Raw genomic sequence first — 57,671 nt, forward strand, 5'->3', positions numbered from 1 at the left:
ATCTATGAAGCCACGCTGGCTGCCGGTCCGCAGCTGGCTGTGTTGCTCACAATTGTTGCCGTTTCTGCAAATATCGGTCTGGTAGCGGCTGGTTTTATGGCCGGGATCAAACCTTTCATAGGAAATTTGCCAGCACAGTTGGAGAAAGTTAAAATGCCTTCCGCGGCGATCTGGCTGCCACCACTGGTCCTTGGTATACTCGGTTTTGTTTTGGGTAGTTTGCCCGGGATCGTTGGGGATTACATTATTTCACCCACGGTGCAGGTGTTGTCAGTTGAAGCGGTGGAATTCAAACTAAAAATATGGCACGGTTTCAACACAGTGCTGCTGCTAAGCGCAACAACGATCATTGCCGGAACCATTGTTTATTTCTTTAATAAGCCTGCAATCAGCAAGACCGTATTCCTCGAAAGGTTCAATCGCTACACACCACATTATTTTTTCGAAATGTCATGGGGAGCCTTCAAGCGTTTTTCGAGCTGGTATACCGATTTTATGCACAATGGGTATCTGCGGTCATATTTGATACGGATCATCGTTTTTGCCGAAATCCTGCTGGTATATGAATTGATCAGGGGCGGGCCTATCCACATCGATTACAGCAAATTGATACCGATCAGCATTCACGAAGGTGTGAACGTTCTGATTCTGTTAGGTGCGTTGTACCTCACCGTGACCACAACTTCCAGACTTACCGCAGTGGTTGGAACCAGTATTATAGGATATGCAATCTGTTTGATGTTCGTATTTTACAGCGCACCCGACCTGGCCATTACACAGTTTACAATCGATACGCTGACAGTGGTTTTGTTTGTTTTTGTTCTGTTTAACCTGCCTTCATTTTTGGTTATACCAAACAGCAACAAATCCATCATCGTGCGGGACGGCCTGGTCGCTGGTTCGTTCGGAATTATTTTGTCACTTACTGCGATCAAAGTATTGCAGGTGCCCACCGAAAAGGGTATCAGTGAATTCTATGGCGAATTTGCTTACTCGCTCGCCAGAGGTAAAAACGTGGTGAACATTGTTCTGGTCGATTTCAGGGGATTCGATACCATGTTTGAAATTGTCGTTTTAAGTATATCGGCACTGGGAGTTTACAGCCTGATCAAGTTAAAATTAAAAACATCTGAAAAAGAGTAGCTTATGAAAAGTGTCATCCTGCAATCGGCATCAAGATATTTGCTGCCTATACTATTATTATTCTCTGTGTTTCTATTACTAAGGGGGCACTATTATCCGGGAGGGGGATTTGTTGGCGGCCTTGTGGCCGCCATTGCATTCGTTTTGCACAGCTTAGCTTTTGGTACTGCCGAAACCATGAAAATGCTGCAGTTTACACCTTTGTCAATCATTCCTGTCGGGCTCATCATCGCTGCAATCAGCATGCTTCTTCCCGTGTTTTTCGGCTTACCGGTGATGACAGGTTTGTGGATTGAGCAGCCAATACCGGTGGTTGGGCTGGTTGGTTCAGCATTGTTTTTTGACATCGGCGTTTACCTGGTCGTGATAGGTGTGGTACTGACCATTTTATTCACCATTTCACTGGAAACACACTAATTATGGAGCTTTTACTTGTCGTTCTGATCGGTGCGCTTTACGCTTCTGGTGTGTACCTGATATTAAGAAGAAGCATGGTGCGCTTGCTTTTGGGAATTATTCTTTTAGGGAATGGGACCAACATCCTCATTTTTCTATTAGGTACGATCACCAAAGGCAAGCCACCTGTAATGGCGGCGGATATGAGCGTGTTCACCGACATTTACGCAGATCCCATTCCGCAGGCATTGATATTGACTGCAATTGTGATCAGTTTCGGACTCACCTCATTTGCGATTGTTTTACTCAAACGTGTTTATGCGCTTTTAGGCACGGATGATCTTGATACATTGAATACTCCACAGGAAGAAGACGTATGATTGATAACCAGATAATAGCCACAGTATTAGTTCATTTATTCACGGCGTTGATCCAGCTTGTATTACCACGGAAAACCGTTGAGCAAATGATACTGAGCATTGCAGGATGTTTAATCGGTTTTCTGCTGTCGGTAAATTTGTTCATAAAAATTTTGGATGGCGGCATCCTTACCATGAACGCCGCCAACTGGGAGGCACCTTTCGGGATCGTTTTCGTCGCCGACCTGTTTAGTGTTACAATGGTTTTGCTCACTTCAGTCGCAGCTCTGGCTGTGTCGATATTTTCAGCTGTCGGCGTAGGAAGAGCGCGAATGCTTTATGGTTATTTCCCGATATTCCATTTTCTGATCATGGGACTGAACGGGGCTTTCCTGACCGGCGATATATTCAACCTGTACGTATGGTTTGAAGTGGTCATCATTTCCTCGTTCGTGCTTTTAACATTGGGAGGAAGAAAAGCGCAGCTCGAAGGTGCCGTGAAATACATGGCGATGAATATTCTTGCTTCCACCTTTTTTCTGACAGGAATCGGAATTCTGTACGGAATCACAGGCACACTGAACATGGCAGATCTGGCGCTTAAAATACCTTTAATTGAAGACCAGAATATCGTAAATCTAACAGCGATATTTTTTCTGATAGGGTTTGGAATCAAGTCTGCAGTCTTCCCCCTGTACTTTTGGCTGCCTTCATCTTATCATACGCCGCCTTCGGCAGTGGCTGCGGTGTTCGGCGGGCTGCTCACCAAACTGGGCCTTTATGCATTGTTTCGTTTTTTTACTTTACTGTTCGTTCCAAACGAATTTTTGAAGATCGTTTTCCTGACCATCGGTGTAACCACCATTCTGACAGGTGCGTTTGGAGCGCTCATTAAGACAAATATCCGGCGCATGTTGTCCTATCTAATTGTCTGTCATATCGGATTTGTAATTGGTGGGCTTGGATTATACAACAAAATGGCGCTTGTGGGAGCCGTGTTTTATATGATCCACGACATCATGGTGAAAACAAATCTATTCCTGATTGCAGGTTTGATCAGGCAGCTGAGAGGGACAATGAATATGGGTAAACTGGGCGGCATATATGCTGAATATCCCAAAATATCGTTGCTGATCGCCGTTGTGCTTTTCTCTCTGGTTGGTATTCCGCCTTTGTCGGGCTTTTGGCCAAAGTTATTTCTTCTGGAATCAGCCTTATTCAATCACAGTTATTTTTATGCTGCGAGTATCATTTTAGGAAGCTTTATCACATTGTTCGTGATAGCAAAATTATGGTCCGAGGTATTCTGGAAAGATGCCTCGTTGGATGAAATGGTGGTCGATAATTTTAAAGCACTCAAGCCCGGAAGGAAAACATTAATGGTTCTTCCTATCGCGATATTGGCCTGCGCATCTTTGTTTATAGGTTTAAATGCGGAGTTCATCATTCAGGTGACCGACAGGATTGCAAACGAAATGATCGATACCACACCATACACCCGCGCGGTATTGGGTAAATAAACAGCAAATTATGGTAAAACACTTTCTGATGAATCTCCTGCTATCCTTTATATGGGTGGCGTTGACCGGATCTTTATATTTTATTAATTTCTTCTTCGGATTTCTTCTGGGCTTCCTGGTATTATGGATACTGAACAGAACCGAAGAGGATCATCGTTACTTTACCAGGGCTCCAAAGACGGTTACGTTCGTCATGTTTTTTGTCTACGAAATGATTGTTGCCAACCTTCAGGTAGCCTATGACGTAATAACACCGAAATATTTTTTCAAGCCAGGTATTGTTCGTTACCCTTTGCAGGCTGACACCGATCTGGAAATCAGCCTCTTGTCCACAGTCATTTCGCTGACACCAGGCACGCTGATTTTAGATATTAGCGAAGATAAGAAGTGGCTGTACATACACGTCATGTACCTCGGAGATAAAAACCGCTTTATACAGCGTATCAAAAATGGATTCGAAAAGAAATTATTAGCCATACTAAGATGACACTAAATCTGTATTTCGATTACGTGATCTTTCCCATTTTATCCATTTCGGCTATACTGATATTTATCCGATTGTTTAAAGGGCCTGATCTTGTAGACCGGGTGATCTCAATAGATTTGATTATCACGACCGGTATTGCCGTTATAACCGTGATCAGCATTCGTACTGCGCAGCCGGTATTTCTGGATGTGGCAGTCATTCTGGCGCTTATAGCCTTTTTGGGCACCATCGCGTTTTCATTTTATTTAGACAAACAGAAATAAAAATGACTGATATAATCATAGGAATATTAAGCACACTTGGCTCTCTGGCCATTTTATTTGCTTCTATCGGCATCCTGAGAATGCCGGATTTTTACTTACGACTGTCTGTAACTGTAAAGGCCGGGACTTTGGGTGTAGGGCTTTTATTATTCTGTGCGGCGGCTATTTTTCCAGACATCTCGGTAACGACCAAAGCCATTGCTATTGCCTTTTTTTTAATTCTTACCGCCCCCGTAGCAGCACACATGATAGCCAGAACGGCCTATCACCTCGGTGTTCCCATGTGGAAAGACACCGTGATGGATGAGTTTGAAACAGATGAGTTTGAAACAGATGAGGAAAGAAACGGGAAGGAGAAGAAAGATTAATAAGTAATTTCTGTCAGCTACGTAACAAAGACGCAAGAGATCAGAACCGCTCATGGGAACAGCGGATTATTCGGAGCAGACGTTGGAAAAAGACGCTGTCAGGATTCATATTCTGTGTATATTCCTGACCGAATAATAAATGGGAATCGTAACAAATAGTTTGTTAATGTAACTTACACAATCATAATTGACGAAAGGTTACTACTAAATAAAATTGTTATGGATCTGGATTCGGAATTTCTTGCAGAATTGGAGGGATATCAAGGAAATGACTTTTCAAAGTTTGATGACGATCTGACTCAGAAGATGATGATCGATTATGTACCGCAATTGGTAGATTTGGATTCCAGGAAGTGGCGTAGTTTTCTTTTTCCGATAGCCACGTATACTCCTGCGAAACCTCAATCCGCACCTGGGAGTGGTATTGAAATTATTAATGCTCGCTCTACCAAGTGTTATGGTATGGCCGATGGTGACACAGGTCATGTTTATTTCGATACAGGCACTGATAACCAAATCCGACCGGATTGCGGAGTCATTGTCAGATTTCATTCGAGTCCTGAAATCCGTTATGTCGCACGTTTCTATATTGAGATGTACAGTGAAAAGCAATACAACTTTTCTCTATCCGGCATCAGGCAACAATACACAGCCCGACAGGGACCGAGGAAGAGAATAATATCGGTTGAGCTGACTGACAATTCTTTAAAAAGGGCGAGTCTGATGCAATATCTGCGAGATCGGGCATCAACTAGATGGTATTTTTATAAGGTTGAGATTTGCCGGATATTTTTGTCTCCGGTCTAAATGAAAACATAATAGAGACAGCGGCTTATAACACAGTTTCTTGATCTGCTGGATGGGTTGCTTCCACGTCTTGTACTTCCCGCGGGTTAGTGAAATTGCATTTTCTCGCTTATTTCTGTGATGCCAGTTATAACTATTACTAGCATTGAAGGACTTTTGAACCTCTTTTTGCGGATTCGATGTCTGCAACTTCTCGTCCATTACTGATTATTCATTTTCTCAAATACGTGCTGAATCAAGCGCATCAAAACCTATTGCAAGACTGGTAAACAGTTGGCCGTATTTAAGTCTTTCTCATTCTGATATTTGCCTTAGCTCCATTATTTATAAACAGGATTTTCAGATACTGTACGTCCATTTGGATTAAACTATGTTCATTTTTTAGAATAGCCATGTGTAACAGGTTTGAACAATTTCTACTCTCAAATTTCGGACTTACATAAAATATTTTTACACGCCTCAAATGGAAGCGCAATTGACACGACTGCGGAAAACAACCTTTCAGTGCCTGATTGCCTGAAATTAGTTCGGGAAAGTGTAAGGGATATATTTAAATTTTTTCATCATAAAATAATATATTTTAAGTGTCGTATCGACAAATCATAATTTATTATTAGATTTGTTTTATTCAAATAATAGGGCGTTTCGTGGATCCCGTTTCGTCTTCTTGTTGCGCAGCAGTCGAGTCAAAGATTTTTTAATGTTACTCACCGTTTAACCAACTGTTTCCTATGCAGATCATTCCAATTTAGAAGACCAGGACTTACAAAGTGCCGCATTTATACTATGTCATGCAATCGATTGCGAAATTCATCTCAATTAGTTGTATGGATCGCTGATGCTTGCTTACAGGAAGGCTGTTTCTCAAAATAGCTTCATGGGAAAATACTGTCCGGCCGGTAAGCAATAGGTTTGTTTTAACATTAACCATTTTTGTTCTTGTCTTAAATATGCTAAAAAAAATACGCTGTATTTTAAAGGTGTCACTCTTGGGGCTGACGCCGATTTTAAACTTTTCCCACGACGCAGTTTCGTCATCCTTAATTGTTCATAATCGCAGCAGCGAATCAGGAAGGCATCGTTTTGCCGATAAAAGGATTACAGGAAAAGTAACAGATGAGCAGGGCAGGGAGCTGCCAGGTGTGAACGTGACCGTGAAGGGTACCACCCGCGGAACTTCCACCGATGTAAACGGAGTTTACACGCTGGAAGTAACTGAAGAGACCGATCTGCTGGTATTTTCTTTTGTAGGTTATCTGGCAAAAGAAGTGAAAATCGGCTCAGCCACAACGGTCGACGTAAAGTTGGATCCTGATACGAAGGCACTTGAAGAGGTGGTTGTAGTGGGGTATGGCAGCCAGAAAAAAGCGACAGTAACCGGATCGATAGCCAGTATCAAGGGAGATGCCATTGCAAGAGTTCCGGCTCCTAACATTTCGCAGTCACTTGCCGGGCGTGTAGCCGGTGTAAGTATGCGTCCAAATGGCGGCCAGCCTGGCAAGGACGATCCGGATATACATATACGGGGTATCGTTACAACCGGAAACAACAAACCGCTTATCGTTGTGGATGGTGTACGTAGGGACAATATCCGGCAGGTAGATCCCGCGAGCATCGAAACCATCACCATTTTGAAAGATGCTGCGGCTGTTGCTCCGTACGGTATTGGTGGTGCGAACGGTGTAATTATGATCACTACGAAGAAGGGCAAAACGGGCAAACCGCAGGTTCGTGTAAGCTCTTCTTATGGTTTTCAAAATCCGACTTATTTGCCTGACGTGCTGAGTGCCAAGGACTATATGACTTTGCAGAACGAAGCTTATCTGAACCAGACTCCGGGCGGGGCAAGCCTTCCCAACGATCCGGCTCTGATCCGGGACTATGAAAAGCTTCATGCGGAAGATCCGTGGAAATACCCAAGCTCAAACTTTCTGGAAGTGTTCAACAAAAACGTACCTGTACAAAATCACAATCTGGAATTGAGTGGCGGAACGGAAAACGTAACCTACCACGCTGGTGTTGGTTATTTTGATCAGAAAGGGATTTTTGATCCGGTGAGTTACAGGCGTTACAACTACAACCTGAACCTGGAAATGGCTGCGACCAAAACCACCAAGGTTGGGATGACACTCTTCGGCAGTATCGAAAACACAAAGGATGTGGACGCTGATGAAACCACTTCCGGGCACCTTTTCCGTAGTTTTTACAAATTTTTACCAACTCAGAGCCTGCTCTATCCGGAAGGGGACAGGTGGGGAGAATCGTCGGCCAATACACCAATCGGAGTATTGCGTTCGCCGGGTTATCGCAGAGCCAACGGCAATACCCTGCTGGGAACAATTTATGTAGAACAGCAGCTTGCAAAAGGTCTGAGCGTGAAGGGTGTGTTTAGTTATGACCCTTCTCAGCGCAACATTAAACTATGGCACGTACCATTTGTTTACCATAAAATTGACCTGTCACAAAAACCTTACACCTACACCAATGCTGTTTCTTTACAGGAAGGTGCAGGAAAGCCGTTCAGGTGGCTGGGGTTGGAAAATCAGCGCCGGACCAATTATACATATCAGGGTTATCTGAACTACAACCGTACTTTTGGCAATCATGCTGTGACTGGTCTTGCGGTGGTTGAAATGCGTAAAATGACGGCCGACACCATGATGACACGCCGTAATAACTTCGCAATCGGTATTGACGAATTGAGTTTCGGAAGCTCGGATAAACTCGACTACGACAACGCCGGTTGGGCTGCTACCGGCAGCGAGCTGGGTTATGTATACCGTTTTGGATATACCTATAAAGACAGGTACATTGTTGAAGCCGCGGGTCGTTACGACGGACACTACTACTTTGCACCAGGCAAAAGATGGGGATATTTTCCCGCCTTCTCTGCGGCATGGAGAATTTCGGAAGAATCGTTCATGAAGGGTTTCCGGTTTATCGACGAGTTGAAATTGAGAGGATCGTGGGGTAAAGCGGGAATGCTTGCCGGTGGTCCTTTTCAATACCAGTCGGGCTACAACCTGAGAGGTGGTGCTTATGCTTTTGGGAACGGTACACTGGTGCAGGGATCGCAGGTATTAAGAGAAGCCAACAACCAGATTACCTGGGAAATTTCTACTAAAACGGATGTTGGTTTTGATTTAAGCATGTGGAATTCTTTACTGAACATTGAATTCGATTATTTCCACGAGAACAGAACCGGTATGTTACTCGCTCCTCAGGTTACTTTGCCTGTTGAATACGGGCTTTCACTTTCTCAGGAAAATAAGGGAAGAATGAGCGCCAATGGCGTTGAATTGAATATTGGCACAAGAAAACGGGTATCGAAAGATCTTGATTTCTCTTTGAACGCCAACATGAGTTATTCAATCAACCGCATGGAGGAAGTATTCCAAACGGATGCTGAGGCTAAAAATCCGAACCGCACAAAAGTTGGCCGCCAGTTTGGTACACCTTACGGATTTAAATCGCTTGGCCTGTTCAAAAGCTCGGATGACAAAAACGGGAATGGAATTGTCAATGCAGAGGATGGATACAGCGTAGTACAATTCGGCGATTTACATCCTGGCGATATCCGTTATGCTGATTTAAGCGGCCCCAACGGTGTGCCCGATGGTGTTATTAATGATTACGATCTTACAGTAATCGGAAATCCGGTTTACCCTGCACTTACCTATGGTATCACACCAAGTGTAAACTGGAAAGGGTTTGACCTTACATTGTTCTTCCAGGGCACAGGAAAGTCGAGCATAGGTGTACGCCAATTCCTGACCGTTCCATTTGAAAATAATGGCAGTAACACAGGTTATGAGTACTATAACAACCGCTGGACGCCAGAAAATCAGGACGCAAAATATCCTCGTTCAACGCCGGCACCTTACGCCAATAATACAAAAGATTCGGATTTCTGGTGGATGAATTCAAGTTACCTACGTCTGAAAACGGCAAGTATCGGATACACGCTGCCAAAGTCGGTGCTTGGTAAATTGAAAATGAGCTCGGCGCGTGTATACTTCATTGCACAGAACCTGTTCACGATCAGTAAGATCAAACACATTGATCCTGAAATGGGCTATACGGACCGTGAGACGGCTTATCCGGTAATGAAAGCCAACACATTTGGAATAGACCTGACCTTTTAACTCGAAACCTGAAATTATATGAAAGCAGCCATAAAACATTTTAGAATCATTGGGTTGAGTTTAGCAATGCTCACGTTATCCGTTTCCTGCGATACCGATGAGTTTTTAGAGAACGTGAATAAATCCAACCTGACTGATCAGACACAGTGGGAATCAGAGCCTAATGCTGATGTTTTTCTGAATGATATTTACAGTGAAGTCCCTAACAAACTGACGCAGACAGAAACGCTGGATTATTATACGGATGACTACAACATCAGCCATTATTACACCGCATCCAACTGGCGACTGGGCGTTACCCAGGTTCCTTCCACAAGCACAGACAACCCCTGGGGTGGAACACAAGGCCCCACCTACGGCTACACATGGCAAAATTTCTTTGTCAAAATACGCAAGTGTAATACGTTCCTGCAAAAGCTGACTGAAAACAGAGGTAATTTTTCAGAAGCATATTTTAACAAACGTATTGACGAAGTGAAGTTTTTGAGAGCTTTTTTTTACAGTGAGTTCTTTTCGCAGGTAGGCGGCTTACCGATCATTACAGAACCGCTGGACCGCAATACAATGACCGAAGCTGAGCTAAAAAAACCACGCAAATCTTTTCAGGAAACTTTCGACTTCATCGTTGGTGAACTAGATCAGGTGGTAAAAAATGGACATTTGTCTGTAAAGTATGCTGCTTCTGATAAAGACGCGGGACGCGCAACACTGGGTGCAGCGCTGGCGCTCAAAGGCTGGGTAGAACTTTTCGGAGCAAGTCCGTTATTTAACACAGCTACGCCTTACCTTTCTGATCCGGATAAGTTTGTTCATTTTGGCAACTATGATCCTGCAAGATGGGTCAAAGCAGCTGCTACCAACAAACAGTTTATTGATCTGTACGGTGATGGTAAAAACTACAACCTGTTTGCCGATCTGAAAAACTTCTGGCGTGTTGCAAATGAATACAACCCGGAGGTGATCTGGGACAGGCAGGTTGTGGCTAACGTAGCCAATATGGGATCCAATTATGAAGGTCGCGGTGGCGTGACCTACGTTTTGGGAGAATATCGCTCATGGGGAAATTACAATCCTACTCAGGAGCTGGTGGATGCGTTTGCGATGGCGAATGGAAGACCCATCACCGATCCTAACTCAGGCTACGATCCGCAGAAACCTTATGTAAATCGTGAGAAGCGGTTCTATGATTTTATTGTGTACGACGGCGCTCCCTACAAACTTGACTGGATGCCTAGAGCGGATACAATTTACACCCGTGTTGACTTAACCTATCCAAATCCTGACCGTACCAATCAGATTGACCTGGCCGGCAAAACGGACGTGGGTGATTCGGGATATTACCAGCGGAAACGCCTCAATCCCGATGCTGCACCGGGTACCGATGCAAGCGGGCAGAACTACGTCTTCCTGCGCTATGCGGAAGTGTTGTTAAACTATGCCGAAGCCCAAAACGAAGTGAGCGGTCCGAATGCATCTGTATATGATGCCATTAACAAGGTAAGATTACGTTCTGAAATTGCGGCGTTGCCGGCTGGCCTTACCAAAGAGCAGATGAGAGCCGCTATTCAGAGAGAACGCCGTGTGGAATTCTGCTTTGAAGACAAACGTTTTCTTGATAGCAAACGTTGGGCAATCACCGCGCAGGTAATGGGAAAAGCACGTCACAACATGGTAATCCGTAATTCTGTTCCTGCTAATAACTCCGGAAAATGGGTTTACAGCGTGGAAGAAGAGAAAAAGTATAATGTGAAATTTGAATTGAAACAATACATGAATCCAATTCCTCAAAACGTTTTGGATCAAAATTCAGGAATTAAGCAGAATCCCGGGTATTGAGTGAGCTGGTGATGAGTAAAAAGTGAAAAGCAAAATGGGATCTGGCGGTTGTCGGATCCCACTTTTTTTGTTCCCAATACCTTATCTATTTTCCGAATTTGTCGGTTATTGTTTCCTCAGCATTACTTCCTGAAAACATCCATTATCGTTAGATTGCAGCGAAAGTGAAATGAGAGATGGAAAAACAAATCTAAATCAAGTAGGTTTGTCATATCAGTGATACGAGAATTAGATATTGTAAAATTATGGTTCCCGAAAATACCAACATACAACTTATTACCACAGAGGTTAAGCAGCTGATTGAGCAAAGCAGGCAAAATGTGGCTGTGGCAGTTAATGCGCTTTACGGGCGCACTGCCATCAGCAAGAAGCCGGAACAAACGATAATCAATGATCTTGAAATGCTGAAGAATGAACAGAAAGTAAGTCCCGATCTGATTTTCAGGGATCCTTATTTTCTGGATTTTCTTGGTCTGGTAGATACTTACTCTGAAAAAGATCTGGAAACGAGCATCATCGTTGAGCTGCAACGTTTCATCACCGAAATGGGTAGTGATTTTGCTTTTTTGGCAAGACAAAAAAGAATTACTATTGACAACCGGGATTACTATATCGATCTGCTCTTCTACCACAGAAGATTAAAATGCCTGATAGCCATTGACCTGAAAATCGGAGAATTTGAAGCTGGATTCAAAGGGCAAATGGAATTGTATTTGAGATATCTGGAGAAGTACGAGCAGGTTGAAGGTGAAAATACGCCCATCGGACTAATACTCTGTACCGGCAAAAACGAAGAGCATGTAGAATTGCTGCAACTGGATAAAAGCAATATCCGCGTAGCCGACTATTTAACCGCGCTGCCATCCCAAAAACTCCTGCGTGAAAAACTACATAAAGCAGTAGAAATTGCTCAACAAAGATTAAGCCAGAGAGACCATGAATAAAGCCAGAGAAGAAAATTACATTATTGACTAGACTCACGATTATAAAACTCACCTCTACAATAAATTATAACAGGCAACAGCCTTGTAGAATTTTTAATTTACCCTTAATGAATACAAAGTTTAAACTTCTCATTCTCTTAATATCCATTCTGTTCAGTTCTTGTACTAACGAAGAGCATCTTTATCTGCAAGACAAGCTTTGGAAAGGCGTTGTCGCTGCTGGTAAAGATTCAGTGACTATTTACTTTGCTTTTGATAAAAATTTCTTTGGGAATTTGCAGGGAAAAATCTCCATTCCAGATCAAAGCCTTCATGATATTGAAGCTTCCACATGCAATCTGAGAGGGGACAGTCTGTTCCTTGAATTTTCCGAGGCATTAAATGCAAAGGTTCATGCAAAGGTTGGAAGTGATAAAATTTCGGGGGCTTGGGAACAGGGTGGACATACATTTGCTTTAAATCTAAAACAATCGTCCGAAACCATTTTGCAAGCTTACATGGATAGGGCGATGACACTTGCCGAACATAATTCTGTTTACAAACAAACTGTCGACTGGAAGAAACTGAGAGAAGAAGTAACTGCAATTGCGAAAAGTGCCAACAATATAGATGAATTGGTTCCTGCGTTTCAGTTGATTCTTCGCACTTTGAACGACAAGCATGGCTTTGTAATGATCGATAATGACTATATCAAAAATGAAATCAATAATGCTCCAAAGGCGGCTTATGGACATAACAAGGAGATTGTATCTGCGCAGTTGTCAGGTTTAGTAGGCTACGTTCGTATTCCGACTTTTACTAATACAGAAGGAGTTAAAAGTGAGGAATTTAACCAAAAAATACAAAGTCAAATATGTAAACTTATTGAGGGGAAATCTCAAAATTGGATTATTGATCTGCGTCTGAATGAAGGTGGTACCATGTTTCCGATGCTGGGAGGTTTGAATAAATTGTTGGATGATGGTGAAATCGGAGCATATGTGGATGCTGATCGAAAAGAATCAACGACCTGGATTATGAAGGATGGAAATTACTACAATGGAGAGCAGCAAACGACCACTTCCGGCAAAAAATGTAAATCCCAAATCGAAGTTAGAAAAATTGCTGTACTTACAGGTCCGCTTACTGCAAGCAGTGGAGAGGCAGTTGCAATAGCGCTGCATGGCATGCAAAACACCAAACATTTTGGAGAGCCAACAAGAGGACGATCAACCGGAGTCCCGGGATATGGAGTTGGGAAAAACATTACTTTCTTCTTTTCCACCTCATTTTATGCAGATAGGAAAGGGCAGATCTATAAAAATGGTATTTCTCCCGACGTTCTGGTAACAGGAGGTGATAATTTTGCTGAGATTGAACAGGACAGTAAAGTGCATGCCGCTTTGAAATGGATTCAGGAGTAATTATTGATTTTCGAAAAAATTAGAATACGTCTGAAATTTATCAGATATAAAATTGGAGAAGAGCGCTTTTGACTAAACGATATTGAACTGAATAATTTTGCTTACAACATTGATTTAAGATTTATAAAATGAAAATAAAGAGTTACGAGTTGTTTCAGGTTCCACCGAGGTGGTTGTTTTTGAAAATTGAGACGGATGAAGGTATTGTTGGATGGGGCGAACCTGTTATTGAAGGCAAGGCTGCGACTGTAAAAGCGGCTGTGATTGAGCTGATGGAATCGCTGATCGGGAAAGATCCGATGGATATCGAAGGACATTGGAATACGATGTACCGTGGCGGTTTTTACCGTGGAGGACCTATTCTGATGAGTGCCATTGCGGGTATTGATCAGGCACTTTGGGATATAAAAGGGAAGTTTTACAACGCGCCTGTATACCAATTGCTCGGTGGAAAATGCCGTGATAAAATAAAGGTATATTCCTGGATCGGCGGCGATAGGCCTGCTGATGTCGCCAACACAGCCAGAAAATCTCTTGAAAGTGGTTTCAAAGCCATCAAGATGAATGCGACTGACGAAATGCAGTACGTGGATTCTTACCTTAAAATTGATAAGGTGCTCGAACGTGTAGCATCCATTCGTGAGGCAGTGGGTTACCAACTGGATATTGGTGTAGATTTTCATGGTCGTTTGCACAAGCCAATGGCGAAGGTGCTGGCAAAAGAATTGGAGCAATTCCGTCCTATGTTCATTGAAGAACCCGTTTTGCCTGAAAACAATGAAGCATTAAGAGAAATAGCGAACCATACCTGCATTCCGATCGCAACCGGAGAGCGCATGTTTAGTCGTTGGCAATTCAAAGAGCTTTTGATGCAGGGTTATGCCGATATTATTCAGCCCGATTTGTCGCATGCTGGTGGCATCACCGAATGCAAAAAAATACTTTCCATGGCAGAAGCATTTGATGTAGCCGCTGCTCCGCATTGTCCTTTGGGACCAATAGCTCTTGCTGCCTGTTTACAAGTTGATGCGACTTGTCACAATGCCTTTATACAGGAACAAAGCCTTGGGATTCACTACAATCAGGGCAATGATCTGATGGATTATTTATCCGATAAATCCGTATTCAGCTATGAAGATGGCTATGTAAATATTCCGTCCGGTCCTGGTTTAGGTATTGAGATCGACGAAGAGCAGGTACGCCGCATGGCGGCAGTAGGACACAACTGGAAAAACCCGCTCTGGAAACATGAGGACGGTAGCGCGGCGGAATGGTAGTAGTAGCTATTAGCTTTTAGCTGTCAGCTATCAGCATTTGGCTTTTAGTGTGCTTGTAATGATAATGTTCAAGCCGCTTGCCGGAAAATCAATAGCAAATTTTTAATCAATCAAACGAGGCAATCTTTCGGGGCTGCCTCGTTTTTTTGTATATCAAATGTTAGCATGAAAACCCTCATGTTTAACTGTAAGCCCAGTCCATATTCTCGGAAAACAATAACGGTTTTCCAAAATCCCCATCTTCGAAACTTCACATTTTCATAATACGCACTACCCATTGGCGTAACAGTGTGCGACTACTTTTGCGCGCTTATTCAGGCTGTTTTTTCGATCAAGTAAGATCAGTTTTGAAATAACACCTTATTGTTATAATTAAATAAATACGTTTTATGAAAAAACTATTTTTACCTGTAATTCCGATGATGATTGCCGGTGCTATGGTTTTCAGTCCGGGTTCAGTTTTGAGAGCTGCGCCGGTAAAAAGCCAATCGATCATTGGTAATAAACTTGCACCTAAAGCAAAGGTGACGGGTAAGGTAATTGATGAAAGCGGAGAGGCCTTGTTTGGTGTTACGGTCATTGAAAAGGGAAACACTAGCAGCGGAACGGTAACAGATGTGAATGGAGAATTTATCATCGATGCGAAACAAGGAAGCACACTCGTATTTTCTTTTGTAGGTTTTATCGCGCAGGAAGTTGTGGTGTCGAACCAAACCAATTTCCGTATCCAGTTAAAACAGGATGCGCTTATGCTTAATGAAGTGGTAGCCGTTGGTTATCAAACGATGCGTAAAAGTGATTTGACGGGTGCTATTTCAAGTGTAAAGGCAAAGGAACTTAATCTTACCACGCCAACTGTCGGACAAGCGCTTGTTGGAAAAGTGGCCGGGGTGCAGATCTCACAGGTGAGTGGCGCGCCATACGTTGGAACTAAAATCCGGGTGAGGGGAGTAGGTTCGGTGAACGCAAGTTCAGATCCGCTTTATGTTGTGGACGGATACCCAGCCGGAACGGATGTTTTTATCAATCCGAATGATATTGAATCCATTGATATTCTGAAAGATGCGGCTTCTGCTGCCATCTATGGTTCGCGTGCAGCTGGCGGTGTGGTGTTGATCACGACCAAACGAGGCAAAGAAGGAAAAGGAAAACTGGAATACGATTACCAGTTCGGTGTGCATCAGCTAAGCAAAAAGGTGGACATGCTCAATTCTTCGGAATTTGCGCAGCTGATGATCGATGGAAGGAATAATTCTTACCGGGATTTGATGGTAAACGGTGGCAAAACCTGGACAGACGCCATGTTCTCGGACGACAATGCGACCCGTATCAAAAATGTAGGGAATGCAGGAACGGTAAGCATCCCGACTGACATCTACGATTTTGCAGCGCAGAAAATGATCACGCCTAAGTATAATACCGACTGGCAAAATGAGCTTTACCGCAATGCGCCTGTTAACAGACACAACATCAGTTTCGCAGGCGGACAAAATGGCTTGCGTTATGCAATTAGTGGCGGGCATCTCAATCAGCAGGGGATTATTCTCAGTACCAAACAGGAGCGCACAAACTTCCGTGCGAACATTGATGCTGACGTAAACAAGCGTCTTAAAGTGGGAGCGAATTTGTCTTTCACTTCCAATACCAACCGCGAAGTTCAGGAAGGTCGTTTCCATCAGGGGCCGATATTGGGTGCGCTGGTTTATATGCCGATTTTCAAAGCATACAATGAAGACGGGTCACTGGCGAAAAATGAAGCGGCAGCTTTAAGTCCCGGATTTGGATTCCAGTCCATAGAAAATCCTGTGGCACTGGCTACCGAAACGCATATCAACAGGAAAGGACAGCGCGGAACTTACAACGGTTTTGCGACTTTCGAAATCGTGAAAGATCTGAATTTTAAGGTCAATCTTGGGATGCAGACATACAATGAAAAGTATGAGTTTTATTTGCCTACGAGTCTGAGTAGCGGAGCAAATCCTCCGGGTTCACCTCAGGCAATTGCTGCCGCCAATGCGACTGCACGTACCACCTCGCAAATGGACAAACTGGCGGAATTTACTTTGACTTACCGGAAAAATTGGGGCAAACACAACTTCGACGGATTAGCCGGATACTCGGTTCAGGAAAATAATCGCGATATCATAGAGGTTAATTCCAAAGGTTTTCAGAATGACAGGATTGAAGAAATTACAGGTAAAGGTGCAGACGCGACTTTCTTCTCGTTGAACACAGGAAACAACGGAACAGGCAAAACAGACTGGACATTGATCTCATACCTTGCGCGTGCAGTCTATAATTTTGACAATAAATATTACCTGACGGCCTCTTTCCGTACCGACGGTTCTTCCCGTTTCGGACCAAACAACCGCTGGGGTAATTTCCCTTCTATATCAGCAGGGTGGAACATTTCAAATGAATCGTTTTACAATGATTTCCTTGGTAAATCGTCCACAATGAAGCTTCGTGGAAGCTGGGGATTGAGTGGGAATAACAACATTGGTAACTACGCTTTCCTGCAAACCATGTCTGCACCGGGTGGAGTTGTTTTTGGGAACAATTCGGTGAATACTGCCATGTGGGCAAGTGGAATCAAAGACCTGAATCTGGGTTGGGAATCGACTTCACAGTATAACGTTGGTTTGGATCTTGGTTTGTTCAACGACCGTCTTTCGATCATGGCCAACTATTATCTGAGCCGCTCTTACGATTTGTTGTTCAACCAACCACTTTCGGCCATTTCCGGAACTTCGTCAATTCTTACGAATCTTCGCAATTCCAAGGTTCAGAATACAGGATTTGATATTCAGGCAGATGCACGTGTGATTTCTACCAATGATTTTGACCTGAACATCAGCGGTAACTTTTCATTGAACCGCAACAAAGTTCTGAATATGGGAGGTGCCAGCACGATTTACAGTACAGGTGCAGAGCGCTCTTACCTGACGCACATCACACAGGAAGGTCAGCCGATTGGTATGTTCTATGGTTTCAAGGTGAAAGGTATGGTGAGAGAGGCAGATATGGAAAATATTGCTGCTGACAATGCGGCATACAACTCTGCTACGCAATCATTCCCTGCGGGTTACGTATTGAAAGGCCCTGCACGCTCAACGGCTTCCACAAATCCTTTGCGCCCGGGTGATCTTTATTTTGAGGATGTAAACAAAGATGGTGTGGTAAATGACGCAGACAAAGGAATTATCGGAAGTCCTCATGCCAAATTTACCTACGGATTTGCGCTTTCGGCAAACTACAAACAGTTCGATTTTAGCTCTTCTTTCAACGGAAGTTATGGCAACAAGGTGCTCGACGGACAGGATTATTACATCTACAACATGGAAGGTTCCGGTAACCAGTATTCCAAAGTATTGAACCGCTACCGCTCAGAAGCAGAGCCGGGTGATGGCAAGGTGTACCGCGCTGCAAGAGGAGGAACACAAAGCAACAGCACACGTCTTTCCACTTTCTATTTGCAAGATGGTTCCTTTCTGAGATGTACGAACCTGACACTGGGTTACAACGTAACATCGATTTCCAAGCTCAGCAAAAATGCGATCAGCGCGTTGAGAGTTTGTGTTGGGGTGGATAATGCCTTCACCATTACCAAGTATTTGGGATACAATCCGGAAGTTGATTACAACGATGGTTCCAACCTTACTCCGGGTGTAGATTATGGAAAATATCCGCTGGCCCGCGCTTACAATATCGGAGCCCGTATCACCTTTTAATTTCTGAAAAATGTTTAGTTACAAATATAAAATATCAAGTGTTGTGGTTGCGGCCGGACTTGCCATTATGAGTTCGTGTTCGTCAGATTTTATCAATCTGCAAGATCCCAATGCTGTTTCCAACGAGAGCTATTACCGTACAGAAAGCGATGTACTTGCGGCTGTAAATGGTGTATATCAGTTACTGCGAAATGGTAATGGAGTTGGAGAAACCAGTGGTTTATTCAACGAAGAACGGTCGGATAATACCGGAAGAGACGACAACCAGTCGAACGCGGGTGAACCCTTTCAGTTCAATGATTTTTCGATCCTGCCAAGTAACGGCTATTTAAAAAGTCATTGGCTGGCTTTGTATCAAAGTGTTTCAAGAAGCAATCAGGTACTGGACGGCATCGAAAAGGTTACGTTCACAGATAACAACCTGAAAGAGCAATACAAAGCGGAGGCGAAATTTATCCGGGCGCTCACTTATTTTCATCTTGTTCGGAAATGGGGAGATGTGCCTTTGGTAACCAAGCCATTGATCACCATTGCAGAGGTGCAGGCCAGTACCGTACGTGCAAAAGAAGCAGTGGTTTACCAGCAAATTGTAGCTGATTTGAAAGATGCAGTTGGCAGCACTTTACCTAATGTGCAAACCGCTGCAACCAAAGGTAAGGTCACCAAAGCAGCTGTAAATGCGCTTTTGGGACAAGTTTACCTGACAATGGCAACAACGCAGGATCAGGCAAACCGTGTTGCAAATTTGAATGAAGCGAAAACGTATTTAACAGCGGCTTACAACCTTCGTTCTTTCGGATTGTTGAAAGAAATTCCTTACACGGATGTGTTTGATGTGGCTAAAAAATCAACCTGCCCGGAGATTATTTTTCAGGTGGTAAACCGCCAGGGTGATGTGAATTTTTCTTCTTCCATTGCAAGGAGCAATCAGGCAAAAGGGGAGACCATCAATTCGCCATTTACTTCAACCGGAGCAGGCGGAAATATCACTCAGGATCTGGTTCTTGACTATGAAGATACGGATTTGAGAAAAGCGTTTTCTATCAAATTTGCCAATGATCCGATCGTGCGGAATTATTTTATTACCAAATTCCGTGATGCGAGTCCTGCTGCAACCACAAACGGATGGGGTGGAAATGATTGGATATTGATGCGTTATGCAGATGTGATTCTGATGCTTGCGGAAGTGAACATGTATCTTGGCAACGAACAAGAAGCGATCGGATTCCTGGATCAGGTACGGGATAGAGCCGGAATGCCTGCCTACGAAGTAATGAAAAGCAACGCTTCTTACACTGCCAAATACCCGACACTAAAACTGGCAATTCTTCACGAACGCCGTGTTGAACTTGCATTTGAAAATCACCGTCTGTTTGATTTGCTGCGTACCTTCACAACCGACGAGCTGGTGGCGTATTTCAAAACAAAAAAACAGGAGGATTTTGGAACCGCCAAGTTGAGCAACTTTGGTAAAAAAGACAGATACTATCCAATTCCATTCGACGAATACAAACTCAATCCCGAAACCATGTACCAGAATCCAGGATATTGATACTGATTTGGTGAGTTTCGGACACGATTATAGAGGTTGCCCCGCAAAGGCAGCCTCTATTACTTTTATAATGCAAGTTCTTTACTGAAATCAAAATAACAACTGGCAGTATGAGCAATACGACAGCTGATATTTATCATCACGCTTCACTATTCTTTCTAAAAATAGATAGCCATTGATTTGGCAAATACTGCTCAATCAACAAAGAAAATATTAGAGTGGCAAGGTTAGGAAATCGTTTCATTTTATGTCTGGATTAAATGGTGAGTCTTGCTTTTAAACCGTCTGATGTTGAAGTACGCAGGGTTGCAGGTGTTCGTCTATTTGGGTTTGAATCACGTTGTTGAAGATGTTGTTTGCGATCATAACTTCTGCAAAAGCCGTGAAGAGCACAATTTTTTCATTGGAGTATTTTTTACGAATTGGTTTAAAAATTTCATCAGGCACGAATCCTTTATTTTCTCCAATTGCCGGTCCGAAATTCAACAGCGTTTGTTCTTGATCTGATACCACCCATTGCTCCGGATCTTCGCCTGAGTCAATGATCGTTTTCCTGAAATACGCGCTGGAATAATCAGATTGTGATGCTTCGGAAATGGATAAAGCAAAATGCGTTGCAAGCCTTGCACCCAATATTGTTTTGGCTTCTTCAAACAAAGGATACCATTGCATGTAAACCTTAAAAGCCAGCGCAGAATGTCCCAGCGTTGGTTTTGCATTGGTGATGCGGCTGTTGTAAATCGTCTTGTGCTGAATAAATGCGATCTGTGTTTCAGTCGACTGTTCTCTTGTTTCGAGTGGTGATATTCTCGGCATAATTTGATGGGGGGGTATGGGTGGAAAGTGAGTTGAGTTAAGTGGTTTTTTTGGAGTGAGAAGTGAAATGTAAAAAGTAAGAACCAGGCCGCCAGGCGATAAAATGTGAAAAGTGGGGATTAGGGTGTTTAGTAGTCTTTTTTTGCCCCAAGCCCTGGTAATTAGAAAATGATATTATGGAATAATCATATTTATTGAGTCAAATTGAATTGACGAGTTGGTGCATATCAGATTGAAGCAGGATCTGGTAAAGTGCTAAATGAGCGAAAATAATTTCCATCAAGAACTTTAACTGATAAGCGACATAATGTATTCGTGACTCTTCGTGTAATCAGTGGCAAAAAATATTAGTAGTATTCTTTATATTATATGTGCACTAACCATGAATTGGTCTGCTTTTAGGTAAAATACCCGAAAAACCACATTTCAAGTTTGATCGTATCTGAGTAATGAATACATTTGTCTATAAATTTGATAGACTTTATATGAAAATTCGTCTGCTTACTCTGGGAATGTTGCTTGCTGGTACTTTTTCAGTTGCTCAAAATAAGCCGGTACAAGTAACGATCGAAGGAACCGTGCCGGGTGTTACGTCTGGATACGTGTATCTGCAAAAGTTTCAGGAGAAATTGTTTTTTCCGGTGGACTCAGCCAAGGTTGAAAACGGAAAGTTTCAGTTGCGCTCGGCAGTTCAGCAACCGGAATTATACGGGCTCACTGTTGATCAAAAAAAGGCACCTTTGTTTCTTTTTGTACAAAACGCCAGTGCTATTCATGTTGTATTAGATACGGCTTCGTATTATAAAAATAGCAGGATTACCGGCTCCGAGGCTCAGGCTGTATTCGATAAGTACAGGCAGAGTTCCAATGTGAAAATTGATGAATTCATAAAGGAAAACCCCGCATCTATCGTTTCTGCGTACGTGCTGTATCGCAACTATGCCTACCGCCTCACGCCCGATCAGATCCGTCAGAATATTGCTCAGCTTGATCCGTCATTACACGGTACGCAATATGTGGGAACACTTGAAAAACTGATTGTTACCATGGATAAAGTAGCGATTGGAAAACCAGCGATTGACTTCACTGCAAACGATACAGAAGGCAAACCTGTGAAACTTTCCGATCATTATGGGAAATATCTGCTTATCGATTTCTGGGCTGCCTGGTGCGGACCGTGTCGTAAGGAAAACCCCAATCTGGTGAAGGCATATCATAAGTATAAAGACAAAGGATTTGATGTGTTCGGTGTGTCTCTGGACCGTACCAAAGAGGCCTGGTTAAAAGCCATTGCGAAAGATGAATTGACCTGGACACAGGTGTCTGACCTGAAATATTGGCACAGCGAGCCTGCTGCGTTGTATGGTGTAAGAGCAATTCCTGCCAATTTCCTGTTGAGTCCGGATGGTAAAATTGTGGGTAAAAACCTGACAGGAGAGGAGCTTCATAAAAAGCTGGAAGAGCTGCTGGGTGAAGGTGCCGCGAAGGCTACAAAGAGTTCGAAATAATGAAAACCGGATTACAAACAGATGCGGAAAATGGTGGGGCCTGCATTAACCCTTTATCCATTTCAAATGCTTAATCGTATGAGCAATGTCGTTTTTCTAAGGATTATGTACCGCAACGCGGTAAACCTGCACGGTGTCACTTCTATCATTGAATCTGTAAAAGGACTCAGGATCAAACACCTCAATTTTATTAACAGAGGGCGCGATTTTGTTGGCGTAGTCGCTTTCGAAACAGCCAGAAAAGAAGATGTACCACATTTGATCCATCTGCTGCGAATCAACAGCGATATATCCAAAGTGGAGAAAGTATCCAAAGGTATTCTGAGTTATTGATGTAGGTTAAATAAGTTGAAGGGGATTTTTTGCCTGGCGGCAGAGAATCCCCTTTTTTTACGTGAAATACGTTCAGGTTCATTTTCTAATGATTAGTCCTTTTGCATGAATAAGTGTGATATTCTTTTTTAATAATGGACTAATATTTATTTATTCCAGCCAAACTTATGTGTTTCGCTCCAAGCCTTTTTACTTTTGGGTAAATCAACCGATAAGTTATGGGCCTGATCGCCTCGCTGCCTGATATTGATAAGAATGAGTTCTCCGTTTTTGTGATGCACGAAAAGTCAGAAAAGCTGATACCGCTACATACACACCAGAAAGGACAGCTGAGTTATGTAGAAGGTGGAATCGCTTACATAACAATCGATTACAAGACATACGTAGTGCCGGCCCGTCATTTTTTCTGGATACCAAAGGGTATCGCGCATGTGGTTAGGATCGGTCAGTTTGCCACTGTATTCAGGTCTTTGTATTATTATACAGAAGACGATCATACAGATCCGTTTTATAATCAGATGGGCATTTATCCTGCCAGTGAATTATTGATCCAGATGATCAAATTCACTGAGTGTTGGGATAGCAGCCACGTGACCAGAGCCGATTACAATTTTGATTTTCTGGTCGCTTTGAAAAAACTACTTACTCAGAATGTTCATTCGCGGCCAATTATGCTTCCTTCGACAGAAGACGAAAGAATGAACGGTATCATCGAATATTTGCAGCAACATCTTGCACAGCCAATTGATCTGAAAGGTGTCAGCAGTCATTTTAATATGAGCGAGCGCTCATTCTCCCGGTTTTTTCAGTCCACATTACAAATGTCATTTTTTCAATACCTGAAAACATTAAGAATGATCCAGGCGATAGAATTGATCGTTAAAACGCGGACGCCGATCAACGAGATCGCGCATCTTGTAGGTTATCAGAACGTTGGTTCATTCAGCAACGCTTTTTTTGAATTTACCAATTCCAGACCATCAGAACTGAGGAATAATTAAGTTTCACACATGCCACACACCATCAACATATTGCTTGCAACACTCTGTAACAACACCAACTTTCTGATCGCACTCGGAATCCTGGCGTTCGTTCTGCTCTTCGCTGTTCTTTCTATCAAATCGTTTAAGCAGTAGGAGTGAGAAGTAAGGAGTGAGATGATTGCAAGGTCAAAGTATTTATATTTTTAAATGAAAAAAAGTTTGAGAAAGCATATCCGCAGACCAATTCGTTTGGCCCGTTACGTCGTTTACAAGGAAACACTTATTGATTTTAAAGACCATATGTGGACCTTTATTGGTTCATTTTTAGGTATAGGGCTAATCGGACTGTTTGCCAGTCACAACTTTCTCGAAATGGATGCTGTATTTTTAATAGGCTCCTTCGGCGCGTCTTCTGTGTTAATATACGGTCTGGTCAACAGCCCCCTGGCTCAGCCACGTAATCTCATCGGCGGGCACCTGGTAAGTGCTTTCACAGGTGTTACCATACAGTATATTTTACCCGGTGAATTGTGGCTGGCCTCTGCGATGGCTGTTTCATTGTCGATCGTTTTCATGCAGATCACCAAAACGCTGCATCCGCCCGGAGGTGCCACGGCATTGATCGCCAATATTGGTTCTGAAAAAATTAAAAGTTTGGGGTACTTATATGTATTGAGTCCGGTTTTGACGGGGGCCCTGATTTTACTTTTTGCCGCTATCGTAGTCAACCGGTTCGCCGCTCACAGGTCCTATCCTAAAAATCCGTATTGGTATAAATTCTGGAAAAAGAGGTACAGGCGAAGAGTCGATTATTGAGCTAATTGTGTCCATCTGTTATTCCTGGTGGGGCAAAACTACTAACTCTCACTTTCTAAAAATCTGATCGGTCGGGTACGTAATGTTGCGTGCCTAAAGGCACTTGGAATGTTCTTGATTTGTCTTGTATCTACCGATATTTCATCCCTGACGGGATTTGAAATCTAAGGTGTGTATTGACTGCTGATTAAAAGATTTATAGTCAGATAGTAGGAGCGATGTATCGGAAGTGCGAGGGATTTCAAAACGCCTGTTCATATTTCCCATCATAAAACTTTCTCCACCATTATCACTCAATCCCTTTAGGGATGACATATTGGTAGAAAATTTGTTTTTGTCAGGAACACCGAGTGCCTTTAGGTACGTAACGTTCCGTACCTAAGGCACTTATGATATTCCTAGCCTTGTCCTGCATCTACTGATATTTCATCCCTGATGGGATTTGACAGATTTATTCACCTACTAATTCTTATAGATTGATGATGATTAGTGACTAATTATCTGAAAATCATGTTGATATAATTTATCTTACATTTTATTAATAATAAGTCTAAATAAAATTAACTTTGCAATACTTAATTCAGTATTCAGAAAATTTTACACGGAAGAATGAGTCATCATACCAAAACCTTGTCGGAATGCCCGAATGGATATGTGGGTTATTGCGAGTGCTGCGCACGATACAATGTCAGTTTTAATAATTCGCTTTTTATATTTTCTGAAAACGAGTTTGAAGGATTCAAGCAACTTCTCACCGAGAGGGTGGGACTGAATCCATTTTACACTACCCATGGTAAAGAAGTGATCGCACAAACACCAATGAAAAATTACTATCTGGTTTTTGCAGAAACGGAAATTCAGCAGTTGCTGGATATGATGATAGAAGCGAGCCTGATTGTGGAAACAAATCAGATTCTGGCGCGAACCGGTTGTCAGTAACCAATTTCCTGATCATAATTTAAATTCTGACCATTGCAGTCATTTATAAAATACATCAATATGTGTGATTTCAGAACACTCCATTTGGATGCGAAGCTGGGTTATGTTTTGCAGTGCATTCATTGCAATGACATTACCATAGGATTTGGTATACTGACTTTCAGCCGTAGTCTGGACGAATTTCACATGATGGTTCAGGATGTGCATGAATGTCACGACTTTCATAAATCCATGGGATACGAGCCGGAAACCCGGAACATACCTTTTTGGCAACTCAACGAATGCAGCTGCGTGACACTTTCCCTTAATGAACTGCATCAGCTTGGAGAATTGCTTGATCTAGCCTCCGCCAGACTGATGTTGGATCAGTTGCTTTTAAACCTTCCGGAGAATTGAAAAACCATGAAAACGCTTAGCTTTCGTACCAATATTGATTGCCCGCTCAGGGTTCAAAAAGCGATTTGTGCGCTGGAATGTCTTCGTGGTCGGTATTGCCAGTTCAGTATGGATTTGATGGAAAGAGATCACATTTTAACAGTCAAGTCCGAAGATCTTGAACATAAAGACGTGATTCAGGTGCTTCGTAAGGAAGGTATCGTTTGCGAAACCTTTATTAAAGTAGCCTGATAAATTATCCCAGTTCTCTTTTTTGTCAAACCCGTATGTGTACTGTCTACTCCTGACTATTTACTGAAAACTCAACTTGTACTAACCCCTGAAATTTTATTAATAATTGTCAGGATTTTTAAGAGTATAAATTTAAGAATATCGCTTTGCTAACCTTTATTGTTGCCGGGCTCCCCTCGGATTTTATCTGAAATGGGGGGCAAAAACAGCAATTTCAATGGCTTATTGTTCTGCGATATGAAACTGTATTCTGACGACCTTCTCCTTTGGAGCTCCTTTAAAAATGGGGACAGAAAAGCATACGAAACACTGCTGAATCGATATTATTCGGCTCTTTTTCACTATGCTTCCAGGTTTACTAAAAATCGTGAGCAAGCGGAGGACTGTATTCAGGATAGTTTCGTTTACTTGTGGGTGCACAGGGCTACACTGGGGTCACCGGAGAATGTTAAATTTTATTTATTCAAAACCATCCGTAACGCCGTCTTTTTAGATATCAAAAAGAATTCGGTGCCTGTGCCTGCTGAATTGTGGGGAGATGATGAGATGGATATGGAATCCCAGATTATTGACCTGGAAACCCGGGATTACAATCTTAAAAAGCTCAGACATTTGTTAACAGGTTTGCCTGAACGCCAACGGGAAGCACTTTATCTGAAATACTTTGAAGAATCATCGGTTGACGAAATCGCACAGCTGATGGGAATAAATAGACAAACAGCTGCTAATTTTCTTTACAGAGGATTGAGTTACCTGCGCGAACACTGGTATCAGTTGCCAGTTCTGCTGTGGTCTTTCGGTTTTTGAAATGCCCTCCATTTCACCATTACAAACGCTTTTCCCCCGTCCAATAAAAATAGTTTCAATTCCGAGGGTATAAGAAAGGGATGTCTCTCTATTTAGTTATATCAATACCAGTTCATTTGCATGGATTTGTCCAACAACGAAGATATAGAGCAGCTCCTTAGCGATCCCAAATTTCGGAAATGGGTGATGAACCCCACTGTGTCACTTGACCGTTACTGGGCTGAGTGGAGAGCACTGTATCCGGAGCAGGAGGGAGTTTTTTGGCTAGCCAAAGATACGATTCTGGCATTAGGGGAAGAGTCTTTACCATTATCAGAAGAGCGGGCATCTATTAATATTCAGCGAATTTTAAACGAAACAACGGAAAGAGAAGTACCAGCAAGCCGACGTTTATACTGGCTGTCTGTTGCAGCAAGTGTGCTTATTGTATCCGGACTTTTCGCTTATTCCTGGTTACAATCAAAAGATGATTCGGGGCAAAATAGTATACAGCGGGCATTGGTGAAAAAGGGAGAAGAATCGGGTTGGATTACTTTTACCAATTCACAAAAATCTCCGGGACCCGTTACGTTGCCTGATGGCAGCACGGTGATTGTATTTCCATCGAGCAGCATTCGATATCCAGAAAAATTCAGCGACACAACCAGAAATGTGTTTCTGTCGGGCGAAGCTTTTTTCGAGGTAACAAAAGACGCTGCACATCCTTTTATCGTATCCACCACACACCTCAGTACAAGAGTGCTCGGAACCAGCTTCCGTGTTCGTGATGTGGAAGATGAGGCTCCTTCGGTACGGGTAAAAACAGGTAAAGTAGAAGTAACGCTCACTGAAACAAAGAACGGTTCCGGTTCCGGAACACTTATTCTGAGTGCGCATCAGGAAATGAATTTTAAAGAAAATAAAGCAGACCTCTTACCTCATATTGTGGATTTTGACCCGGAAAGTGCAACGGCTTTACCAATTGAAACCAACAATTACAATTTTAAGCGTACACCGTTGTCGCAGGTATTTCAGACGCTACGGGAAACGTATGGTGTTGAAATACATTATGACAAAGAAAAACTGGCTGATTGTAGTCTGACGGCAACTTTGGGCGACCAACCAATGCAGGAAAAATTAAGGATGATTTCGTTAGGTCTCAATCTTCATTTTGAAATTAATACAGATAATTCTGTGACGATTACAGGCAACGGCTGCCGATAGTTTTTACTTGTCTCCGGTAATACAGATGGTTTTTGGCGGTGCCGAAAACCATTTTTTATGCCCGTTGACCAAGTTAAAAATCAGGAAGATTGAAAAATTTACATTTATCCGAAAAAAAAATCCATTCTGGAGGGTATACAGAAGATGATATACTCTAATCGATATATAACTCAATAATTTATGCAATTTATCCCATTTACTAACTCATCTGGCGCAATCAGTGTGAAAGCTGTTTACACAACCCTTTATTCAAAAAAAAGTGATTTATGAGAAAAATGACTATGTACTACAAACGATCCAAAACGCTGAGCAGGATGGCATTAGGCTTGGGTTTGGTTCTCCTCTTTTTTGGTATATCGCAGGCAACCAGCGCGCGTGCTCAGGAATTTCTCAATCAGAAGATTTCTGTTTCTTTTCAGCAGGGAAAAGTTGAAAAGGTACTCGAATATCTGGAAAGCAAAGCAGGTGTTAACTTCCTTTATAGCCCTGAGTTGATCGACGCCAACCGCCAGATTTCTTTTGAAATGCCCAACACAAAGTTTGCCGACATACTGACCGGACTGACACAGAAGTTGCAGGTGAGCTACGAGATTTCGGGCAAAACAATTATTTTGAAACCACAGGCTACACAGAAACCAAAGGCAACAAGTTCCAGCACATCTGCTGTGGACCGGACTGTTACCGGTGTGGTTTTAGATGATACGGGCGAGCCGCTTCCGGGCGTGAGCATTCAGGCAAAAGGAAGTACGGTTGGAACCAGCACAGGATTGGACGGGAAGTTCAATTTTGTAGTTGGTGATGATATTACCACGCTTATCTTTTCATACATCGGTTACATCACGCAAGAGGTAGCATTAACCAACAGCAGTGATCTCAACATCACGCTGGCTCCGGATGTGAAGAGTTTGAGCGAGGTTGTTGTGGTTGGTTATGGTACGGTTAAAAAGAGAGACCTTACCGGATCAGTTGGTTCGGTAGATGCAAAGGCTATTGCCGGACGTGGTACCACATCAGCAATGGCTGCGATTCAGGGAGCTGTTGCCGGGGTAGATATCAGCACCAACTCCGTGAGACCGGGTGGTGGCTTTGCTATTCAGATCCGTGGCCAGAACTCGCTTGCTGGTGGGAACCCGTTGTATGTAGTTGATGGTGTGGTTACGGGAGATATCAACTTTCTGAACCCGGCTGATATTGAGCAAATTGACATTCTTAAAGATGCATCTTCAACAGCCATTTATGGATCACGTGGTTCGAATGGTGTTGTTCTCGTAAAAACAAAAAACGCCGGAACACCTGGTTCAAGTCGTACTTCTATTACTTATGATGGTTATTATAGTGTAAGAGAATTGGCTCGTGTTCCTGATTTCATGGACGGAAGACAATGGGTCGATTTCCGTACATCAGGATATTACCAATATGCCAATGGTGCGTATTCTCTTCCAAGTAAATCGGTTATTCTTCAAAATAGCCCGCTCCTGGAACAAAGACTTTACGATCAGAATTATGAGGATTGGTTGAAACTGGGAACACGCAGTGGTCAGCAGCAAAACCATTACATCGGTATATCAGGAAACAGTGATAAGCTTTCGTACAACCTTGGATTGGGTTACCAAAAAGAAGAAGGTAACTTCATCAACGAAGATTTGAGCCGTTACACGTTCAAACTTTCCGCAGAGCACAGAGCTTCCAAGTTTTTCTCAGCAGGCGGTAGTGTAAACATGACGATGGGGATCAATAACTCTGGTAGCCAGAACGGATACAGGGACGTGCTTCGTATGCCAAATATTTTGAGCGCTTACGATGACAATGGCGTTCTGATCGAACAACCTGGTATAGCAGCGTCGATCCAGGGAACAGGTAACTTCACAAGTTCTCCAAATCCATTGCTGGAAATTAATAGTGGTACCGAAGAGCTCCGCAGATATGATATTCTTGGTAGCATTTTTGCAGAATTTCGCCCGCTGGATGGTTTGTCTTTCCGCAGTTCGTTGCTTCCGCGTTTTAACAGATCTCGTACAGGTCGTTATTATGGCGTAGTGAATGGAAACCGTAGCCAGGATCATGCATTTCAGTCCAATACCGAGAACTTCGAGTTTACATGGGATAACGTGTTGAACTATACCAAAAGCTTTGAAGGAAAACACAACATCAATGTTTCTCTGATTCAAAGCGCATTCAGAACACGTTACGAGCGGATTCAGGCGGCTTCGAACAATTTACCTTATGATTCACAATGGTATAACCTGTTTAGCGGAACGTTTGTAAACGGAAGTTCGAATACCAATTATGCGGAAACTTCTTTGCTCTCGTATGCAGGACGTGCCAACTATGATTACAAAGGAAAATATTTCGTAACGGGTACACTTCGTTACGATGGTAGCTCAAAATTGAGAGACAAATGGCAGGCGTTCCCATCAGCCGCTTTGGCATGGAGAATTTCAGAAGAGGATTTTGCAAAAGCGAATTTCTTATCGGATTTGAAAGCCCGTTTCAGTGTTGGTTTCTCCGGTAATAACAACGGGATCAGTGCTTACGGTGCGCAGCAAACTCCACAAACCGGAAGTTTGGTATGGTACGACTTCGATGGAACTGCGGTATCGGGTTTCGCACCGGGTCGTCCTGTAAACCAGAGTGTTACATGGGAAAAAACACGTGAAATTAACTTCGGTATCGACTATAGTTTATTCAACTACCGCGTATCCGGTACAATCGACTTGTACGACAAGTTATCTGACGGACTTCTGATGAGCCGTGCGCTTGCGATTGAGTCTGGTGTGCCAAGTATGACAGACAACATCGGATCTGTAAGCAACAAAGGGATTGAGCTTTCTCTTAAAACGGTTAATGTCAGAACGGATAAATTTGAGTGGTCGACCGACTTCGTATTTTCTCACAACCGAAATGCCATTGAATCTCTGTATGGTAAAAAAGAAGATGTTCCGGGTGAAGCACGTTTCATCGGAGAGTCAATCAACGTCATTTACGATTACCGCTTGACGGGCATCTGGAAAATGGCGGAGGCCGAAGAAGCGTTGAAATGGGGACAACAGCCAGGACAGGCAAAAGCATTGGATGTTAACAACGATGGCAGAATCACTGCTGCTGATGACCGGGTAATTCTTGGAAGCCCGGATCCAACATGGACAGGAAGCGTAACATCTACGGTTCGTTTACAAAACTGGGATTTTGCACTGAATTTTTTCACCCGCCAGGGTGTGTTTGTGAGCGACAGGTTCCTTGAAGAATTTGGTCCGCAAAACAACCAACGCGGCAGGCCAAAAATCAACTTCGACTACTACGTACCACCGGGCGTTGACCGTTACGACTGGAATACCTGGGGAACAGGAGCTGCCGGTCAGCCAACTGCAACCTGGGGAACAAGTGGTGCAGGTAACGAAAATGCCGAATTTGCTCACTATGTAAACCGTGGTCCTTATGGTGGAAACAATGCGATGTACACCAATGCCTCTTTTGTGAAGCTTCGGAACATTACCCTTGGTTACACACTTCCAACCAAAACATTGGAAAGAATTAAAGTGAAATCATTGAGAGTATACGGAAACGTATTGAACCCATTCACTTTTACCAAGTACAAAGGCTGGGATCCTGAATACGCTACTACTGCACTGGATAATGGGAATGGCCCGAGCAACATTACATACCAATTTGGCGTAAATGTTAAATTCTAAGAAAATGAAGATGAAGAATATATTTAAACAACTCATAGTCCTGACTGTGCTCCTGACGGGTTGCAGCGACTTTCTGGAAGAGGATAACAAGGGCGGGATTTCCAACGATGATTTCTATAAAACGGAAACCGGATACCAAACTCTGGTAACGGCGTCGTACAACACGCTTCGCACCATGTATCGCAACACGCCATGGTTACAACTGGCGGGAACCGACATATACAACCTTTCCCGTGGTTTTGCAGAACGCGGACTGATGGAATACGAGCAGCTGTATCCGGAAAACGGACAGGTGAAGACGTTTTATCAGAATAGCTACAACGCGATTCAGGTGATTAATATGGGGCTTTATTACAACGATTTAGCCCAGATGAGCGATGCGACGCGTAAAACCCTTAAAGCTGAACTGGTGTTTTTGCGCGCATTTTACCACTTCCATCTGGTAGAGCAGTTTGGCGGGATCGTGATCAACAGTGAGGCAACCCTTGCACCGAGAATGAACCTGCCGAGAGCTTCTGTGGCGGATTCGTATCAGTTCATTATCCAGGAAATGGAAAGTGCACTGCCTGATCTTGGAACTGGGAAATCGCGTGTAAACAAAGCAACTGCAAACCATTATTTGGCGAAGGTGTATCTGACCCGCGGATGGGATCTTGGAAGTGCAGGCGACTTTGAGAAAGCAAGAACCTACGCCACCGCAGCCATAGCTGGGAAAAATATTACAATTCCTTTCGAGCAGCTTTGGTCTCCGACAAACCAGGTCAACGAAGAAGTGATATTTGCAGTACAATACGATGCGAAATCGATCTCGACTGAGTCGGACGGAAACAACCAGCAGGGAATTTTTGGACCTTATCTCGGTGGTTCAGAGCTGAATCATAAGTACATGAACGGCAACATTTTTCCATCATGGAACTTGCACAATTTCTTCACTGAAAACGATGCAAGATATGAAGCCACGTTCATGCTGACGATCTACGATCAGTATTTTGATTACTACGACGCAAGCAAAGACAAAAAAGTAATTCCGATCCGTGCCTACTACCCACGCGTATGGGGAAGAGAATATTCAAGTGCAGATTCACTTGCATGGCGTAATGAGCACAGAAGCCAGATCGCCAGCAATTTCAGATTCTATCCGTTCCGCCAGGATGAAAATCGCTATCGTGCAGCATTTGAAAGTGATATGTTTATGCCGGTTGTTAAGAAATTCGATAGCCCATCGACGCGTGCCATTTTCAACACCCATGCAAGTGTAAGGGATATTGTATTGGCAAGATTGGCGGAGACTTACTTCATTTATGCCGAGGCTTCCATCGGATTGAACGACTTTGCTGCTGCGGCACAGTACGTGCAAAAAGTATTGGATCGCCCGGGAAATGCGAAGGATGGTGGTAAATTATTGCCGAACGTGGATCTAGCAACAGCAGGAAGTCAAACCGCAGCATTGGATGCGTATCACATCGAAACTGCCAAAGAATTTGTAGGAGAGTACAACCGCTGGCCTGAACTTCGCCGTACCAAAAGATTGAAAGACCTCGTTGGCAGATACAACTATGATGTGAAACGCATTGGCGTAAATGTCGCTTTCATGGGCTTGAACGGTCAGGATAAGATTTACCGTCCTATTCCGCAGGATGCTATCAACCTCAACGAAGCTGAAATTGTTCAGAATCCTGGTTATTGATTTGTAGCTGTCAGCTAATGGCTTTGAGCTGTTAGCTTAGTTAAAAGTTACTTTAAACAAAATGAGGAACTCTTGCGGGTTCCTCATTTTTTGTATATCCACCCCATCTCTGGTTGGGATTCTTCAATATCGATGTGAAAAATCAGACCGATGGCTTATTCGCCTCCGCCTCGCATATCGCCTTCAATTCTCTTAAATGTTTAAACAAAGAGTCTCTCACCGTATCATTTCCTTTGTAGCGCTGTATGCTGGAAATTTTCATTTCAATCATTACCTTCGGATCTCCGGTGATGGTAATGTATTTATTTAATGGGAATGGGGTTTGCGGAAACCGTGCAGTTTGAAAAAAAATAGCCAGATCGGCCAGTTCCTGTTCGTGTTCTTGAATTGTCATGCAGCAAACTTAGGGAAAATATGTGAAATGCGGACGATGCATTTTAGTTGCTTTCACGCATTTTGTCATCAATATGCAACTCTTTCAGAGTTGGGGAATCCGATCAAATCGCATCTATTCACCCCGGGTTGCATCCAGAGTTATTTTACAACAACCCTGAAATATTTAGCAATAAATCTACTTGCGCGATAGTTAAAGCTGGTGCCGAAACTCTGATGGCCACTTATGGCGATCTTGTAAAATGATCCTCCGTAGATATGACTGCAAGTAACATATAATCTACAAGGGCTTTTAAGTGAAATGATTTTATAAACATGAAAGCAATCGCACTGATCCTTCTATTTACCACCGTCACTTTTACTAGTTATTGCCAGTCACTAAACTACCAATGGTCTACCGACACTTTATTTCTCAAACCCGAATCTGCGGCGTATGATCATAAAAGATCCATCGCTTATATATCGAACGTGAATGGCGAATTTCTTGCCAGAGATGGAAATGGATTTGTTTCAAGGATCAAACTGAATGGAGAAATTGAGGAGTTGAAATGGGTTAGAGGTCTTGACAATCCACAGGGTTTGGGTTTGTATAAGAATAGTTTATATGTTGCTGACATTGATAAGATTGTGAAAATTGATGTTATGAAAGGGGAAATTGAGAAGGTGTTAAAGATTGATGGCGCCGTTTTCCTCAATGACGTTTCGATTGATAAAAACGGAGATGTCTATGTTTCAGATTGCCGCACCAATAAAATTCACAGAATTGTGCATGACAAAGTTGAAACCTGGCTGACAGATCCTCTGCTCGCCATTCCCAACGGACTTTTGGTGGAAGAGGAAAGCGTGTATATTCTGAACATGCAAAATGGCATTGTTTACACTGCCGATAAAATCACGAAAAAGTTAACTCAATTTTCCACCGGTATAAAGGATTGTGACGGAATGGTGAGCGATGGAAAGGGTGGATATTTCGTTTCCGGCGCATGGCAAGGCACCATTTATCATCTTGACTCTAAAGGAGAAAAAAAGCTGGTTCTGGATCTGAGTAAAGAAAAAGTGATCACTGCTGATATTGAGTATGTAGCGGAAGAGAAACTATTGCTTATTCCGACTCTGGATAAAAGGGTTCTTGGGTATAAGCGGGAGTAGGGGGCAACTGCAGCGTATGGTTTATTGTGAGGGGCTGGTCTTTGAAGACGTGCAAATGATGTTATTCAACCCAAAAAGTCCAGAAGGGATTAAATACGAATAGCCCCGGATGCGAATCCGGGGCTATTAAGACAAACATCCACCAACCCTGAAAGGGTTGAGCAACATAGATTTTGTGTAGAAAATAGTGACGATTGTTATTCGAAATTTACAACCGCATCCCCAAAATCTACTTCCCTATAACCGTTACAATACTCCTTCCACCAACTTTTACAGTCGATGTGGCAGCCGAGATTTCCAATGGCGCCATATCACTGGAAGCAGAGGTTTGGTAGGCATTTTTTAGTGAGAATCCGGTTTTGGATGATTTTACTACCACTTCCTTTGCAGCAGAACCAGCGTTGATAATCACGCTCACTATATCTCCATTCGTATTTGTGTAAGAAGAAATCAAGAGGTCATTATCCGTGCGATCAGCTGTTATTTCCGTCCGGATAGCACCCGGGCGTATGAAGCGACTGTATTGTCCAAGCGCCCATAGCATTTTGGACGATTGGTAGTTTCCGTCGGTTTTATTTTTATCAATGTAAACCAGACCGTCTTTGTAGTCATACGGGGAAACAGCGATCCACCAATGCCATGCAGACGCGTTTGCATTAACCAGATCGTTGTGAATCACTTTGGCAACATACAATCCAGGATCAATACCCAGATCTTTGCCGTTGCCATTGATGTCGCCATCGTTATCACCCAGGATGCAATATTCCGACATCCAATATTTCAGTCCGGCATTTTTCACGGTTTCAGCAAGTTTGGTTCTTTTTTCAACCGCGGTCCGGTAGGGTGATGTGGTGAAATAGCTATGACCCGAAATGGACTTGGAAAGGTTTGGCAAATCGCCTACATAGTTGGACGAAGACTTGTCAAAGAAGGCAAATATCTGATTCTGGCGTTCCTGTTTGTTAAATTCGGAATACAGATATTCAATTTGACCTGCTTCCGCAATATCGATTTTGGTATTCAGGTTTTGTTTGATCAGCGCGGCACTCAATGATTTTGTGATTTGAGCAATTTCATTGTTATAGTAGGGTGTTCCTTCCTGCCCGCCGTCGCTCCAATCCCACTGCGGCTCATTCACCGGACTTACATGATTGAAGGTGATTCCTGTTTTTTGTTTTACGCCGCTGATCACATCGGCGAGGTAGTTGGCAAACTTTGGAAATTCACTTGGTGCAAGGTTGGTTTTGCCATTGTTGGCGTATCCTTTCTTGTTGATGGTGAAGTTCACAGGAGGACTATTTGGAAAAGCCAGGAATTCATTTACTCCGCGTTCTTTTGCAGCATTCAAAAACCAGACCTGACCAGCCTGTTTGTTCCAGTTGTAGGTTCCGTCCTCGTTCAGGAATGATTCGGCTCTGCGCCATTCGTCACCAATACCGCTGCCGCTTCCCTGTTCGGCGGTGCCACCGCCAATATTGAACCGCCATAGCGAAAGTCCTATTCCTTTTGGCTGACCGTTTGGCAACAAATCCTGACTGAAAAGTAGGTCGGCAATGGCATTTTTCTTGGCATCGGGCCAGTTACCAACAAATTGGCAAGCCCAGGCATCCGAGGCTCCGAAATGGTCAATAGACTGAAATGTCTTACCAGGATTGATAGTAAGTGTTAAAGGTTTTTCTGCTTCTGTTTGCTTAACAGGAGTTTCATTGGCCTTGCAGGAACTGAACGAAGCCAGCAGAAAAGAAAATGTTATTGTTTTGAAAAGTGTATTTTGTGAAGGCATGGGTTGGGTAGGGGTTAAGTTTTTTGGCGAGCAAAAAGGCGTATAATCGTTGCATAATCACGAATCGTTCCTACGGAACGAATGATTTGTACATGTTGTCATTCTACCGACAAGTCGTCCCGACAGGGACGATTCGTGGATGGCCGGCAGTGAGTGATTTCTATTGATCTTTTTAATTAACAGGTTCTTAAAAAGAAACAGCCCTCTTCCCAAATACGGGAAAAGGGCTGTTTCTTTGATATTAATACCCCTGATTCTGTTTAAGCTTGTTATTGGAAGCCTGAATTTCCGCGCGGGGAATTGGCAGCCAGTACTGCTTCTCAACGAAGCTTTTACCTGTAAGCGCTTCTTTTTTCTTGTAAGTGAAGGCTGTTCCGCTTTTCGCAATTTCGATACCATATGCAGGAACGTTTTCCTTATCCGGAGCGATTTTCCAACGACGTACATCATAGAAACGGTGCTCCTCAAAGGCAAGCTCAATACGGCGTTCGTTCTGGATACGAAGACGCATTTGTGCTTGTGTAAGTCCGGCTGGCAAAGCAGGCAGGTTTACACCCACACGCTGGCGAACTGCATTAATGGCTGCGTAAACAGTTGCATCAGGTCCCGAGGCTTCGTTTTGTGCTTCTGCATAGTTAAGCAAGATCTCAGCATAGCGGAAATAAATCCAGGTCTGCGTTCCTGCTACATCCCATGGGTTGTCGATAGGCAGGTTGTCATTCATGAATTTTTTAAGATAATATCCTGTCTTGGAAGTATTCCAGTTCGAAGGACCATCTTTGCTGTCTTTTCCACCCGGTGTGAAAGTCTCGATCGTACTGTTTCTGTACGGCGCGCCGTTGTACAAAATGGTTGCGTAGAAACGTGGGTCACGGTTTCTGTATGGATTCGCTGCATCATAAGTCGTGTTGGCATCAGTTATTCTGGTACCATCCATCATTTCATAGTCATCCACCAAATTCTGCAAAGGAACATTTCCGCCCCAGGCGTTGTAGCTGTTAGGACCATTTGCAATTTCGAGACATACATGGCGCGCTCCGATTGCATAGATTCTTCCAAAAATAATTTCTGAATTGTCCGTCGTAGTGAACAAGTTACCGTATCCGCCTGTGTACAGATTGTATTTGTTCAGATCCATAACCGCCTTGGCAGCAGCAGCAGCCTGTGCCCAGGTAGCAGCACTGTTGTAAAGCGGGCTGGCTCCGTAAAGCAAAATTCTCGATTTCAGTGCCATGGCAGCACCTTTGGTCGCACGGCCCAGTTTCCACACATTATTGTCGTTAGAAGCAGGCAAAAGAGCTGTTGCTTCGTCAAGTTGCGCAGCTACGTAGTCAATTCCTGCTTTAAGGTCGGCACGGTTGAACAGATCCTGGCTTGTTAAATCATCGCTGATTTCGGTAACCTTGTCGCCCATAAGCACCACTTGCCCGTAGTTACGGATCAGATCATGGTAACGGAACGCACGGATAAACTGCAATTCACCTTTCAGCATTCTCTTTTTGCCTTCGCTCATTGGTACTTTGTCCAGGTTCGCGAGCGCATAATTCACCTCACGGATGCTGCGGTAGCTTCTTCCCCAAAGTGTTCCGGCAATACCGGTGTTTTCAGGAGCGATCTGTCCGCGTTGTACAAGCCAGGTATTATCGTCATTATTGTAAATAGACTCATCCGTCAGGGATGACCACATCGCATATTCAAATCCTCGTCCGAAACCTGGTAATGTTCCCTCAGCTTCTTTGTCGGTAAGCCTGGTACCCATGTAACGGTTGATAACGTAAGCCTCAAACAAAACGGAGTCAGAGGTAATAGAGGCATCAGATACACGGTCGGTTGGTATTACGTCCAGGAAGTTTTCCTGGCATGAAACCATAAATAGTGACGCGGCAAGGGCTGATGCAACGGTGATATTTTTTATATACTTCATATTGATTCTTTTAAAACTTGATGTTCACTCCAAGGTTCATGATACGCTGCTGCGGATAAAACTGTCCGCTTCCCTGGCTTCCTTCCGGATCATAATCTTTCACACCTGTGATGGTGAAAAGGTTAAACGCACTTGCATACACTCTCAAAGAAGATATTTTGAGTTTGGACAACGCCGTTTGAGGAAGCGTATATCCAAATTCTACGTTTTTAAGACGGATGAACGAAGCGTTGTTCAACCAGAAGTCGTTCTGATTCAAACCGCCATTGATGGAAGAAGAAGCGCGGGTATCTGCACGAGGGAAAGATCCTTCTGTGTTCGACGGGCTCCATCTGTTATCAGCCCAGGTGCTGTAAAAGTTACCAACCTGACCAGATTCCGGAAGAACATACTGGCTCACCATACCTTGTCCTGCTAACACAACTGCAATATCAAAAGCTTTGTAACCTCCGTTGAACGTAACACCGTAGGTAAGCAATGGTACGTTACCATATTCAGTTCTTACTTTATCATCAGCAGTGATTTTGCCGTCTCCGTTGTAATCTTCAAAGATCAAATCACCAAGCTGTGCGCCTTGCAGGTGAGGATACTCGTCAAGATCGGATTGTGTACGGTAAATTCCGATCGCTTTGTATAACAAATAAGTATAAAGCGGACCGCCTGTTTCTCTTTGGTAATCCAATGCACCTGCCGCCTCATCTTTGAAGATGATCTTGCTTTTCGCGTAAGTAATGTTTCCCGAGATGTTGTATCTGAAATTACCGGAATGACTGTATCCCAAAGTAGCTTCAAAACCTGCGTTATTAACTTTTCCAAGGTTTTCGTCCGGTACCAATGGGGTGTTGGTATCAGTTTTATGAGGATTTACAATACCCGTTGTGTTTGGAATGGATGCATTTCTTGATGCAAGAATATCCGAACGTTTCTGGTTGAAATAGATCAACTCAATGTTGAAGTTTTTCAGGAATATAGCGTTCAGACCGATATCCATTTTCTTGGAAGTTTCCCAGGTAATGTTCGGGTTGGCCAGTTTAGTAAGGTCAATACCAGAAGTAATCACCTGCGAACCTGTTACATACTGATTTACAAAAGAGTAGTTGTTGTAGAACTGGAATTGTCCCACGTTATCGTTACCCAATGATCCGTAAGAAGCACGGAATTTAAGATCATCGATGAAACGTACGCTGTTTTTAAACCAGTCTTCCTCCGAAATACGGTATCCGGCAGAAACCGAAGGGAAGAAACCATACTGTTTTCCTTTCGGGAAAATGGAAGAACCGTCTACGCGTGCCTGTACTTCGGCCAGGTATTTCTCATTGAAATCGTAAGCAAAACGACCGATAAAGCTTTTTCTGGTAAAGTTGTAGCTGCTTCCGCTGTTGTTCTTATCCGTTGCAGCTGCACCACCCTGAGACAATTCAGGTGTAACGGTGGTTGGGAAATTGATACGGTTGGCATCGAAAGTGATCTCGTTCCTCTTGTTTTGCTCGTAAGCCACAAAAGTATTGATGTTATGCCCACCGAAACTTTTCAGATAGTTCAAACGGATGTTCTGGGTGATGTTGGTCAGGTTAACCTGCTTTTGATACAGAGAAGCTTTTCCAGCCGAACCACCTGTTACCACCTGCGAATAAGCATCGGTATTTTTGTTGTAGTTGTAAAGCGTGTATGGCACACCAAAGTTTTTGGTGAAGTTGAACGACTTATCTACTGAGTAGAAACCATCTACAGACAAACCACTCAGGAACGGCAGGTTGTAGCTGGCTCTCAAAATACCATTGAAAATAGAAACGGGGTTACTGTTTGTACCTCCGATATTTGTTCCCAATACAGCCGGATTCGCGTTTTCTACTCCAGTTGAATAATTTCCATTAGGATAACGGTCGATTACAGTAGGGTAGGCGCGGTAGATAGACCGGAAGGTGTTCTCTGCCGACGATGCCGGAAATACTCTGTTTTCCTGGCGTCCGTTTAGTCCGAGACTAACTTTGAAATCCTTCGTAATGTTGGCATCAATGTTCGAACGGAAGTTGTATTGCTTGTATTTCGTTGCCGAATTTTTGTAAAGCGCATCCTGGTAAATTGTACCCAATGAAACATAGTATTTCACATTGTCGGTTCCACCATTGATGCTCAAATTGTGCTGGTTTTGAAGTGCAACGTTTTTCAACGCCACTTTTTGCCAGTCGGTATTTGGGTAGTTAATCGGATCTGAACCGTTTCTGAATTTCTCGATTTCCTCTGCAGAATAGAACTGGTTCATTCCGCCTGTCGGGTTGTTGTAATAATCGATTTCATTCAAAATCGTCCCAAATGTTGCAGCATCAGCCATTTTAGGCAAACGAGTTGCCGAGGAGAAGCCCTGGTTAAAGCTGTATGAAATTACAGGTTTGCCAGTTGTTCCGCGTTTGGTAGTAACCAATATTACACCATTTGCAGCACGGCTACCGTATACAGCCGCAGATGCATCTTTCAGGATCGAAATACTTTCGATGTCGTTTGGGTCAAGACGATCCATGCCGCCAACTTGTCCCGGAATTCCGTCTACAACGATCAGAACGTCATTATTGCCGGTTGAAGCAAAACCACGAATGGTATAGGTCGATCCGTCATAACCAGGTTCACCACCACGGTTGTTGGCTACAAAACCCGAGAAACGACCTGCAAGTGAGTTGGAAAGGTTAGGCTGAGGACTTTTTACAATGTCAGCACCTTTTACCTCCGAAACCGATCCCGTAAGTGTTGCCTTCTTTTGCGTACCATAACCTACCACTACAACTTCGTCGAGTAGCTTGTTGTTAGGAACCAGTTTCACATCCACAAGGCTGCGGTTGCCTACCGCAACTTCCTGCGCAATGAAGCCAATGTAAGTGTAAACAAGGGTTCCGCTGCCGTCTGGCAAGTTAAGTGAGTATTTACCGTCAACATCCGTAGTTGTTCCGGTTGACGACCCTTTCAGGATCACACTCGCTCCCGGAAGTCCTTCGCCATCTTCGGAAGTTACAACGCCTTTTACTGTAAATGTTTGTCCATAAGAGAAAATGGAAAGCGTCAGAAGCAGCATGGTCAGCAGCCCGGTCGCCCTTATTTTCCCGCCGGATAGCCGGAACAATAAAGCGTTTTTATGAAAAACTTTTTTCATACATTAATAAAATTTGGTAGGTAAATAATTGGCTTCATGATCAGTGATAAAACTTCCGGTTGTAGCTCTTTAAACTGACAAGAAGAGGTGAAAATGACCTCAATCTTGGAATATTACCAGTAGCCAAAAAGCGTTCCGGGTTTTATAAACTGATCAACCAAAAGTAGGATTATTTAAATGTAGCAGAGAGGGGGTATTTTCACATTAAAGAGGGGGTATATCAATAAAAATGCCTGATTTTATTAGAATCAGGCATTTTGAACTAAACATATTTCAAAAAATGGATACAAAAGCATCACTTAGATTTGAAAATATCCTTGTTGAGCGCGTGTTGCTCATGAAACGGTTTTCTGTATTTCTTTATATATTCAGACGGTTTCATACCAAACAAAACAGTGAACTGTTCCCTGAAATATTTGATGTCGTTGATACCTACCTGATAGGCCGTTTCCAGGATGGTGGTGTCGGTACTGATCAGTATTTCGGCTGCCCTTCTCAGCCTGATGAACCTGATAAAGCTGTTGGTAGACTGCCCGGAAATAGACTTGATCCGGTTGTATAAAGTAGAGTGGCTCATGCCTATTTCTGAGGCCAGAACCTTGATGTTAAAATCGGAATCGGTGATGTGGCTTTCCACAATGGCGATGCAGCGCTGAAGAAACTCTTTATACTCAGCCGAGATCTTGAAATCGCCGGACTGGAGTGTAATCTCGTTGTAAAAGTATTTCTGAAGGTCGTTCCGGTTTTTGAGAATGGATGCTACCCTTGCCACGAGCAGATCTTTATCAAACGGCTTGCTGATGTAGTCGTCGGCGCCGCCCTCAATACCTTTAAGTTTGGATTCCTGAGAGGAACTCGCCGTTAACAGTACCAGCGGAATGTGGCTCACAGCAAGGTCTTCTTTCATTCTGGAACACATTTCTATACCAGACATTCCATCCATCATTACATCGCTGAGCACAATATCAGGGGCATGTTTCCTAATCAGCTCTAAGCCCTGTTCGCCACTATTGGCTTCTATCAGCTTGTATTTTTCCCTGAACATGTCGATCAGGTACTTCCGCATCTCTGAGTCGTCGTCCACGATCAGCATGGTAGCCGATTGCGTATTGAGCTCTTCAAGTACTGGTTTAACGGTATCTTCCTGCTGACGGCTTTGGAAGCCCACAGAGTCGGGCATGGTCAGTTCTTCCAGAAAAACCGATGTGTGATGTGTTGGCTTTACGGCCAGCTCTCCCGTTTTTAGCGTGGGATGATTTTTCCAGAGCAGAATCCGGAAGGTGGTTCCCTGCTCCGGCGTGGATTGATAGGTAAGCTCACCTGCGTGATTTTGTACAAATGTTTTTGCCAGAAACAGTCCGATGCCAAAACCACCTTTGGAAAGTGACTGCTTGTCGGGATACTGGTTAAAAACGGAGAATATCTTGTCTCCGGCGTCTTGTGGAATACCAATTCCGGTGTCTTCTACAAGAATTTCCACCTGTTTATTTAACTCAGATAGCTTCACAGTAACGCGGCCTTTTTCGGGGGTGAATTTCAATGCATTGGAAATCAGGTTGAACAGTGCAATTTCCAGTTTTTCGAGATCGGCTGTGATTTCGATATCTGCATTGTCGCAAATAAATTCATAACGTATATTTTTTTGCTCTGCCTGATAAACAAAACATTGAAATACATCGTTGATCAAAGTCGGTAAATGATGGACACCCAGGTTCAGGTCATCTTGTTTCTGATCGGCTTTTCTGAAAAGCAAAAGCTGATCTACCAGACTCAGGAGCCTTTTGGCATTGCGATGAATGATGTTCAGATTTGCCGGGTCGTGCTGCCCTTCTTTTTGAAGCAGCTCTTTTACAGGGTTGATGATCAGGGTAAGCGGTGTGCGGAACTCGTGGGAGATGTTGGTGAAATAAGAGATTTTGCGCTCATTCAGTTCTTTTTCTTTTTGGGTTTCGAAATGCGCCAGCTGTATTTCGTATTTGAGCTCAGCTTGTCTGCTTTTATATTTCTGATAGTAATAGATCACCGCTGCGGCAATGCCGATATACAACAGATAAGCCCACCAGGTCTGATACCAGGGCGGGAGAATGCGCACATTCAGGCTGCTGTACTGGTCAAACCAAAGTCCATCCTGATTGGAAGCTTTTACCTTAAAAACATAATCACCCGGCGGCAGGTACCTATATGTGGCGGCACGCTCGTTCTGAACAAAGTTCCAGTCTTTATCAAGTCCTTCAAGTTTGTAAGCAAAACTACCTTTTTCGGGAAAAGGATAGTTCAGGGCCGTGTACTGGATTGTAAAAACAGACTGGTCGGGTTGCAGTGTGATTTGTGTCTGATCACCAATTTGCTCATCCAGTATAATATTACCGTTCTGCTCACTTCCGATCTCTATCGTTTTCCCAAACAGCTCTATGCCCGTCACCAACACTTCCGGTTTGTATTTTGAAGTCACGATTTGCTGCGGATAAAACAAATTCCAACCTTCTGTGCCGCCGAAGCAAATGTATTTCCCTTTCTCATTATACAAGGTCGAACCGGGATTGAACTGCCCCGATTGCAGACCATCGCTCTGGTCAAAGTTTTCTATTTTATTTCCGGAAAGATCAATGCGTGAGAGTCCCTTGTTTGTGCTCAGCCATATTTTCTCGCCGCTCTCCGGTTGAATCGCATTGATCACGTTATTGGCCAGTCCGTTTTTCTCGGAGTAAAGCTTCGCAGTCTTTTTTTTGATGTCAAACAGCAGCAGTCCGTTTCCTTCCGAGCCAACAAACAATCTGTTGCGGGCGTCCATATAAAGTGAAAGAATGATTCGGTTGGAAAGGTGAAAACCATTTTGCGCGCTGTTAAAAAACTGCGTGAACCGCATGGTTTGCTGGTTGAGGTAATTGAGCCCGCCACCGTATGTCCCTATCCACAAATTTCCCTTTCCATCTTGCGTAATGGCTCTGACGTCGTTACTGTTTATACTGCTGTTTGATGGTATGAATTGGGTGAATTTCTCTGTTTTTCGATCCATACGGGCCAGCCCGCCACCGTTGGTACCTACCCAGATCTGTTTTTTTGAATCTTCAAAAATCACACGTACATCATTCGCAGGCAGGCTTTCGGGGTCTCCGTTTTTGTGAGCATAATGTATGAACGAATCGGTCGCCTTGTTGTAAAGGAACAGTCCCTGCGAGTAAGTGCCAAACCAAAGGTTATCGCCAGCATCTCTGTAAGCAGCTATTACCGCACCGTCGGTGATACTTCCTTTCCGTCCGTCAGCAGAATAATGTTTGATCACCTCGCCGGACGAGTCCGTTTTGTAAATGCCGTCTCCGTCAGTTCCCAGCCACAAATTGCCGTCCTTATCATGGCACATTCCATAATACCGCAGGTAAGTTTCCGCACGGGAATCGACTATTTTCTTTTCAAAAAGCCGGAATTTTTCTGGAATACTGCCAATCAGATACAAGCCTTCCCCATACGTGCCAAGCCAGATATTCTGGTCACGGTCTTTATACAACGACTGAACTGACCGCTGCGTAATGCCTTGATTAAGTGTGCTTTTAACTTGTTCAAAAGTGTAGCGGTCAGGGGATTGCCCTCGCGCTTTGTTGAGGTCGAGCCGGTATACGCCGCCATCTTGAACACCGACCAGCAGCATGCCGCTCTGATTTTCAACTACGGAAAGGTATATCCGGCTATTGTGAAATGTGTTGATATTCAGTACGTAAAACCTGCCTTCATTACGCTTGTAGAGAAAAAGCCCTTTTGCCGAAGCAATCCATACATTATGAAACCGGTCTTCATAAATCCTGTTAATACGAACTTTGGGTAACGAACTGAAATCAATATCTGATTTGGTCAGCTTCCGGTTTGCATCAATATGGAAAAGTTCGATGCCGGTGTCGCGTGTTCCGAGCCAAACCAGACCCTGTGAGTCTTCGAACACATTCAAAACGGAATTGGAAATCAGCCCCGGAAGTGTTTTCTGGTCGTAAAAGGTGTAAGCTTTGCTGCTCCTGTTGAAAGACGCGAATCCAGTTCCGTTCAGTGAAACCCATAGGTCGCCATTTTTTGCGGGAGAAATATCGCTGACGTCGTTCGATGTTCCGGGTTTTTGCGTGGAAGGAATATGATGGGCAAATTGCTCCTTAGAAGCAATGAATTCATTGAGACCGTTACGCGAGGAGACCCAGATAGTCCCGTCTTTATCCTGCAACAAAGACTTGATGTAATTTCCCGAAACACTGTTTTTGTCTTCTGAATTATGCTTGTAAACCTTAAATGAGTGTCCGTCGAAGCGGTTGAGCCCGTCGTCGGTTGCAACCCAGATGTATCCCTTTCTATCCTGCGCAATGCTGTTTACAACACCGAAAGACAGGCCATCAGGAATAGAATACCTTGTAACCCGCCCGCCGAGTGTCTGCGCATTGGAAAGAGATGTTGAAAAAGTAAACAAACAGATAGCCAGGAAAAGCATGAAGTATATAGCTTTCCTCTTATCCGTTGCTTCATTTAGTATAGTCATTCCTGCTTCGCTTGTTGATTTTGTAGGCTGCCCTGTTCCCGTTTCTTAAATGGGTTAGTCAGCATACAACAAGAAGTATCTTGTAAGAATTCGTGTAAAAATAATTTCTCCTGATAATTGCTGGTTTTGTCAATGAAGGCAGGAAGCATCATGTAATTTTGTGTCCAAAATATGGTTTTTGGTTTCTTTTTGGTAAAAATTGAATCTTTTTGAAAACTTACAGTAGAAATTTCTGAGGATGACATTATAGGTCTTTATTCGAATTTTCACCAAAAATATCGTCCCGCGAGCTCGCGCAAATGCGGGATAAAAAGGCTTATGAACGCTAAGAAATTGAGTTTGAAAATTGCTTTTGCTGCTTTGATTGCATGTAGTGCGGAAGCTCAGAATACGTCGCCTTACAGCTGGGATAACCTCCCAAAAATTCAACAACCCGTTTTTCGGAAGGATACCATCCGCATCAGCAGCTTTGGTGCCGTGCCAGATGGTCATCAGCTTAATACCAAGGCGATTAATGATGCCATAGCTGCCTGCAGTAAAAAGGGTGGTGGTGTGGTTTTGGTTACGCCCGGTATCTGGATTACCGGTCCGGTGGTGCTTAAAAGCAACGTCAACCTGCACATTCAGGAAGCGGCAACATTGTTATTTACAACGGACAAAACCCAGTATGACCTCACGGAAGGCTCATATGAAGGTAAAAGCGCTGCGCGTAACGAGTCGCCGATCTCAGGTATCAATCTTGAAAACATTGCCATAACCGGCAAGGGAATTTTGGACGGAAACGGGGACGTTTGGAGAGCTGTTCACAAGAGCCAGCTGACCGAGGGACAATGGAAAGCGAAAGTGGCGAGCGGCGGTGTGTTGAAGGATGATGGAAAAACGTGGTATCCGAGTGAGCAGTTTAAGGCTGCAAGTACTCAAAACATGAGCATGCTTCTCACGCCTGGTAAAACACCGAAGGATTTTGCGCACATGAAAGATTTCCTTCGACCGAATCTCGTGGTTTTGAACAACTGTAAAAAAGTATTGCTGGAAGGTGTAACGTTCCAGAATTCGGGTGCCTGGTGTTTGCACCCGCTGATGTGTGAGGATTTGACGCTGAGAAATGTAAGAGTAAAAAATCCGGAGTACGCACACAATGGTGACGGAATGGATATTGAATCCTGCAAGAATTTCCTGATCGAAGGTTGCACCCTGGATGTTGGCGATGACGCCATTTGTATTAAATCAGGAAAAGATGAAGAAGGAAGAAAGCGCGGCAAGCCTACCGAAAATGGCGTGATCCGGAACAACATTGTTTACAATGGTCATGGTGGATTTGTGGTGGGAAGTGAAATGAGCGGCGGAGCACGTAATATTTTTGTTGAAAACTGCACCTTTATGGGAACAGATAAAGGATTGCGTTTCAAGTCGGTACGTGGAAGAGGTGGTGTGGTGGAGAATATTTATGCACGAAACATTTTCATGAAAGACATAGCGCAGGAAGCCATTTTTTTCGATCTATACTATTTTGTGAAATTTGCAACAGACGGCGAGCGCGACATGAGCCCGGTTGTGAACGAAGGAACGCCGGTTTTCAGAAACATGCAGTTTGAGGATATCGTTTGCAGCGGAGCAAAAAAGGGCGTGTTTGTAAGAGGACTTCCTGAAATGCCTGTGAGAAACATTGTCATGAAAAATATGGTGCTGACCTCGGATATTGGTATGGAACTGACCGATGCGGATCAGATTAAATTTGATAATGTTCAACTGATCACCAGTAACACAAAGCCTGTAATTTTTACCGAAAATGCTACTAATGTCAGTTTCAGTGGAATAAAGTATAACAAGAAAAGTGATGTTCTTATTTCAGTGAACGGAGAGCGGAGCAAGGATCTTAAAATAGAAAAAACTGATATGTCTTCCGCACAAAAGGCAACTGAGTTCGGCAAGGGAGCTTCTGATAAAAGCTTGACTGTGAAGGTTGTAAAGTAAAGTGTGAAGATGGTTTTGTTGGTATTAACGCGTTGAATTCAGGAATTGATTTTTTTTATGAAATATTACTTTATAGCCGGAACGCTTACTTTGATGGCAGCTGATGCTATTGGACAGGTTGCTACAAAGAGCCAGACTACTCAACCGATTTCCAAAGTTTGGGTTTCAGATCTGGGAAACGGACAATACAAAAATCCGGTTCTCAATGCAGATTATTCCGATCCGGACGTTTGCCGGGTTGGGGATGATTTTTACCTGATCTCATCCAGTTTTGATGCGGTACCCGGCTTGCCAATTTTGCATTCCAAGGATCTGGTAAACTGGACGCTGATCGGTCATGCACTTCACCGTCAGCCACCAATTGAACATTTTGAGAAAACCCAGCATGGGAACGGAGTGTGGGCTCCTGCAATCCGCTTTCATAACGGAGAATTTTACATCTATTACCCTGATCCTGATTTTGGTATTTATCTTACCAAAGCAAAAAATCCGACAGGACCATGGAGCGAACCTGTGCTGGTTGAAGGTGGCAAAGGTTTAATTGACCCATGTCCGCTTTGGGACGATGACGGGAAGGTGTATCTGGTGCATGGCTGGGCAGGAAGCAGAGCGGGAATAAAAAGTGTGCTTACGGTTAAAAAGATGAATACGGCCGGTGACAAAGTTACTGATGAAGGCGTTTTGGTGTACGACGGCCACGTCATTGACCCAACCGTTGAAGGACCGAAGTTTCACAAGAGAAATGGATACTACTACATATTCGCTCCGGCAGGAGGCGTATCAACGGGATGGCAAATTGTGCTGCGTTCTAAAAATGTATACGGACCCTACGAACGAAAAGTGGTCATGGACGAAGGGAAATCAGGTATAAACGGTCCGCATCAGGGAGCATGGGTAGATACAAAACCTGTGAACGGGAAGTCGGAAGACTGGTTCCTTCATTTTCAGGATAAAGACGAATACGGAAGGGTGGTGCATTTGCAGCCTATGAAGTGGGTGAACGACTGGCCGGTAATTGGCCAGGATGTGGACGGGGACGGAAAAGGAGAGCCTGTGCTCACCTATAAAAAACCAAACGTTGGTAAAACATTCCCGTTGGCAACTCCGCCAGAATCGGATGAGTTCAACTCCGTAGCATTTGGAAAACAATGGCAATGGCAGGCAAATCCAAAAGGAATCTGGTCGTTTACAACGGCGCAGGGATTTTTGAGACTGTATTCTTATAAAGCACCGGAGGCAACTAAAAATCTCTGGACCGTGCCTAATGTATTGATGCAAAAGTTTCCGGCAGAGGAATTTATAGCTACCACGAAATTGTCATTTACCCCTAATACCAAACTCGAAAATGAGCGTACCGGATTGGTGGTGATAGGGCAAAGTTATGCAGGGATATTTTTGAAAAGTGATAAAGATGGCATTTCCATCGTGCAGGTAACCTGTAAAAATGCGCATGAAGACAAGCCGGAAAAAGAAAACGTAATAGGAAGACTTAAATCCGGCGAGCCAATTTTTCTTCGGGTGAAGGTAAATAAAGGAGGGAAGTCGCAATTTAGTTACAGTCGTGACGGAAACACTTTCGAAACGGTTGGTGAGGTTTTTCAGGCTGAGGTAGGACGATGGATTGGTGCCAAACTTGGTATATTCTGTACAAGAGAGAGCCAGACAAATGATTCCGGCTATGCGGATTATGACTGGTTCAGGGTGGAGCCGGTTCAGTAACGTTTAAAAACGATCTCCATATAGATTCTTAAAATTTAAAATCTTAGGCAGGCATAATTCTTAGAATTTCGCCTGCTTTTTTTGTGCTTTCTCCGGAGGTTTTGAACTAATTTTTTTATTCAAAGGCGTTGCTCTCAGCGTCTGGCTTATATCACGGCGTTTTACATCCATTATTTCACATCCAACATCGTAAGCTAACCATTACCTTTGCGTCATGGATTATTTTAAAAATCTGCTCAGTTTGTTGAAAATTGAGCGTGAAGAAGACAAGCAGTCTTACCTTAAACTTACAGAAACGACATCTGTTTCAGATCGGCGCGCTGCCGGTCTTTCCTGGTATCCGATTGCGATCAGAGGCTCCGAAATGAGTCGTGGCGATTATCTGACAGTGGAAATTGAACGCACCACGCATTTGGATGTGTCACATCAGCTCAGATTTGGTTCGCCTGCCGTTCTGTTTTCCAATCATGACGCAAAGAAGGACAGAGTAGAAGGTACGATAACACATCAGAGCGGAAACCGTCTTAAAATTACGCTGAAAACGGAAGAGCTTCCCGATTGGTCCAGGGATGGGAAATTGGGTATAGACTTGCTTTTCGACGATAATAGTTACGATGAAATGCAGTCTACACTGAAATCGGCCTCTCAGATCGCTGAGCATGAAGAGCAGGGTCGTCTTGTGCGGGTATTGACGGGAGCAAAATCGCCTACATTTAATGAAGATATTTTCGTGCCTGTGCTATCTTCTCTGAATGAATCGCAACAGGCAGCGGTCCGCAAAATCTTGTCGGCCAACGAGCTTGCCATCGTGCACGGACCGCCTGGAACGGGCAAAACTACCACCCTGGTTCAGGCTATTAAGGCATTGGTAAAGCAGGGCAATAAAAAGATTCTGGTCGTGGCTCCGAGTAATACAGCTGTTGATTTACTAAGTGAGAAGTTGTCCGAGGAAGGATTAAGTGTGCTTCGGGTCGGCAATCCTGCGCGGGTTTCTGAGCGCCTCATGTCACTTACACTGGACAGTAAAATGGCGGAGCACAGTCGGATGAAAGAGATGAAAAATCTCCGCAAACAGGCTAATGAGTATAAAAACATGGCTCATAAATACAAACGTCAGTTTGGGAAATCGGAGCGGGATCAGCGGAAAGCCTTGTTTGACGAGGCGCACCGGATCATGAAGGAGGTGGGCAATTCGGAGCAATACATCATAGATGACATTATTTCCAAAACTCAGATAATTACGGCAACTCCTGTTGGAGCCAATCATTACACGGTGAGAAATGTGAAGTATCATACCGTGGTGATTGACGAAGCCGGACAGGCACTGGAACCGGCCTGCTGGATTCCGATTCTGAAAGGCGAAAAGCTTGTTCTGGCAGGCGATCACTTTCAACTTTCCCCTACGATCAAGTCCGCAGAAGCAGCCAGGAATGGCCTTGCGAATACGTTACTGGAAAAATCCGCTGCATTACATCCCGAGGCGGTTGTGTTACTGGAAGAACAGTATCGGATGAACACGGCGATTATGGGATATTCTTCAAAGGTATTTTATAACAATCGTTTGCGGGCTCATGTGTCGGTTGCAGACAGGATTTTGTTTCCTGGTGATATGCCTGTAACGTTTATTGACACTGCCGGCTGTGGGTTTGACGAGCGGCTGGAAGGAACAAGTTCTACCAACCCGGAAGAGGCAGTTTTCTTATTCAAACATCTCACGCAATTGGCAGCAGAGCTTAAGATAGCCGGATTTTCAGCTGAAAGTTTTCCAAGTGTAGCCATCATTTCACCTTACAAACAACAGATTACGCTGCTCAAAGAACAGTTGCAGCATGCGCCTGATTTGCAGATTTACGGTGATAAGATTTCTGTCAATACCATTGATAGTTTTCAGGGGCAGGAGCGCGACATTGTTTACATCAGTATGACCAGAAGTAATGCTGACGGTGAAATTGGTTTCCTTTCGGACATTCGCCGAATGAATGTAGCTATGACCCGAGCGAAGAAAAAACTGGTCATTGTAGGCGATAGTGCAACCTTATCAGGTTTGCCATTCTACGCCGATTTTGTAACTTATGCCGAAGGTCTGGATGCTTATAAAAGTGCCTGGGAATTTGTGGAAGGATAGTACTATTCATTTTTTTGACGTATTAGTAACAACGAAACAACCTTTGATATGGAATACAGACAATTAGGAGCATCCGGTTTGAAAGTGCCTGTTTTAAGTTTCGGAACCGGCACTTTCGGAGGCGGAGGTGAATTTTTTAAGGCCTGGGGAAATACCCAGGTCGATGAAGCTTCGAGATTGGTAAATTTATGTCTGGATTCCGGACTGACACTTTTTGACACCGCCAATGTTTATTCACAGGGCCTTTCAGAGGAGATTTTAGGTAAAGCAGTTATTGGTTTACGGGATAAAATACTTTTGTCAACCAAGGCCACTTTCAAAATGGGCGAAGGGCCAAATGACTATGGATCGTCTCGTTTCAATCTGATCCGTTCGTGCGAGGACAGTCTGCGACGACTTAAAACAGACTACATCGACATTTACCACATGCACGGCTTCGATGGCAATACACCCGTTGAAGAAACTCTGAGTGCACTCAACGACCTTATTCAAAGTGGAAAAGTACGATACATTGCATGTTCCAACTTTTCAGGTTGGCATTTGATGAAATCGTTGTCGGTTTCTGAAAGGTACGGCTGGGCAAAATACATTGCACATCAGGCACATTACTCATTACTAAGCCGGGAATTTGAGTGGGAACTGATGCCTCTTGCGCTGGATCAAAACGTTGGGACCATTGTGTGGAGTCCGCTATCGGCAGGAAAATTAAGTGGAAAATACAGAAGAAATAGCCCTATACCTCAGGATGGTCGCATTGCGCAGGGAGGAGGAGAAGGACCAGCTGTTCCGGACGATTTCTTTTATGGCATTATTGACGTTTTGGATCAGATTGCAGCTGAAACGGAAAAAACAGTTGCCCAGGTTGCGCTCAACTGGGTTTTAAACCGGCCAACGGTGAGCAATGTTGTGATTGGAGCACGAAATGAGGAGCAATTAATTCAGAATCTGGGAGCCATTGGATGGAATCTTACCACAGAGCAGATCAAACGACTGGATAAGGCCAGTGAAAAAGCACCGATTTATCCATATTGGCATCAGCGTAACTTCCTACCGTTAAATCCGCTTCCGGAATTTTATGGGTAGTTTCTAATTATAATCCGGTCATTGTTCATGGCAATGATTTTTTTGTTTTGAAAATGGCCGGATCTAAATGTCTTTCGCTACTTCTTCTGATTCGGTTGGTCAATTTGACTGCAATAGTTCATCATTGGAATGCCAGAGTTTGCATTTTACTTTGGCTACAAAATCAAGTTGGTTGAGCAACTAATTTTGGAATGGACATTACCTAACCGTTTAATAAGTTTTTTAAGTTGTTGTCAATTACTTCTACATTTATAATTATATTTCTATTGTCTGCAATTTCTTGTGATTCTCCCAACTGATTTGGTTGCCTCTGATTATTAATCATTTATTCTTAGCAGATAAGATTGTGTTTTAGATGTCCTGACAGGCTTTTTTTGAATTCTGCCTCAGAAACTAGTCATTAATGATACTGATTCAAATTAGTTTTTGTGGCGTTGAAGAAAAAGTTTGTTGCCGTCCGGACATGTTTGTGTCCAATTATATGTTTTTAATCATAGAATTATTTTTGAATAAGGTTCAAAAAATTTTTATTGAAAGTTTAATTTGTTATTTTTGAACGGTAGTTGACGGAAGTTGCTTGTCGCATTAGTTAATTTTAAACCAAAACTTATTGTAAAACTATACATCAAACACATCTTTTCAGTTTCGCATTTAATACGCTGTAAACTGTTTCACTATCTATATATCGCACTTTAAGATTGCATTACGCTGTACGCTACGTATATCGTAATGAGTTAGTGTATTTTATGTTCGTGTCGCAACGCTTTTTGGGTTTAAAGTTGCTGACATGTTTTTGAAGCAAATTCTGAGTAACGGCAATATGTATCACCACTCGATTGGTGAGATATTGCTCTGTACTGATTCTTAACTAACGATTATTTAACTCTCAATTAATGTTCACTTTAACGTTTATCCTATGAAAGATTCAATTAAATGTCATCACAAACCAGCCAGGTTATTTTGCCTTATCAATATGCCAGGAGTACGCTAGATTACGGTGAGTCGTTTCGCGCACATTCTTTTTAATCAATTTTGAATTATGTTACACATAATATATGACCCTATGAAAACTTTTATTTTTTTAAGATCTTGCACTTTTACAAAGGTTAAAGCCATACTACTGGTAGCATTTTTGTTGGCTACTTATTCGTTTAGTGCCTCTGCACAATATTTTCAACGGGTTTATGCTACTTCCGCGCCATCAGGTGACGTAGATCATTCGGCTTTTGTAGCCGATGTTACTGATAGGACAAATGCGTTAGCTACCACTGGCGTGGAGGATTATTCCACCCTTAGTGTTGATATTGGGATTTTGAATTTATTTAGCGCTTCTCAGAATATTAGATTTGCAGCAGGCGATGTTCCAGCCGCTGGTACTCCGGTAACCTTAAAGATAGAATCGGGGGAAAGTATACTGGGTGTATTGAACCAAATCGAAGTAGCTGCAACCAATAATGGTAATGTAGTGGGTGAGGTTATTACTGGGGCTAATCTTCTGGGTTTATTAGGTGGTGGAGTTCTTTCGGGAGGTACCAATGTTTATGAGGTAACTTTCATTCCAAAAAATTCTGGTGGTACAGCTGTGGCATATAACGGTGTGCGGCTAAAGCTAAATTCCACCTTGGCTCTTGGACTCTCTGCAAAATTCTACCACGCCTACTATTTAAAACCGGTAACTACACCAGTAAATTGTGATTCGCCAGTTGATGTCCTATACGGTGTTAATGGATCAATTGCAAGTTTAGCTGCGGGAGTAACCAATCCATACGCTTTACTTACAGGTGCTACTCCGCGAACCCAAATTAATACAGGTGTTACCGCAGGCGGAAGTATCTCCGAAACTGTATTGTTCTCAGGTGCTGGCGCAGGCGACGTTGAGGTTACACTTTCCATTCCTCCCACTGTTGTTTCTGTTGGGCTACTTGATGGTTTTGTTATCAATGCATTAAATAATACAACAAATGTAGGTAGTCGTGGGGTTGGAAGTCTATTGAGTTTGGATTTACTTGGTTTATTTCAGAACGGAGATCCTGTTACTGTTCGGTTTCCTACAACAGGGGCATTTGACAGAGTCAGTATTTCGACAGTTGGAGTATTGAGCGCGCTCAGCAATTTAAAAATTCATAGTGTTAAGAGAATTTTGCCTGTACCGGTGGTGACTACCGGCACCGGCGATTTGATTTATACCGGGAAAATGGCAACACTTAGTGCTACTTCTCTTAACGCAACTGATGTAATTACGTGGTACAATAGTGACAATGCAAGCATTGGAACAGGTTCTCCATTGAATGTATCTCCGACTGTGACATCTACTTATAGTGTAGAATCTAACTTGCCAGGCTGCACAGCTAAGTCAGGGAGAGCAACTTCAGTTGTTACGGTTTTACCATTGCCTGTGCAAAACACACTGCCTGGTGGTACCAAAGGGGGTGCGTATACAGAAACTTATGTGGCTACCAACCCCACAGCAGGTCGTGCTTTAAATTTTGTTTCTCCTACACTTACAAGTCAGACTGGGTTGACACTAAATCTGACCACCGGTTTAATTAGTGGAATTCCAACAGAGGAGGGGACGTTTAATTTCAATGTAACGATTTCTGACGTTGGACCAGCTGCGAGTGGTGGTGCCAGAATTGCTGACATTGGTACAACACCAGCTTTGGGAGATGTCGTAACCTATTCTTATACCGTTACAGTTACAGGTTCCCTTCCCGTAAAATTAACTAGCTTTACAGCTAAAAAAGAAGGACAGATTGCACAATTGAACTGGGCAACCACCGAGGAAGTGAACAGTGAAAGTTTCGATGTGGAAAGAAGCAATAGCAGCAAGCAGTGGGTTAAAATCGGTAACGTTAAAACAAATGGAGAAAGCACTTCTTTAAACCGTTACTATTTCAATGATCAAAACCCGGTTGACGGAGAAAACCTTTATCGTTTGAAAATGATCGACAAGGACGGTACTTTCGCTTACAGCGGAATCCAGAGCGTTACATTCAATAAAGAAACGATTAGCGTATATCCAAACCCTGTTGCTAACTCTGAAACACTTTCTATTCAGTTTAAAGATTGGAACAACGTGAAAACGGTTAAGGTTATCAATGCTATCGGAAAGGTTGTTTTTGAGTCTGCCGGAGCAATCATTCCTGCCATAGCTACAAATCAACTGACTGCGGGTATTTATGTAGTACAAATCACCCGTAAAGATGGTCAGGTTGTAAACAGCAAGTTTGTGAAACTGTAATTCCCAGGATTAATATTTAATGAATAAAAAGCCGTCGGATGTACTATTCCGGCGGCTTTTTTGTTAACAACCTTATCTTCTTGTAATAAATATCTGTGCTGGAACGATTATTTAAGCCTTGTAGTAACTGTCATTTGTCTAACATAAACTCCTTGATGATGATCCAGTTCCTGATAAACATAGCTTCTTACTGGCCGTACATGGCTTTCGTAATTCTTCTGCTTTCGCTTGCCTGGGGCAACTGGCTCATTGGGCGGCTCACCGGCGGGCAGCCTTTAAAACAATTCCTGTCCCGTTCACGTGGTTTTAGTAATCAAAAAGAAAGGCGGCTCACTTTTTAAATTTCAGGATTATCTGCATCTGCGAATGATTGATAACACTGTCCATCGCGATGCGATTCAGGATTATACAATGCTATTATTGGTCTTGTAGCGGGATGGGGTCTGCCCCGCAATGTTTTTGAATATTCTTGAAAAGTAGGACAAACTTTCAAAACCGGTATCTGCTGCGATTTCAGAAAGTGGCAGCTCTGTGGTTAGTATCAGGTATTGTGCCCTTTCAACTCTCTTTTTTTGGATGTAGGCGAGCGGTCTTTCCGCAGTATAACGCGTGAAAACCCTTGAAAAGTAATTCGGGTTTTGACTTGCGCGTTCCGCCAGATGCTCCACTGTGATGTTGGTATGCAGATGCGTTTGTATATAATTGATTGCATCCAGTACTTTCGAAGGTATTTTTTTGTTTTCTGCCAATTTAAAATTTTCGGCGCGTAAAAATCTGGCGATGAGTTGAAAAATCAGCCCGTGAGTTTCTATATAATCTGCCAACGAAATCAAATCGTTACGTTGCTGAAAACCTGCGAGTGTAGATTGTCTTTCGTATTCCCTCGGGTTATCGATTCCTTTTAACCCGCGTCCGGGATTAAGTTGTATAATCCTCCTGAACTTGGCAATGTCCTCCTCAGTAGATGCGATTTTGTGAATTTTTCT

At 43.3% G+C, this 57,671-nt stretch carries 40 protein-coding genes (2 of these 40 running past the window's edge); 33 read left to right on the top strand and 7 right to left on the bottom strand.

Features of this window, described 5'->3' with window-relative positions:
• The 15 genes from mbhE to LZG71_RS08700 all read left to right on the top strand — a co-directional run.
• Nucleotides 1-1,143: the final stretch of a hydrogen gas-evolving membrane-bound hydrogenase subunit E gene (gene mbhE, locus LZG71_RS08630; protein ID WP_233819064.1), read on the top strand. 1,173 nt of this gene lie to the left of the window's left edge; only the last 1,143 of its 2,316 coding nucleotides appear in the window; its start codon lies off the left edge, out of view; it ends in the stop codon at nucleotides 1,141-1,143.
• Nucleotides 1,144-1,146: 3 nt separating this feature from the next.
• A complete protein-coding gene (locus tag LZG71_RS08635) occupies nucleotides 1,147-1,560 on the top strand; it encodes a Na+/H+ antiporter subunit B (protein ID WP_233819065.1) in 414 nt (137 codons plus the stop codon).
• A 2-nt stretch (nucleotides 1,561-1,562) separates the two neighbouring features.
• Entirely contained in the window at nucleotides 1,563-1,919 is a 357-nt protein-coding gene (locus tag LZG71_RS08640) for a Na+/H+ antiporter subunit C (protein WP_233819067.1), read from the top strand.
• 86 nt (nucleotides 1,920-2,005) lie between these two features.
• Nucleotides 2,006-3,418 (top strand): proton-conducting transporter membrane subunit, encoded by a 1,413-nt coding sequence (locus tag LZG71_RS08645; RefSeq protein WP_233819069.1) that lies wholly within the window; start codon nucleotides 2,006-2,008, stop codon nucleotides 3,416-3,418.
• A 10-nt stretch (nucleotides 3,419-3,428) separates the two neighbouring features.
• A complete protein-coding gene (locus LZG71_RS08650) occupies nucleotides 3,429-3,905 on the top strand; it encodes a Na+/H+ antiporter subunit E (protein ID WP_233819071.1) in 477 nt (158 codons plus the stop codon).
• Entirely contained in the window at nucleotides 3,902-4,168 is a 267-nt protein-coding gene (locus tag LZG71_RS08655; RefSeq protein ID WP_233819073.1) for a monovalent cation/H+ antiporter complex subunit F, read from the top strand. The genes LZG71_RS08650 and LZG71_RS08655 overlap by 4 nt, the downstream gene beginning before the upstream one ends.
• A gap of 2 nt (nucleotides 4,169-4,170) precedes the next feature.
• Nucleotides 4,171-4,536: a monovalent cation/H(+) antiporter subunit G gene (gene mnhG / locus LZG71_RS08660; protein WP_233819075.1), complete on the top strand. Its 366-nt coding sequence runs from the start codon at nucleotides 4,171-4,173 to the stop codon at nucleotides 4,534-4,536.
• Nucleotides 4,537-4,755: 219 nt separating this feature from the next.
• Nucleotides 4,756-5,343, top strand: coding sequence for a hypothetical protein (locus LZG71_RS08665; RefSeq protein ID WP_233819077.1), 588 nt, complete (start codon nucleotides 4,756-4,758; stop codon nucleotides 5,341-5,343).
• A 950-nt stretch (nucleotides 5,344-6,293) separates the two neighbouring features.
• Nucleotides 6,294-9,488, top strand: a complete 3,195-nt coding sequence (locus tag LZG71_RS08670; RefSeq protein ID WP_233819079.1) for a TonB-dependent receptor — start codon at nucleotides 6,294-6,296, stop codon at nucleotides 9,486-9,488.
• A gap of 18 nt (nucleotides 9,489-9,506) precedes the next feature.
• Entirely contained in the window at nucleotides 9,507-11,324 is a 1,818-nt protein-coding gene (locus tag LZG71_RS08675) for a RagB/SusD family nutrient uptake outer membrane protein (RefSeq protein WP_233819081.1), read from the top strand.
• A 245-nt stretch (nucleotides 11,325-11,569) separates the two neighbouring features.
• Nucleotides 11,570-12,268 carry a PDDEXK nuclease domain-containing protein gene (locus tag LZG71_RS08680; protein WP_233819083.1) on the top strand — a complete coding sequence of 233 codons (699 nt, stop codon included), beginning with the start codon at nucleotides 11,570-11,572 and terminating at the stop codon, nucleotides 12,266-12,268.
• Nucleotides 12,269-12,375: 107 nt separating this feature from the next.
• The gene (locus LZG71_RS08685) at nucleotides 12,376-13,671 is read left to right on the top strand and encodes a S41 family peptidase (protein WP_233819085.1); all 1,296 of its coding nucleotides are present in this window, start codon (nucleotides 12,376-12,378) and stop codon (nucleotides 13,669-13,671) included.
• A 128-nt stretch (nucleotides 13,672-13,799) separates the two neighbouring features.
• A complete protein-coding gene (dgoD, locus tag LZG71_RS08690) occupies nucleotides 13,800-14,948 on the top strand; it encodes a galactonate dehydratase (protein WP_233819087.1) in 1,149 nt (382 codons plus the stop codon).
• Nucleotides 14,949-15,337: 389 nt separating this feature from the next.
• Complete coding sequence (locus LZG71_RS08695; RefSeq protein ID WP_233819089.1) at nucleotides 15,338-18,679, top strand: TonB-dependent receptor; 3,342 nt, start codon at nucleotides 15,338-15,340, stop codon at nucleotides 18,677-18,679.
• A 10-nt stretch (nucleotides 18,680-18,689) separates the two neighbouring features.
• Nucleotides 18,690-20,231: a RagB/SusD family nutrient uptake outer membrane protein gene (locus LZG71_RS08700; RefSeq protein WP_233819091.1), complete on the top strand. Its 1,542-nt coding sequence runs from the start codon at nucleotides 18,690-18,692 to the stop codon at nucleotides 20,229-20,231.
• 276 nt (nucleotides 20,232-20,507) lie between these two features.
• Here LZG71_RS08700 and LZG71_RS08705 read toward each other — a convergent pair whose 3' ends face one another.
• A complete protein-coding gene (locus LZG71_RS08705) occupies nucleotides 20,508-21,047 on the bottom strand; it encodes a hypothetical protein (RefSeq protein WP_233819093.1) in 540 nt (179 codons plus the stop codon).
• Nucleotides 21,048-21,532: 485 nt separating this feature from the next.
• Here LZG71_RS08705 and LZG71_RS08710 point away from each other — a divergent pair, with 485 nt between their 5' ends.
• The 11 genes from LZG71_RS08710 to LZG71_RS08760 all read left to right on the top strand — a co-directional run bounded on the left by LZG71_RS08710 (nucleotide 21,533) and on the right by LZG71_RS08760 (nucleotide 33,639).
• Entirely contained in the window at nucleotides 21,533-22,555 is a 1,023-nt protein-coding gene (locus LZG71_RS08710; RefSeq protein WP_233819095.1) for a TlpA disulfide reductase family protein, read from the top strand.
• 78 nt (nucleotides 22,556-22,633) lie between these two features.
• Nucleotides 22,634-22,888 carry a hypothetical protein gene (locus LZG71_RS08715; protein WP_233819097.1) on the top strand — a complete coding sequence of 85 codons (255 nt, stop codon included), beginning with the start codon at nucleotides 22,634-22,636 and terminating at the stop codon, nucleotides 22,886-22,888.
• A gap of 218 nt (nucleotides 22,889-23,106) precedes the next feature.
• Nucleotides 23,107-23,889 carry an AraC family transcriptional regulator gene (locus LZG71_RS08720; RefSeq protein WP_233819099.1) on the top strand — a complete coding sequence of 261 codons (783 nt, stop codon included), beginning with the start codon at nucleotides 23,107-23,109 and terminating at the stop codon, nucleotides 23,887-23,889.
• A gap of 201 nt (nucleotides 23,890-24,090) precedes the next feature.
• Nucleotides 24,091-24,687 (top strand): HPP family protein, encoded by a 597-nt coding sequence (locus tag LZG71_RS08725; protein ID WP_233819101.1) that lies wholly within the window; start codon nucleotides 24,091-24,093, stop codon nucleotides 24,685-24,687.
• A 609-nt stretch (nucleotides 24,688-25,296) separates the two neighbouring features.
• Complete coding sequence (locus LZG71_RS08730) at nucleotides 25,297-25,626, top strand: DUF6686 family protein (RefSeq protein WP_233819103.1); 330 nt, start codon at nucleotides 25,297-25,299, stop codon at nucleotides 25,624-25,626.
• Between the two features lie 60 nt (nucleotides 25,627-25,686).
• The gene (locus tag LZG71_RS08735) at nucleotides 25,687-26,022 is read left to right on the top strand and encodes a hypothetical protein (protein WP_233819105.1); all 336 of its coding nucleotides are present in this window, start codon (nucleotides 25,687-25,689) and stop codon (nucleotides 26,020-26,022) included.
• Nucleotides 26,023-26,028: 6 nt separating this feature from the next.
• Complete coding sequence (locus LZG71_RS08740) at nucleotides 26,029-26,253, top strand: hypothetical protein (RefSeq protein ID WP_233819107.1); 225 nt, start codon at nucleotides 26,029-26,031, stop codon at nucleotides 26,251-26,253.
• 237 nt (nucleotides 26,254-26,490) lie between these two features.
• Nucleotides 26,491-27,060, top strand: a complete 570-nt coding sequence (locus tag LZG71_RS08745) for an RNA polymerase sigma factor (RefSeq protein ID WP_233819109.1) — start codon at nucleotides 26,491-26,493, stop codon at nucleotides 27,058-27,060.
• A 120-nt stretch (nucleotides 27,061-27,180) separates the two neighbouring features.
• Complete coding sequence (locus tag LZG71_RS08750; RefSeq protein WP_233819112.1) at nucleotides 27,181-28,263, top strand: FecR family protein; 1,083 nt, start codon at nucleotides 27,181-27,183, stop codon at nucleotides 28,261-28,263.
• A gap of 266 nt (nucleotides 28,264-28,529) precedes the next feature.
• Complete coding sequence (locus LZG71_RS08755) at nucleotides 28,530-31,952, top strand: TonB-dependent receptor (protein ID WP_233819114.1); 3,423 nt, start codon at nucleotides 28,530-28,532, stop codon at nucleotides 31,950-31,952.
• A gap of 10 nt (nucleotides 31,953-31,962) precedes the next feature.
• Nucleotides 31,963-33,639, top strand: coding sequence for a RagB/SusD family nutrient uptake outer membrane protein (locus LZG71_RS08760; protein ID WP_233819116.1), 1,677 nt, complete (start codon nucleotides 31,963-31,965; stop codon nucleotides 33,637-33,639).
• 142 nt (nucleotides 33,640-33,781) lie between these two features.
• On the opposite strand, the gene LZG71_RS08765 is transcribed toward LZG71_RS08760, so the two are convergent.
• Nucleotides 33,782-34,033: a DUF6965 family protein gene (locus tag LZG71_RS08765; protein ID WP_233819118.1), complete on the bottom strand. Its 252-nt coding sequence runs from the start codon at nucleotides 34,031-34,033 to the stop codon at nucleotides 33,782-33,784.
• Between the two features lie 314 nt (nucleotides 34,034-34,347).
• Here LZG71_RS08765 and LZG71_RS08770 point away from each other — a divergent pair, with 314 nt between their 5' ends.
• Nucleotides 34,348-35,181 (top strand): SMP-30/gluconolactonase/LRE family protein, encoded by an 834-nt coding sequence (locus tag LZG71_RS08770; RefSeq protein ID WP_233819120.1) that lies wholly within the window; start codon nucleotides 34,348-34,350, stop codon nucleotides 35,179-35,181.
• Nucleotides 35,182-35,410: 229 nt separating this feature from the next.
• On the opposite strand, the gene LZG71_RS08775 is transcribed toward LZG71_RS08770, so the two are convergent.
• The 4 genes from LZG71_RS08775 to LZG71_RS08790 form a co-directional block, all read right to left on the bottom strand.
• A complete protein-coding gene (locus LZG71_RS08775; protein ID WP_233819122.1) occupies nucleotides 35,411-36,964 on the bottom strand; it encodes a glycoside hydrolase in 1,554 nt (517 codons plus the stop codon).
• 241 nt (nucleotides 36,965-37,205) lie between these two features.
• Nucleotides 37,206-38,888 carry a RagB/SusD family nutrient uptake outer membrane protein gene (locus LZG71_RS08780; protein ID WP_233819124.1) on the bottom strand — a complete coding sequence of 561 codons (1,683 nt, stop codon included), beginning with the start codon at nucleotides 38,886-38,888 and terminating at the stop codon, nucleotides 37,206-37,208.
• 10 nt (nucleotides 38,889-38,898) lie between these two features.
• The gene (locus tag LZG71_RS08785; RefSeq protein ID WP_233819126.1) at nucleotides 38,899-42,030 is read right to left on the bottom strand and encodes a TonB-dependent receptor; all 3,132 of its coding nucleotides are present in this window, start codon (nucleotides 42,028-42,030) and stop codon (nucleotides 38,899-38,901) included.
• A gap of 295 nt (nucleotides 42,031-42,325) precedes the next feature.
• Nucleotides 42,326-46,543 (bottom strand): two-component regulator propeller domain-containing protein, encoded by a 4,218-nt coding sequence (locus LZG71_RS08790; RefSeq protein WP_233819128.1) that lies wholly within the window; start codon nucleotides 46,541-46,543, stop codon nucleotides 42,326-42,328.
• A gap of 318 nt (nucleotides 46,544-46,861) precedes the next feature.
• Between LZG71_RS08790 and LZG71_RS08795 the strand changes: the two genes are divergently transcribed.
• From LZG71_RS08795 to LZG71_RS08820, 6 genes are all read left to right on the top strand, one after another.
• Complete coding sequence (locus LZG71_RS08795; RefSeq protein WP_233819131.1) at nucleotides 46,862-48,517, top strand: glycoside hydrolase family 28 protein; 1,656 nt, start codon at nucleotides 46,862-46,864, stop codon at nucleotides 48,515-48,517.
• Nucleotides 48,518-48,574: 57 nt separating this feature from the next.
• Nucleotides 48,575-50,236, top strand: a complete 1,662-nt coding sequence (locus LZG71_RS08800) for a glycoside hydrolase 43 family protein (RefSeq protein ID WP_409013606.1) — start codon at nucleotides 48,575-48,577, stop codon at nucleotides 50,234-50,236.
• A gap of 214 nt (nucleotides 50,237-50,450) precedes the next feature.
• Entirely contained in the window at nucleotides 50,451-52,361 is a 1,911-nt protein-coding gene (locus LZG71_RS08805) for an AAA domain-containing protein (RefSeq protein WP_233819133.1), read from the top strand.
• A gap of 48 nt (nucleotides 52,362-52,409) precedes the next feature.
• Nucleotides 52,410-53,444, top strand: coding sequence for an aldo/keto reductase (locus LZG71_RS08810; RefSeq protein ID WP_233819134.1), 1,035 nt, complete (start codon nucleotides 52,410-52,412; stop codon nucleotides 53,442-53,444).
• Between the two features lie 1,063 nt (nucleotides 53,445-54,507).
• Nucleotides 54,508-56,685 (top strand): T9SS type A sorting domain-containing protein, encoded by a 2,178-nt coding sequence (locus tag LZG71_RS08815; protein WP_233819136.1) that lies wholly within the window; start codon nucleotides 54,508-54,510, stop codon nucleotides 56,683-56,685.
• A gap of 155 nt (nucleotides 56,686-56,840) precedes the next feature.
• A complete protein-coding gene (locus LZG71_RS08820; RefSeq protein ID WP_233819138.1) occupies nucleotides 56,841-57,026 on the top strand; it encodes a hypothetical protein in 186 nt (61 codons plus the stop codon).
• 63 nt (nucleotides 57,027-57,089) lie between these two features.
• Here the strand turns inward: LZG71_RS08820 and LZG71_RS08825 are convergent, their stop codons facing one another.
• Nucleotides 57,090-57,671: the 3' portion of an AraC family transcriptional regulator gene (locus tag LZG71_RS08825; protein ID WP_233819140.1), read on the bottom strand. 294 nt of this gene lie beyond the right edge of the window; the window shows 582 of its 876 coding nt (coding positions 295-876); its start codon lies beyond the right edge, outside the window — the gene reads right to left on this strand; it ends in the stop codon at nucleotides 57,090-57,092.

Source organism: Dyadobacter sp. CY312, from assembly GCF_021390535.1.
In the GTDB taxonomy this organism is placed as follows: Bacteria; Bacteroidota; Bacteroidia; order Cytophagales; family Spirosomataceae; genus Dyadobacter.

Coding starts and splice junctions, on each gene's coding strand:
- LZG71_RS08780 (WP_233819124.1), bottom strand. CDS start 38,888: ATGAAGTATATAAAAAATATCACCGTTGCATCAGCCCTTGCCGCGTCA.
- LZG71_RS08655 (WP_233819073.1), top strand. CDS start 3,902: ATGACACTAAATCTGTATTTCGATTACGTGATCTTTCCCATTTTATCC.
- LZG71_RS08715 (WP_233819097.1), top strand. CDS start 22,634: ATGAGCAATGTCGTTTTTCTAAGGATTATGTACCGCAACGCGGTAAAC.
- LZG71_RS08770 (WP_233819120.1), top strand. CDS start 34,348: ATGAAAGCAATCGCACTGATCCTTCTATTTACCACCGTCACTTTTACT.
- LZG71_RS08820 (WP_233819138.1), top strand. CDS start 56,841: ATGATGATCCAGTTCCTGATAAACATAGCTTCTTACTGGCCGTACATG.
- mnhG (WP_233819075.1), top strand. CDS start 4,171: ATGACTGATATAATCATAGGAATATTAAGCACACTTGGCTCTCTGGCC.
- LZG71_RS08735 (WP_233819105.1), top strand. CDS start 25,687: ATGTGTGATTTCAGAACACTCCATTTGGATGCGAAGCTGGGTTATGTT.
- LZG71_RS08800 (WP_409013606.1), top strand. CDS start 48,575: ATGAAATATTACTTTATAGCCGGAACGCTTACTTTGATGGCAGCTGAT.
- LZG71_RS08795 (WP_233819131.1), top strand. CDS start 46,862: ATGAACGCTAAGAAATTGAGTTTGAAAATTGCTTTTGCTGCTTTGATT.
- LZG71_RS08665 (WP_233819077.1), top strand. CDS start 4,756: ATGGATCTGGATTCGGAATTTCTTGCAGAATTGGAGGGATATCAAGGA.
- LZG71_RS08775 (WP_233819122.1), bottom strand. CDS start 36,964: ATGCCTTCACAAAATACACTTTTCAAAACAATAACATTTTCTTTTCTG.
- LZG71_RS08815 (WP_233819136.1), top strand. CDS start 54,508: ATGAAAACTTTTATTTTTTTAAGATCTTGCACTTTTACAAAGGTTAAA.
- LZG71_RS08810 (WP_233819134.1), top strand. CDS start 52,410: ATGGAATACAGACAATTAGGAGCATCCGGTTTGAAAGTGCCTGTTTTA.
- dgoD (WP_233819087.1), top strand. CDS start 13,800: ATGAAAATAAAGAGTTACGAGTTGTTTCAGGTTCCACCGAGGTGGTTG.
- LZG71_RS08805 (WP_233819133.1), top strand. CDS start 50,451: ATGGATTATTTTAAAAATCTGCTCAGTTTGTTGAAAATTGAGCGTGAA.
- LZG71_RS08750 (WP_233819112.1), top strand. CDS start 27,181: ATGGATTTGTCCAACAACGAAGATATAGAGCAGCTCCTTAGCGATCCC.
- LZG71_RS08765 (WP_233819118.1), bottom strand. CDS start 34,033: ATGACAATTCAAGAACACGAACAGGAACTGGCCGATCTGGCTATTTTT.
- LZG71_RS08675 (WP_233819081.1), top strand. CDS start 9,507: ATGAAAGCAGCCATAAAACATTTTAGAATCATTGGGTTGAGTTTAGCA.
- LZG71_RS08685 (WP_233819085.1), top strand. CDS start 12,376: ATGAATACAAAGTTTAAACTTCTCATTCTCTTAATATCCATTCTGTTC.
- LZG71_RS08740 (WP_233819107.1), top strand. CDS start 26,029: ATGAAAACGCTTAGCTTTCGTACCAATATTGATTGCCCGCTCAGGGTT.
- LZG71_RS08680 (WP_233819083.1), top strand. CDS start 11,570: ATGGTTCCCGAAAATACCAACATACAACTTATTACCACAGAGGTTAAG.
- LZG71_RS08700 (WP_233819091.1), top strand. CDS start 18,690: ATGTTTAGTTACAAATATAAAATATCAAGTGTTGTGGTTGCGGCCGGA.
- LZG71_RS08635 (WP_233819065.1), top strand. CDS start 1,147: ATGAAAAGTGTCATCCTGCAATCGGCATCAAGATATTTGCTGCCTATA.
- LZG71_RS08670 (WP_233819079.1), top strand. CDS start 6,294: ATGCTAAAAAAAATACGCTGTATTTTAAAGGTGTCACTCTTGGGGCTG.
- LZG71_RS08730 (WP_233819103.1), top strand. CDS start 25,297: ATGAGTCATCATACCAAAACCTTGTCGGAATGCCCGAATGGATATGTG.
- LZG71_RS08785 (WP_233819126.1), bottom strand. CDS start 42,030: ATGAAAAAAGTTTTTCATAAAAACGCTTTATTGTTCCGGCTATCCGGC.
- LZG71_RS08720 (WP_233819099.1), top strand. CDS start 23,107: ATGGGCCTGATCGCCTCGCTGCCTGATATTGATAAGAATGAGTTCTCC.
- LZG71_RS08645 (WP_233819069.1), top strand. CDS start 2,006: ATGATACTGAGCATTGCAGGATGTTTAATCGGTTTTCTGCTGTCGGTA.
- LZG71_RS08755 (WP_233819114.1), top strand. CDS start 28,530: ATGAGAAAAATGACTATGTACTACAAACGATCCAAAACGCTGAGCAGG.
- LZG71_RS08650 (WP_233819071.1), top strand. CDS start 3,429: ATGGTAAAACACTTTCTGATGAATCTCCTGCTATCCTTTATATGGGTG.
- LZG71_RS08760 (WP_233819116.1), top strand. CDS start 31,963: ATGAAGAATATATTTAAACAACTCATAGTCCTGACTGTGCTCCTGACG.
- LZG71_RS08640 (WP_233819067.1), top strand. CDS start 1,563: ATGGAGCTTTTACTTGTCGTTCTGATCGGTGCGCTTTACGCTTCTGGT.
- LZG71_RS08705 (WP_233819093.1), bottom strand. CDS start 21,047: ATGCCGAGAATATCACCACTCGAAACAAGAGAACAGTCGACTGAAACA.
- LZG71_RS08695 (WP_233819089.1), top strand. CDS start 15,338: ATGAAAAAACTATTTTTACCTGTAATTCCGATGATGATTGCCGGTGCT.
- LZG71_RS08790 (WP_233819128.1), bottom strand. CDS start 46,543: ATGACTATACTAAATGAAGCAACGGATAAGAGGAAAGCTATATACTTC.
- LZG71_RS08710 (WP_233819095.1), top strand. CDS start 21,533: ATGAAAATTCGTCTGCTTACTCTGGGAATGTTGCTTGCTGGTACTTTT.
- LZG71_RS08745 (WP_233819109.1), top strand. CDS start 26,491: ATGAAACTGTATTCTGACGACCTTCTCCTTTGGAGCTCCTTTAAAAAT.